This is a genomic window from Caballeronia sp. KNU42 (assembly GCF_053760385.1).
Map to the genome: position 1 here is coordinate 4,010,756 of NZ_CM132388.1, position 53,346 is coordinate 4,064,101.

At 59.5% G+C, this 53,346-nt stretch carries 61 protein-coding genes and 2 pseudogenes (2 of these 63 only partly in view); 32 read left to right on the forward strand and 31 right to left on the reverse strand.

Annotated elements, in window-relative coordinates; genetic code table 11:
* Positions 1-132 carry the 5' end (the start) of a double-stranded DNA-specific endonuclease gene (locus tag ACSOSP_RS17990; RefSeq protein WP_031362550.1) on the reverse strand. It extends 132 nt beyond the left edge of the window, so 132 of the gene's 264 nt are visible here — the first part of the coding sequence; the start codon lies at positions 130-132; the stop codon falls past the left edge of the window.
* A gap of 136 nt (positions 133-268) precedes the next feature.
* Positions 269-1,945 (reverse strand): sensor domain-containing diguanylate cyclase, encoded by a 1,677-nt coding sequence (locus tag ACSOSP_RS17995; RefSeq protein WP_455308648.1) that lies wholly within the window; start codon positions 1,943-1,945, stop codon positions 269-271.
* A gap of 765 nt (positions 1,946-2,710) precedes the next feature.
* Between ACSOSP_RS17995 and ACSOSP_RS18000 the strand changes: the two genes are divergently transcribed.
* From ACSOSP_RS18000 to ACSOSP_RS18010, 3 genes are all read left to right on the forward strand, one after another.
* On the forward strand, positions 2,711-4,492 hold the full coding sequence (locus tag ACSOSP_RS18000) for an ABC transporter permease (protein WP_455308649.1): 1,782 nt from the start codon (positions 2,711-2,713) through the stop codon (positions 4,490-4,492).
* A gap of 89 nt (positions 4,493-4,581) precedes the next feature.
* Positions 4,582-5,916: an ABC transporter ATP-binding protein gene (locus tag ACSOSP_RS18005; RefSeq protein WP_455308650.1), complete on the forward strand. Its 1,335-nt coding sequence runs from the start codon at positions 4,582-4,584 to the stop codon at positions 5,914-5,916.
* Positions 5,917-6,319: 403 nt separating this feature from the next.
* A complete protein-coding gene (locus ACSOSP_RS18010) occupies positions 6,320-9,760 on the forward strand; it encodes an autotransporter family protein (protein ID WP_455308651.1) in 3,441 nt (1,146 codons plus the stop codon).
* Positions 9,761-9,816: 56 nt separating this feature from the next.
* Here ACSOSP_RS18010 and ACSOSP_RS18015 read toward each other — a convergent pair whose 3' ends face one another.
* The 3 genes from ACSOSP_RS18015 to ACSOSP_RS18025 all read right to left on the reverse strand — a co-directional run bounded on the left by ACSOSP_RS18015 (position 9,817) and on the right by ACSOSP_RS18025 (position 12,223).
* Entirely contained in the window at positions 9,817-10,332 is a 516-nt protein-coding gene (locus ACSOSP_RS18015) for a hypothetical protein (RefSeq protein ID WP_455308652.1), read from the reverse strand.
* Positions 10,329-10,883, reverse strand: a complete 555-nt coding sequence (locus tag ACSOSP_RS18020; protein WP_455308653.1) for a hypothetical protein — start codon at positions 10,881-10,883, stop codon at positions 10,329-10,331. The genes ACSOSP_RS18015 and ACSOSP_RS18020 overlap by 4 nt, the downstream gene beginning before the upstream one ends.
* A gap of 269 nt (positions 10,884-11,152) precedes the next feature.
* A complete protein-coding gene (locus tag ACSOSP_RS18025; RefSeq protein ID WP_455308654.1) occupies positions 11,153-12,223 on the reverse strand; it encodes a sigma-54 interaction domain-containing protein in 1,071 nt (356 codons plus the stop codon).
* A gap of 489 nt (positions 12,224-12,712) precedes the next feature.
* Here ACSOSP_RS18025 and ACSOSP_RS18030 point away from each other — a divergent pair, with 489 nt between their 5' ends.
* From ACSOSP_RS18030 to ACSOSP_RS18065, 8 genes are all read left to right on the forward strand, one after another.
* Positions 12,713-13,045, forward strand: a complete 333-nt coding sequence (locus tag ACSOSP_RS18030; RefSeq protein ID WP_455308655.1) for a hypothetical protein — start codon at positions 12,713-12,715, stop codon at positions 13,043-13,045.
* Between the two features lie 95 nt (positions 13,046-13,140).
* Complete coding sequence (locus ACSOSP_RS18035; protein ID WP_455308656.1) at positions 13,141-13,458, forward strand: DUF883 family protein; 318 nt, start codon at positions 13,141-13,143, stop codon at positions 13,456-13,458.
* Positions 13,459-13,529: 71 nt separating this feature from the next.
* Positions 13,530-13,808, forward strand: coding sequence for a hypothetical protein (locus tag ACSOSP_RS18040; RefSeq protein WP_455308657.1), 279 nt, complete (start codon positions 13,530-13,532; stop codon positions 13,806-13,808).
* A 390-nt stretch (positions 13,809-14,198) separates the two neighbouring features.
* Positions 14,199-15,605 (forward strand): sigma-54-dependent transcriptional regulator, encoded by a 1,407-nt coding sequence (locus ACSOSP_RS18045; protein WP_455308658.1) that lies wholly within the window; start codon positions 14,199-14,201, stop codon positions 15,603-15,605.
* Positions 15,606-16,458: 853 nt separating this feature from the next.
* Entirely contained in the window at positions 16,459-16,722 is a 264-nt protein-coding gene (locus tag ACSOSP_RS18050) for a hypothetical protein (RefSeq protein ID WP_455308659.1), read from the forward strand.
* 199 nt (positions 16,723-16,921) lie between these two features.
* A complete protein-coding gene (gene otsA / locus ACSOSP_RS18055) occupies positions 16,922-18,376 on the forward strand; it encodes an alpha,alpha-trehalose-phosphate synthase (UDP-forming) (protein WP_455308660.1) in 1,455 nt (484 codons plus the stop codon).
* Positions 18,377-18,509: 133 nt separating this feature from the next.
* Entirely contained in the window at positions 18,510-18,860 is a 351-nt protein-coding gene (locus ACSOSP_RS18060; protein ID WP_455311031.1) for a chemotaxis protein, read from the forward strand.
* A gap of 178 nt (positions 18,861-19,038) precedes the next feature.
* Positions 19,039-19,920, forward strand: coding sequence for a YihY/virulence factor BrkB family protein (locus ACSOSP_RS18065; protein ID WP_455308661.1), 882 nt, complete (start codon positions 19,039-19,041; stop codon positions 19,918-19,920).
* A 65-nt stretch (positions 19,921-19,985) separates the two neighbouring features.
* Here the strand turns inward: ACSOSP_RS18065 and ACSOSP_RS18070 are convergent, their stop codons facing one another.
* Positions 19,986-21,470: an RNA polymerase factor sigma-54 gene (locus ACSOSP_RS18070; protein WP_455308662.1), complete on the reverse strand. Its 1,485-nt coding sequence runs from the start codon at positions 21,468-21,470 to the stop codon at positions 19,986-19,988.
* A gap of 514 nt (positions 21,471-21,984) precedes the next feature.
* Here ACSOSP_RS18070 and ACSOSP_RS18075 point away from each other — a divergent pair.
* Both ACSOSP_RS18075 and ACSOSP_RS18080 read left to right on the forward strand, forming a co-directional pair.
* Positions 21,985-22,317 carry a BON domain-containing protein gene (locus tag ACSOSP_RS18075; protein WP_455308663.1) on the forward strand — a complete coding sequence of 111 codons (333 nt, stop codon included), beginning with the start codon at positions 21,985-21,987 and terminating at the stop codon, positions 22,315-22,317.
* A 201-nt stretch (positions 22,318-22,518) separates the two neighbouring features.
* The gene (locus ACSOSP_RS18080) at positions 22,519-22,836 is read left to right on the forward strand and encodes a hypothetical protein (protein WP_455308664.1); all 318 of its coding nucleotides are present in this window, start codon (positions 22,519-22,521) and stop codon (positions 22,834-22,836) included.
* A gap of 210 nt (positions 22,837-23,046) precedes the next feature.
* On the opposite strand, the gene ACSOSP_RS18085 is transcribed toward ACSOSP_RS18080, so the two are convergent.
* Positions 23,047-23,499, reverse strand: coding sequence for a PA2169 family four-helix-bundle protein (locus ACSOSP_RS18085; protein ID WP_455308665.1), 453 nt, complete (start codon positions 23,497-23,499; stop codon positions 23,047-23,049).
* A gap of 233 nt (positions 23,500-23,732) precedes the next feature.
* Here ACSOSP_RS18085 and ACSOSP_RS18090 point away from each other — a divergent pair, with 233 nt between their 5' ends.
* On the forward strand, positions 23,733-23,978 hold the full coding sequence (locus ACSOSP_RS18090; RefSeq protein ID WP_455308666.1) for a hypothetical protein: 246 nt from the start codon (positions 23,733-23,735) through the stop codon (positions 23,976-23,978).
* 83 nt (positions 23,979-24,061) lie between these two features.
* On the opposite strand, the gene ACSOSP_RS18095 is transcribed toward ACSOSP_RS18090, so the two are convergent.
* The 5 genes from ACSOSP_RS18095 to ACSOSP_RS18115 all read right to left on the reverse strand — a co-directional run bounded on the left by ACSOSP_RS18095 (position 24,062) and on the right by ACSOSP_RS18115 (position 28,000).
* On the reverse strand, positions 24,062-24,667 hold the full coding sequence (locus ACSOSP_RS18095) for a hypothetical protein (RefSeq protein ID WP_455308667.1): 606 nt from the start codon (positions 24,665-24,667) through the stop codon (positions 24,062-24,064).
* A 69-nt stretch (positions 24,668-24,736) separates the two neighbouring features.
* Positions 24,737-25,024 (reverse strand): DUF1488 domain-containing protein, encoded by a 288-nt coding sequence (locus ACSOSP_RS18100; protein ID WP_455308668.1) that lies wholly within the window; start codon positions 25,022-25,024, stop codon positions 24,737-24,739.
* 65 nt (positions 25,025-25,089) lie between these two features.
* Positions 25,090-25,773, reverse strand: a complete 684-nt coding sequence (locus ACSOSP_RS18105; protein WP_455308669.1) for a DUF4142 domain-containing protein — start codon at positions 25,771-25,773, stop codon at positions 25,090-25,092.
* Between the two features lie 223 nt (positions 25,774-25,996).
* Positions 25,997-27,364, reverse strand: coding sequence for an MFS transporter (locus tag ACSOSP_RS18110; protein ID WP_455308670.1), 1,368 nt, complete (start codon positions 27,362-27,364; stop codon positions 25,997-25,999).
* A 132-nt stretch (positions 27,365-27,496) separates the two neighbouring features.
* Positions 27,497-28,000, reverse strand: coding sequence for a YbhB/YbcL family Raf kinase inhibitor-like protein (locus ACSOSP_RS18115; RefSeq protein WP_455308671.1), 504 nt, complete (start codon positions 27,998-28,000; stop codon positions 27,497-27,499).
* A gap of 364 nt (positions 28,001-28,364) precedes the next feature.
* Here ACSOSP_RS18115 and ACSOSP_RS18120 point away from each other — a divergent pair, with 364 nt between their 5' ends.
* Entirely contained in the window at positions 28,365-29,774 is a 1,410-nt protein-coding gene (locus ACSOSP_RS18120) for a diguanylate cyclase domain-containing protein (RefSeq protein ID WP_455311032.1), read from the forward strand.
* Positions 29,775-29,788: 14 nt separating this feature from the next.
* Here ACSOSP_RS18120 and ACSOSP_RS18125 read toward each other — a convergent pair whose 3' ends face one another.
* Entirely contained in the window at positions 29,789-30,286 is a 498-nt protein-coding gene (locus ACSOSP_RS18125) for a hypothetical protein (protein ID WP_455308672.1), read from the reverse strand.
* Between the two features lie 172 nt (positions 30,287-30,458).
* Between ACSOSP_RS18125 and ACSOSP_RS18130 the strand changes: the two genes are divergently transcribed.
* A complete protein-coding gene (locus ACSOSP_RS18130; RefSeq protein ID WP_455308673.1) occupies positions 30,459-31,112 on the forward strand; it encodes a TetR/AcrR family transcriptional regulator in 654 nt (217 codons plus the stop codon).
* A gap of 136 nt (positions 31,113-31,248) precedes the next feature.
* On the forward strand, positions 31,249-31,416 hold the full coding sequence (locus ACSOSP_RS18135) for a hypothetical protein (RefSeq protein ID WP_160172505.1): 168 nt from the start codon (positions 31,249-31,251) through the stop codon (positions 31,414-31,416).
* Positions 31,417-31,433: 17 nt separating this feature from the next.
* On the opposite strand, the gene ACSOSP_RS18140 is transcribed toward ACSOSP_RS18135, so the two are convergent.
* A complete protein-coding gene (locus ACSOSP_RS18140; protein WP_455308674.1) occupies positions 31,434-31,802 on the reverse strand; it encodes a hypothetical protein in 369 nt (122 codons plus the stop codon).
* A 69-nt stretch (positions 31,803-31,871) separates the two neighbouring features.
* Positions 31,872-32,270 carry a DUF1090 family protein gene (locus ACSOSP_RS18145; protein ID WP_455308675.1) on the reverse strand — a complete coding sequence of 133 codons (399 nt, stop codon included), beginning with the start codon at positions 32,268-32,270 and terminating at the stop codon, positions 31,872-31,874.
* Between the two features lie 278 nt (positions 32,271-32,548).
* On the opposite strand from ACSOSP_RS18145, the gene ACSOSP_RS18150 reads away from it, so the two are divergent.
* The 5 genes from ACSOSP_RS18150 to ACSOSP_RS18170 all read left to right on the forward strand — a co-directional run bounded on the left by ACSOSP_RS18150 (position 32,549) and on the right by ACSOSP_RS18170 (position 33,903).
* Positions 32,549-32,770 carry a hypothetical protein gene (locus tag ACSOSP_RS18150; protein ID WP_455308676.1) on the forward strand — a complete coding sequence of 74 codons (222 nt, stop codon included), beginning with the start codon at positions 32,549-32,551 and terminating at the stop codon, positions 32,768-32,770.
* Between the two features lie 44 nt (positions 32,771-32,814).
* A complete protein-coding gene (locus tag ACSOSP_RS18155; protein ID WP_031361269.1) occupies positions 32,815-33,018 on the forward strand; it encodes a hypothetical protein in 204 nt (67 codons plus the stop codon).
* A gap of 105 nt (positions 33,019-33,123) precedes the next feature.
* Positions 33,124-33,297 carry a hypothetical protein gene (locus ACSOSP_RS18160; protein ID WP_455308677.1) on the forward strand — a complete coding sequence of 58 codons (174 nt, stop codon included), beginning with the start codon at positions 33,124-33,126 and terminating at the stop codon, positions 33,295-33,297.
* A 50-nt stretch (positions 33,298-33,347) separates the two neighbouring features.
* Entirely contained in the window at positions 33,348-33,539 is a 192-nt protein-coding gene (locus tag ACSOSP_RS18165) for a hypothetical protein (RefSeq protein ID WP_455308678.1), read from the forward strand.
* Between the two features lie 187 nt (positions 33,540-33,726).
* Positions 33,727-33,903, forward strand: a complete 177-nt coding sequence (locus ACSOSP_RS18170) for a hypothetical protein (protein WP_455308679.1) — start codon at positions 33,727-33,729, stop codon at positions 33,901-33,903.
* Between the two features lie 72 nt (positions 33,904-33,975).
* Here ACSOSP_RS18170 and ACSOSP_RS18175 read toward each other — a convergent pair whose 3' ends face one another.
* Positions 33,976-34,236, reverse strand: coding sequence for a hypothetical protein (locus ACSOSP_RS18175; RefSeq protein ID WP_031361271.1), 261 nt, complete (start codon positions 34,234-34,236; stop codon positions 33,976-33,978).
* Positions 34,237-34,514: 278 nt separating this feature from the next.
* Between ACSOSP_RS18175 and ACSOSP_RS18180 the strand changes: the two genes are divergently transcribed.
* A complete protein-coding gene (locus tag ACSOSP_RS18180) occupies positions 34,515-34,829 on the forward strand; it encodes a DUF4258 domain-containing protein (protein WP_455308680.1) in 315 nt (104 codons plus the stop codon).
* Positions 34,830-34,837: 8 nt separating this feature from the next.
* Positions 34,838-35,272, forward strand: coding sequence for a helix-turn-helix domain-containing protein (locus ACSOSP_RS18185; RefSeq protein ID WP_455308681.1), 435 nt, complete (start codon positions 34,838-34,840; stop codon positions 35,270-35,272).
* A gap of 539 nt (positions 35,273-35,811) precedes the next feature.
* Here ACSOSP_RS18185 and ACSOSP_RS18190 read toward each other — a convergent pair.
* Positions 35,812-36,957 carry a hypothetical protein gene (locus ACSOSP_RS18190; RefSeq protein ID WP_455308682.1) on the reverse strand — a complete coding sequence of 382 codons (1,146 nt, stop codon included), beginning with the start codon at positions 36,955-36,957 and terminating at the stop codon, positions 35,812-35,814.
* A complete protein-coding gene (locus ACSOSP_RS18195) occupies positions 36,954-37,454 on the reverse strand; it encodes a DUF4365 domain-containing protein (RefSeq protein ID WP_455308683.1) in 501 nt (166 codons plus the stop codon). Before ACSOSP_RS18195 ends, ACSOSP_RS18190 begins: the two co-directional genes overlap by 4 nt.
* A 669-nt stretch (positions 37,455-38,123) precedes the next feature.
* Here ACSOSP_RS18195 and ACSOSP_RS18200 point away from each other — a divergent pair.
* Positions 38,124-38,255: pseudogene (locus ACSOSP_RS18200) on the forward strand (phage integrase central domain-containing protein); the annotation flags it as partial.
* A gap of 455 nt (positions 38,256-38,710) precedes the next feature.
* On the opposite strand, the gene ACSOSP_RS18205 reads toward ACSOSP_RS18200, so the two are convergent.
* The 4 genes from ACSOSP_RS18205 to ACSOSP_RS18220 are packed head-to-tail and all read right to left on the reverse strand — an operon-like array spanning position 38,711 to position 43,206.
* Positions 38,711-39,520, reverse strand: coding sequence for an abortive infection family protein (locus ACSOSP_RS18205; protein ID WP_455308684.1), 810 nt, complete (start codon positions 39,518-39,520; stop codon positions 38,711-38,713).
* A gap of 19 nt (positions 39,521-39,539) precedes the next feature.
* Positions 39,540-41,501 carry a DUF3732 domain-containing protein gene (locus tag ACSOSP_RS18210; protein ID WP_455308685.1) on the reverse strand — a complete coding sequence of 654 codons (1,962 nt, stop codon included), beginning with the start codon at positions 41,499-41,501 and terminating at the stop codon, positions 39,540-39,542.
* Positions 41,498-41,986: a three component ABC system middle component gene (locus ACSOSP_RS18215; RefSeq protein ID WP_455308686.1), complete on the reverse strand. Its 489-nt coding sequence runs from the start codon at positions 41,984-41,986 to the stop codon at positions 41,498-41,500. The genes ACSOSP_RS18210 and ACSOSP_RS18215 overlap by 4 nt, the downstream gene beginning before the upstream one ends.
* Entirely contained in the window at positions 41,983-43,206 is a 1,224-nt protein-coding gene (locus ACSOSP_RS18220) for an ABC-three component system protein (protein ID WP_455308687.1), read from the reverse strand. The genes ACSOSP_RS18215 and ACSOSP_RS18220 overlap by 4 nt, the downstream gene beginning before the upstream one ends.
* A 421-nt stretch (positions 43,207-43,627) precedes the next feature.
* Here ACSOSP_RS18220 and ACSOSP_RS18225 point away from each other — a divergent pair.
* Positions 43,628-43,762: pseudogene (locus ACSOSP_RS18225) on the forward strand (IS110 family transposase); the annotation flags it as partial.
* A 496-nt stretch (positions 43,763-44,258) separates the two neighbouring features.
* Here ACSOSP_RS18225 and ACSOSP_RS18230 read toward each other — a convergent pair.
* The gene (locus ACSOSP_RS18230; RefSeq protein WP_455308688.1) at positions 44,259-45,071 is read right to left on the reverse strand and encodes an H-NS histone family protein; all 813 of its coding nucleotides are present in this window, start codon (positions 45,069-45,071) and stop codon (positions 44,259-44,261) included.
* Positions 45,072-45,265: 194 nt separating this feature from the next.
* Here ACSOSP_RS18230 and ACSOSP_RS18235 point away from each other — a divergent pair, with 194 nt between their 5' ends.
* A complete protein-coding gene (locus ACSOSP_RS18235) occupies positions 45,266-45,550 on the forward strand; it encodes an HU family DNA-binding protein (RefSeq protein ID WP_455308689.1) in 285 nt (94 codons plus the stop codon).
* Positions 45,551-45,853: 303 nt separating this feature from the next.
* Here ACSOSP_RS18235 and ACSOSP_RS18240 read toward each other — a convergent pair whose 3' ends face one another.
* The 8 genes from ACSOSP_RS18240 to ACSOSP_RS18275 all read right to left on the reverse strand — a co-directional run bounded on the left by ACSOSP_RS18240 (position 45,854) and on the right by ACSOSP_RS18275 (position 49,683).
* A complete protein-coding gene (locus ACSOSP_RS18240; protein ID WP_455308690.1) occupies positions 45,854-46,039 on the reverse strand; it encodes a hypothetical protein in 186 nt (61 codons plus the stop codon).
* Between the two features lie 25 nt (positions 46,040-46,064).
* Positions 46,065-46,247, reverse strand: coding sequence for a hypothetical protein (locus ACSOSP_RS18245; RefSeq protein WP_455308691.1), 183 nt, complete (start codon positions 46,245-46,247; stop codon positions 46,065-46,067).
* 42 nt (positions 46,248-46,289) lie between these two features.
* Entirely contained in the window at positions 46,290-46,718 is a 429-nt protein-coding gene (locus tag ACSOSP_RS18250; RefSeq protein ID WP_455308692.1) for a hypothetical protein, read from the reverse strand.
* 286 nt (positions 46,719-47,004) lie between these two features.
* Positions 47,005-47,250, reverse strand: a complete 246-nt coding sequence (locus ACSOSP_RS18255; RefSeq protein ID WP_455308693.1) for a hypothetical protein — start codon at positions 47,248-47,250, stop codon at positions 47,005-47,007.
* Positions 47,251-47,370: 120 nt separating this feature from the next.
* Entirely contained in the window at positions 47,371-47,649 is a 279-nt protein-coding gene (locus ACSOSP_RS18260) for a helix-turn-helix transcriptional regulator (protein WP_455308694.1), read from the reverse strand.
* Positions 47,646-48,302, reverse strand: a complete 657-nt coding sequence (locus tag ACSOSP_RS18265; protein WP_455308695.1) for a hypothetical protein — start codon at positions 48,300-48,302, stop codon at positions 47,646-47,648. Before ACSOSP_RS18265 ends, ACSOSP_RS18260 begins: the two co-directional genes overlap by 4 nt.
* Positions 48,259-48,570, reverse strand: coding sequence for a hypothetical protein (locus ACSOSP_RS18270; protein WP_455308696.1), 312 nt, complete (start codon positions 48,568-48,570; stop codon positions 48,259-48,261). The genes ACSOSP_RS18265 and ACSOSP_RS18270 overlap by 44 nt, the downstream gene beginning before the upstream one ends.
* 489 nt (positions 48,571-49,059) lie before the next feature.
* Positions 49,060-49,683, reverse strand: a complete 624-nt coding sequence (locus ACSOSP_RS18275) for a helix-turn-helix domain-containing protein (protein WP_455308697.1) — start codon at positions 49,681-49,683, stop codon at positions 49,060-49,062.
* A 302-nt stretch (positions 49,684-49,985) separates the two neighbouring features.
* On the opposite strand from ACSOSP_RS18275, the gene ACSOSP_RS18280 reads away from it, so the two are divergent.
* From ACSOSP_RS18280 to ACSOSP_RS18300, 5 genes are all read left to right on the forward strand, one after another.
* Positions 49,986-50,447 (forward strand): hypothetical protein, encoded by a 462-nt coding sequence (locus ACSOSP_RS18280; protein ID WP_455308698.1) that lies wholly within the window; start codon positions 49,986-49,988, stop codon positions 50,445-50,447.
* A 61-nt stretch (positions 50,448-50,508) separates the two neighbouring features.
* Positions 50,509-50,859 carry a hypothetical protein gene (locus tag ACSOSP_RS18285; RefSeq protein WP_455308699.1) on the forward strand — a complete coding sequence of 117 codons (351 nt, stop codon included), beginning with the start codon at positions 50,509-50,511 and terminating at the stop codon, positions 50,857-50,859.
* 209 nt (positions 50,860-51,068) lie between these two features.
* Positions 51,069-51,914 carry a ParA family protein gene (locus ACSOSP_RS18290; RefSeq protein WP_455308700.1) on the forward strand — a complete coding sequence of 282 codons (846 nt, stop codon included), beginning with the start codon at positions 51,069-51,071 and terminating at the stop codon, positions 51,912-51,914.
* Complete coding sequence (locus tag ACSOSP_RS18295; RefSeq protein WP_455308701.1) at positions 51,904-53,007, forward strand: ParB/RepB/Spo0J family partition protein; 1,104 nt, start codon at positions 51,904-51,906, stop codon at positions 53,005-53,007. Before ACSOSP_RS18290 ends, ACSOSP_RS18295 begins: the two co-directional genes overlap by 11 nt.
* Position 53,008: 1 nt before the next feature.
* On the forward strand, positions 53,009-53,346 hold the 5' portion of the coding sequence (locus ACSOSP_RS18300; RefSeq protein ID WP_455308702.1) for a hypothetical protein. 190 nt of this gene lie beyond the right edge of the window; the window shows 338 of its 528 coding nt (coding positions 1-338); the start codon lies at positions 53,009-53,011; its stop codon lies beyond the right edge, outside the window.

Below are 53,346 nucleotides of genomic sequence, written 5' to 3' on the forward strand. Positions count from 1 at the left end.
AGGCGCGACATCGAGACGCAAATACCAGGCAGTCGAAGAGAGCCGCGTCTGGAACGCACCATATTCGGCCAGCAAGTGATCGAATGCGTCAGCGTCCTGATCGCGGCAGACAATGACCAGATTTCCCTTCATGCACCCCTCCTGATTCTGGATAACGGCAGATATCGAATTCGAAGTTCGATAATACCTGCTGTCGTGCCGCTGCCGCACCACGCCTTTCAGCCAACGTTTCGCCAATTTGTGGTTTTACTGCGGGTTCAGCTTTGCGTCAGGCCGTTTCAGGATGCCGCGGCATGGGCGGCCGGGTATCGGCCGGGCGCACTTCACTGCGGTCGCGCCCTCCCGATTTCGCCGCGTACAACGCCAGGTCCGCGCGCTTGAGCAGGTTTTCAGCCGTGTCGCCGTCGCTCAGTTCCGTGATGCCGATGCTCACGCTCAACGTGGTGTCATCGGGGAGATAAGCGCAATGCTCCTGGTTGAAGCGTTTGCGCAGGCGTTCGAGAACCGTGTGGGCATCAGCGAGTGCGGTGTGCGGCAGCAGCAGACCGAATTCCTCACCGCCCAGGCGCCCGACACCGTCGCTCGCGCGCAGTTGCTCCTCGCACATTCGCACGAAATGTTCGAGTGCGCGGTCGCCGGTTGCGTGGCCGAAGCGGTCGTTCACCTGCTTGAAGTAGTCGAGATCGGCGATAGCAACCGACAGCGGCACGCCGCCCGCGCGGGCGAGGTCGACTTCGCGGCGCAAGGTGTCCAGGAAATAACGTCGCGACAACGCGCCGGTCAACGCGTCGTGCCGGGCTTCGGCGGACAGCAGCGCATTGGCCGATTGCAACTGGTTGGCCAGATGGCGCGTGGCCCGATGCAAGCGCCGTTCGCGCAGGTATGACACGGTGATCACAATAGCCAGCAGGCTCACGCCGAGCGCCGTCAGGAACACCAGCAGTCTGTCGCGACGTTGATTGCTCACAATTTCCGCCCAGTTCGGCAGCGGATGGACAATATGCGCGGCAAGCCCCGAGTTCAGACCGGTGCGTTCATCGTAGAGGGAGGGGACGTTGCTGTCGCCGGTGGAGAAAAACGAGCGCGCAAGCGATGGCGGCAGCCAGGGCGCGTCCGCCCGCACGCGTTCTCCAATGTTGGTCAGCGGCAGCGTGCGGAAATCGACTCGCCGATACGCATCCAGCCGCTCTGACCGCGACATCCGCAGCACGGGCGAATCCGGCAGCACGCGGTTTTCGAGCTGGCTTTCGTGCGCCATGACGATCACGCCGTTGCCGTCGGTGACGAACGTGCCCGCGCGCGCCACCCAGTGGCGCAAGCGGTCGACACTCACTTTCGCGATCACCGCGCCCACCAGGAAGCCGTCGCGATACACCGGCGTGGCGATGAAAATGCCCGGATCGCCGCTCAACCTGCCGACGCCGTAAGTCTCGTTGAACGCGCCGAGCAGCGCTTTCTGGATATAACCGCGCATGCGCATGTCGGCGCCGACGAAGCTATTGGAGTCGAGTCCATTGCTCGACGCCACGCAAAATCCATCGCTATTGACGACCCATACATAGTCGAGGCCCGTGAAGCCCCGGGCGTTGCGCAGGAAGTCGTCGAGTTTGGCGAGCGCGGGCACGGCCAGCAACTTGGCTCGCCGCTCGGGCTCGGTTTGGCTGATTTCTTCGGCGGAGCTGTGGGATTGGGCGAGCGCCAGCTGGATCATGTCCATTTCGGCGATAGTGGCCGGAATCGCGCGGGACATGGCGAGGTCGCTGGCAATGATCTGCGCGGTGTTGTCGACGATCGACGCAGCCATTTGCTGCTCCACCCGTACCGACGTGGCCAGTTCTTGCTGTACCATTCGGTCCGACACCATTCCGGCGGCAACCCAGCACACGCATGCGAGCAACGCGAAGACGAGCGTCGCGATAGCGCGGTGAAAGGTTGTCTTGTTCATCGATCCTCTGGCCTGTCTGACCGTTGCACGGGACTGTGGCACAACCCCGCGCAACCAGCATGTTATGAGTGTTTTAGCGACATGTGAGCATCTTACCGGGCGCAGCGGTGCGCACATCGGAAGTTCGCCCGAGTGTCGTTGCCGCAGGCCGGAATCTGCGTCAGCCGCACCGCTTGCCTGGTTCGTTCGCCCGGCGGGCGTCCCGCAGTCCGATTTGCCCAGGTTCGCTCCGGTTCAAACACGCGGCCCACGCTTGTACGCCCCGATTGGACGACGTTTTCTCCCGGCCATCAAGTTGTTATCGGCGCGAGCGCGCGTTTCTGAACCGTGTGTCCAACTTGGCCGCGGGTTAGCTGTTTAGCCCAAAAGCGGTTCTCAGGACAGTAACTGCGGAAAACACGCCACAGACCCGCCGGCCGAGGTTGTGCGTGAAACAGAGGTTGGTGTAGTGTCGTGCGTTTCTGAAATGGTCAAGTTTTGTGTCGGCCGGGGAGTCGAGTGTGCGAGTGCACGAGCGTGCAATGGCGCCGGACCACTCTGCGCCGGGTCCTGCCCGGAACGCACAGAACTCCGCCGGTGAAGGGGAGGCGCGGGGAGGCGAGGTTATAGCCTGCACCGCGCCTGGCGGATGAGGGAAGAGCGGAGCATCCGCTTGGAAACAAGGACACAGGCGAAGAACACAGGCGCCGGGAAGAACACAGGCGCCGGACGTTGCCTCGTGCAACGATAACCTCCTGCAACAAGCCTCAACGGGAAGGGCGTGGAATGGATTTTGGCTTTAACCTGACTCGAACGGCGAACGCTTCGGCGTGGCGTCTGTTGCCTAATCGATGGGACTTCGTCGCGTTCCCGCTGATTATCTGCGTGCTCGCGCTGACCGTGGTCGGCTTTCACGAGACGCTGGCGCCCATCTCCACGCTGCAAACGCAGGCCATCTCGCTCGACCCGGCGAACCTGCCCGAATACGCGCTGCGAACTACCTTGCGCATGCTGGCCGCCATGGTGGCGTCGCTGGTCTTCACACTGATCTACGGCACGCTCGCGGCGAAGAGCCGGCGGGCGTCCATCGTGCTCGTGCCGATCCTGGACATTCTCCAGTCGGTGCCGGTGCTCGGTTATATCTCGTTCACGGTCACGTTCTTTCTCGCCTTGTTCCCGGGGCGCGTGTTCGGCGCCGAGCTGGCGGCGATCTTCGCCATTTTTACGAGCCAGGCGTGGAACATGACGTTCAGCTTCTATCAGTCGCTGCGCACCGTGCCGCGCGATCTCGATGAAGTCTCGCGCGGTTTTCACCTGACCAACTGGCAGCGCTTCTGGAAGCTCGAAGTGCCGTTTTCGATGCCCGGCCTCATCTGGAACATGATGATGTCGATGTCGGGCGGCTGGTTCTTCGTGGTCGCCTCCGAAGCGATCGTGGTCGGTAACCGCACCATCGTGCTGCCGGGTATCGGCGCGTATCTGGCAACCGCTATTGGCGAGCGCAATCTCGGCGCGATCGGCTGGGTGATCCTGGCAATGACCGTTGTGATCCTGGCCTACGATCAGCTCATGTTTCGTCCGCTGGTTGCCTGGGCCGACAAATTCCGCATGGAAAACACGAGCTCGGGCAACGTGCCGGAGTCGTGGCTGCTCGACCTGATCCGCCGCACGCGCCTGATTCACCAGTTGCTCGTGCCGGCTGGGTGGGTGATCGGCAAGATGGCGCGGGTGCCGCTGAAGCTGCCCTCGCTGCAAGGCCGCCTGCCGAAATTCCAGATAGGCGCGTTGTCGGGGCCGGCGACTGGCAAGCCCAGCAATCCGTCCCGCGCAGGCGATATCGCGTGGGCGATCATTGTCCTCGCGCTGACGGTGTTCCTCGTGTGGAAGGTGACGCTGTTCGTGAGCACCGGCGTCACATGGGGTGAAGTCGGGCACGTCTTCTGGCTGGGCTTGATCACGCTATTTCGCGTGATGGTGCTGATCGCGCTGGCGTCGGTGATCTGGGTTCCGGTCGGTGTCTTGATCGGGCTGCGGCCTGCTCTCGCCAGCAAGATCCAGCCGCTCGCGCAGTTCCTGGCCGCGTTCCCGGCGAACCTGCTGTTCCCGGTGTTTGTCGTGGTGATCGTGAAGTTCGACCTGAACCCGGATATCTGGCTCTCGCCGCTGATTGTGCTCGGCACGCAGTGGTATATCCTTTTCAACGTGATCGCCGGGGCGACGTCGTATCCGAACGATTACCGTGAAGCGGCCACCAATTTCCAGATCAAAGGCTGGCAGTGGTGGCGCCAGGCCATCCTGCCGGGCATTTTCCCGTACTACGTGACCGGCGCGATCACCGCGTCGGGCGGGGCCTGGAATGCGAGCATCGTGGCGGAAGCGGTGTCGTGGGGCCATACGAAAATCGTGGCGCACGGGCTTGGCGCGTATATAGCGGAAAGCACGACCAACGGCGACTATCCGAAAATCATTCTCGGTATTGCCGTGATGTCGCTGTTCGTCACACTCTTTAACCGGCTCTTGTGGCGGCCGTTGTTCGCTTACTCCGAAGCACGCCTGAGGCTGGACTGAGTCTGAGGCGCTTCATTGCACCTTGACTGAACACCCGCCGCCAGCGGCCCTATCATTCAATTCTTGTCATCAGCAACGCGCGAGCGACCATGTCAACGCAGACGAATACGACTACCCAAACGCCGCCGATCCCGCCGCGCCGCGGCCAGGAAATCCTGAACGTCGAGAACGTCAGTCGCGGCTTCAACAAGACGCAGGGCGAGCTGCTCGTGCTCGAAGACGTGAACCTGACGCTCAACGAAGGCGAGATTGTTGGGTTGCTGGGGCGTTCGGGTTCCGGCAAGTCAACTTTGCTGCGGATCATCGCCGGACTGATCGAGCCGACCGGCGGCCAGGTTACCTATATGAAGGAGCCGCTGCACGGTCCGGCAAAAGGCGTGGCCATGGTCTTCCAGACCTTCGCGCTGTTTCCGTGGCTGACCGTGCTGCAGAACGTGGAAGCGGGACTGGAAGCGCAGGGCGTGCCGGCAAAGGTGCGGCGCGAGCGGGCGCTGGCAGCAATCGACCTGATCGGCCTGGACGGTTTCGAGAACGCATATCCGCGTGAGTTGTCGGGTGGCATGCGCCAGCGAGTGGGCTTTGCGCGCGCGCTGGTGGTCGACCCCACGCTCCTGCTGATGGACGAGCCGTTCTCCGCACTCGACGTGCTGACCGCCGAAAACTTGCGTACCGACCTGCTCGATCTCTGGACGCAAGGCAAGATGCCGATCAAGTCGGTGCTGATCGTGACGCACAACATTGAAGAAGCGGTATTCATGTGCGACCGGATCCTGGTGTTGTCGTCGAATCCGGGGCGCGTCATGGCGGAAATCCGCGTGCCGTTCAAACATCCGCGCAACCGGCTCGACCCCGCGTTCCGCCGTCTGGTCGACGATATCTACGCCAAGATGACCGCACGTCAACTTGACGAAGGCAAGAAGAAGGGCCTCGAGCTGAACAGCTGGCTGCCGCAGGTCTCGACCAACCTGATGGCCGGCCTGATCGAGACGCTTGCCGCCGATCCGTACCACGGCCGTGCCGACATGCCGGAGATCGCGCGTTCGCTGCATCTGGAAGTCGACGATCTGTTTCCGGTGGCCGAAGTGCTGCAGCATCTCGGTTTCGCCGATGTGCGCGAGGGCGACATCTTCCTGACGCCGCCGGCCCGCGTGTTCGCCGAGTTCGGGACGCAGGAACGCAAGATGATGTTCGCGGAGCATTTGCTGCGGCACGTGCCGCTCGCCGCACGGATCAAGAAGGTGCTGAACGAGCGGCCGGGGCATCGTGCGCCGCGCGTGCGCTTCGAACAGGAACTGGAAGATTTTCTCTCCGATAAAGCCGCCGAGGAAACCCTGGACGCGGTGATCAACTGGGGCCGTTACGGCGAGATTTTCTCGTACAACGACCAGACCGAGATTTTCAGCCTGGAAGACGTCGAGTCCTGATGCACGCTGAATAAAGGGTGAAGGGCGCTGACCGGCGCAAAAAAAACGCGGCTGATCCGGAAACGGACGCCGCGTTTTTTGCGTCATAAGGGCGATGTTTTAGTCATCGACTGGCTGTTCGGTTGTGCTAATCGAACGTCTTCGGTCCGCCAGGAACCTGATTGCCGACGACCTTGAAAACGTCAGGCGCGGTTATTTCAGGTTTGGCCGGAAGCCCCGCCCATTAAGCCTCCCAGCGATTCAGTACGGCCTTGTCGGAACGTTTTCCGCAAGATTGCTTCAGCGCAAGTCGTGCATTACCCTTCGAGTCCCCCGCCTGGCCACGCGCGTGCAGACAGTCCTGCATGCGATAAGCGCGATAGGGCGAACGCTTCAGTCATTCTGAAACGTGGAGACAAAAAAGATGCGTCGAACGCGCCTGTCGCTGCCCCCCATTCCCGCGGCCCGAACGCCCGCGCTGTCCAGTCTGTGCCGTCTCTCCCCTCTGTCGATTGCCATGGCGTGCCTGTTGCGCGCACCTGCCGTACTTGCCGCTTGCGACAACCTCACGCCCGCGGGCGGACAAACGACCACCTGCAATACCAATGCGCCCAATCCGTCGCCAACACCTGTTGTGGCGGCCGTTGGCAGTACGGGCGTGACCGTGATCGTGCAACCCGGCGCTGGCTTGAGCGTGCTGACCGGCAACGGCATCCTCGTGCGCGACGACAGCGGAGTGTTGAACCTCGGTACGCTGCAAGTCGGCGCTGATTCGTTCAGTGGCATCGTCGCGGCGGGGAGCGTGGGGGGGCTTGGGCGCAATACGTTGACCAACGGCAACAGCGGCGTGATTCAGACCACCGGCCAGCAATCGCAAGGGATCTTCAATGTGGCGCCGGCGGTCAGGATGCTCAACGCGAACGGCGGGCTGATCACCACGAGCGGGGCAGACTCAGCCGCGATGCTGGACTTCTCGACAGCCGGCGGCGGCACGCTGACCAATGACGGCCGGTTGATGACGTCCGGCGATGGCTCATACGGCATCGCCGCGGAAACGTCGGGCGATGCGCTCGTCAACAACGGCTCCATCACAACGTCAGGGGTTCGTTCGTATGGTCTCTACGCGAATGGCGGCTCGTCGGGATCGGGCAACACGACGCTGACGAACGCCGGTTCAATCGATGTATTCGGGTCGAATGCGCACGGCATTGTGTCCCTCGATCCTTCGCCAGGTCTTGTGACCAACAGAGGCGCGATTGTCGCGCACGGGGCGCAAGGGCTCGGCGCGTACTTTTCTGGCCCGGTCACCTTCGTCAACGCACTCGGCGCTCGCCTGGAAAGTGAGCAGGCCAATTCCATCGACGCCAACGCCGGTGGCACGTTCACCAACACCGGGCTTATAGCGGGCGCGAACGAGGGTTTGTCGATCGTCGGCGGTGACGCGCTGATTGTGAACAGCGGGGTGATTCGAGGCGGGACAAATCTGGCCATCGCAACCACGGGCCCGTACGTGATCACCGTCACGAATACCGGCGAGATCATCGGCGGGGGCGGCGTGGCCGTGTGGACCGATACCGGCGTGAACACCTTCAACATGGACGGCGGCACGGTCACCGGACTGATCCGTCAAGGCACGGGCATCAACACGTTTGTCATGCAGGCGGGGCAGGTGGATGCTGTCGATCAGGGCGGCGCCCGGCCTCGCTTCACGCTCAACGGCGGACGCGTCGTGGGTGGCCTGACGAACGGCGGCGCGGTCACGATCACGGGCGGGCGCATTGGCAGCATAGCGCTGAGCGCAGCCCTCAATACCTTCACCATGTCAGGCGGGACGATTGACGCCGCTGTGACCGCCGGTTCCGGCGATACGGGCTTCACGCTGTCGGGTGGGGCGATCGGTGGCCCGGTCACGCTTGGCAACGGCGCGAATACTATCTCGGTCACGGGCGGCTCGATCGCGCAGGGCCTCGCGTCGGGTGACGGGACCACGACCTTCGGATGGCTGGGAGGCGGGGCAATCGGTGGGACGGTGTCGTTCGGAGCGGGCGGGGTGGTCGCCCTGTTGTCGAATTTGAGTGACACCAACCTCGCCGGGTTAACGACATTCGATGGCGGCGCCGGCCAGAACGCTCTCACGTTCGACCATACGCAAGCCAGCGGTCTTAGCCGCTTCACGAGTTGGGAAAGCATCGCCTTGACTAACGGCAGCCGGATCTCGCTCGATGATCGCGGCATGACACTGGGCAACGCCACGGCGCAAACGGGCCTCTTCAATATCGATTCGACCAGCACGCTTGCCTGGAACGGTGGCGGCGACGCTGCAATCACTACGGCTTTGCCGGGCGGCCGCGTGAGCCTGAGCAATGCGGGAACGATCGATCTGACCGGCGGAGCGGGACCGCGCAACGCGCTGGTGGTTGCTGGCGACTATGTCGGGCATGGAGGGCAATTGCTGGTGCAGAGCGTGCTCGGCACGGATGGCTCGCCGAGCGGGAAGCTGGTGATATCGCAAGGTGTGGCGACGGGAAATACCGCGATCGGCGTAACGAACGCCGCCGGCACGGGTGCGCTGACGCTGGCAGATGGAATCATGGTCGTGCAGGCAATTCAGGGCGGCACGACGGCGCCGAGCGCGTTTTCATTGGCGAATCCGGTCAAGGCAGGGGCTTTCACGTATTTCCTGTTTCGAGGCGGGGTTAGCGCAGGAACGGGAGATAACTGGTATCTGCGGTCGAGCATCACACCGCCACCGCCACCCGTGTCACCACCGCCCGTGTCGCCACCACCCGTGGCACCACCGCCCGTGACACCACCACCCGTGTCACCGCCGCCCGTGTCACCGCCGCCCGTGACGCCACCACCCGTGTCACCGCCGCCCGCGCCGCCGCCGCTCCTGACCGACCCGACGCCGCTCTACCGAATCGAGGTGCCGCTCTATGCAGAGATTTCGTCGCTGACGCGCGAACTCGGCATTCAGCAGATCGGTACTTTTCAAGACCGCGCGGGCGATCAATCGCAGCTAACCGAGACGGGCGCGTTGCCTGCGGCGTGGAGCCGTGTCTGGGGCAACCGGACAATCACGAGCAGCGACTCGGGCGTCGATCCGCATTTCAACGGCGCGATTGGGGGCATGCAAATCGGCCAGGATCTCTATGCCGATACCAACGCCAACGGGCAGCGAAACCACTATGGATTTCTGCTGGGCGTAGCGCATGCATCAGGCGATGTCAGCGGTTTCGCGCTCGGCATGCCGGCCGTGCAGGCGGGCAGCCTGAGTATCGATGCCGGGAGCATTGGCGCTTACTGGACGCATATTGGCGCGGGTGGCTGGTACACCGACGCCATCGTGATCGGTAGCACGTTGACGATCAAACCATCGTCGAACGACGGCGTCAGCCCGACTACGCATGGCCGGTCGATAGCGGGTTCCATCGAGGCCGGCTTGCCGTTGCCCTTAGCAACAGGCTTGAGCATCGAACCGCAGGCGCAAGTGATCTGGCAACACACAGCCATCGATGATCTCAACGACGGCATTTCGAACGTCGCCTTCACTAATCCCAACGCCGTCACAGCCCGCGTCGGCGTGCGCTTGACGGGGCGAATTCAAGGACTGGGCGCGACCTGGCAACCGTATGCAGGCGTGAATCTCTGGCGCTACTTCAATGCCACGAGCCACGTAAGCTTCGATGCTACGACCGACATCCCGGCGCAATCATCGTCGACGATTGCCGATCTTGCAGCCGGGGTCGCGGTGAACCTCAGCGCGCGCGGCAGCGTCTTCGTGAGCGTGCACTACGCGATGAACGCAGGCGGCGCGCGCCGCGAGACGCTGGGTGGGAACGCCAGCGTGCGCTGGCGCTGGTGAAGCGTGAAGCGTCTTTGAGCGTCGAAGCACGGCAACGCTCAGCGACCCCTCAACGACTACTGCAGGTTACCCCAGCGCGCGACAGCCGGTTCCGCCGATGCCCACTTCCAGCCGCCGCTATTGTCATTGCCCTTGCAGGCCTGCGCGAGGAACCAGTCCTGATGCGCATCCGGCTTGTCGCCGTCCACGACCGAGAACGCGAACTCGCGGCAGGTCGCGAGCGCGCTGCTGAACTCACGCAATACGCGCACGTCGCCGTGACCGTTCTCCACCGGCAGCGAGTGTTTCACTCGCCACGGTTTCGTATCGCCGATAGGAAGATCGCCCGCGGTCGTCGCAATGGCGATCTGCTGGTCGCTGTGCAGGCGTTTCATCAAACGGGCGACGGCTTCGTCGGTGGCGGCCTGGACCGCGATACCCACGCCGAAACCAATCGCCGGGTTGCTGGTGACCGCGCCTGTGGATACCCCTGCGACCGCGCCGGCTGCGGCACCGATCGACCCGCAGCCGCTGAGAAAGACGCAGCTCGCAGCCACGCCGGTCGCGAGCATCAAACTGAGGCCGGGCTTCATTGCAGCGCACCCCAGCGCGGTGTGGCGGGTTCCGCCGACGCCCACTTCCACACCTGGCCGTCGCGGCAGATGGACGCAACATAGAAACCGCTGTCCGCCGGCTGATCCTTGGTGGCGTCGGTATCGACGGAGAATACGATTTCCTTGCAGTCGAGCGTTCCGGTGCTGATCGTCCGGCTCACCGTCACGCGGCCTTTCTCGTCCGGCTCGATGGGCACGCTATGCACCGCGAACCACGGCGCGACAGCCCCGACGGCGAGCGGTCCGGCCGCGCCGGCGATCCTGTCCTGCGTATAGGTGTGCATGACGCGCTCGCTGTACTGCACGCCGGCCTTGGCGGCAGCAACGGCGCCAAGGCCAATGCCGGTTGCGACCGCAGCGTTGCGCGTCACGGCGCCAGCGATCGCGGCGCCGCCAACACCCGCGCCTGCCACGGCGCCTTCGCTATAAAGTGAGCTACATCCTGAAAGCGCGGAGCATGCCAGCGCTCCGGCCAGAAGCGTTGCCAGTGCGACGGCGTTCGGGGGACGCCGGTGAATCGATTTCTGCATGGTGCTGTTCCTTCCTCGCCTTTCCTTTTTCTTTCGATAATGGCCACCGGCTTGCTTGTGCGGGTACTGAAGGAACACTAAGCAAACGGAGACCCCGCGCATTTTGAAGTACGCAGCGAAATGAAGGGCAAAGAAATTTGCAAGAAATTGCAAATGCGGGGAACGTGGTGCGCAAAATGAAAACTACGCGTGACAGTCTGACGTGCGAATGAGTCGATGAGCCGCATCGGGACCCATCGTCTCCATCGACTTCATCGTAGTGAGGCGATCTAGCTGTCCGCGCCTGGCGACGTTGACGATTCCCCATCGCCGCCTTCGTTTTCATAAGTGCCGAGGCGGTTGTAGAGCGTCTTGAGGCTCACGCCGAGCGCCTTGGCGGCGCGCCGCTTGTCTCCCCCGCAATGCTTGAGCGTGCCGAGGATGATTTGCTTTTGAGCATCGGCGAGCGGCGTGCCGACCCACACGTTCATCGCATCGCCCTGCGTGACCGGTTTCTTGACCCGCGATGCAAGGTGCGGATGGGCGATCTCCACTGTCTTCTCAGCCAGGATGAACGCGCGATACACGGTGTTCTTCAACTCACGCACATTGCCCGGCCACGAGTACGTGCGCAGCATGTCGAGCGCGCGTTTGCTGAAGGACTTGTTCGTCCCTTCTTGCGCGTTCATCTCGGAGAGGAAGTGCTGCGCGAGAAATTCACGGTCGGTATCGCGTTCACGCAGAGGCGGCGCCCGCAGAGGAAACACAGCGAGGCGATACATCAGGTCCTCTCGCAAGCCGTGCTCCCTCACCGCCACGATAGGGTCGCGATTGGTCGCCGCGATCACGCGGACATCGGAGTGAATCAGGTCGCTGCCGCCCACGCGGAAGAACGTGCCTGTTTCGAGCGCACGCAGTAACTTGACCTGTCGAACCGGCGACATCTCGGTCACCTCGTCGAGGAACAGCGTGCCGCCGTTTGCATGCTCGAAGTAGCCGAGGCGGCCTTGCACGGCGCCCGTGAAGCTGCCTTTCTCGTGGCCGAAGAGTTCGGGTTCGATGAGGTTATCCGGGATCGCGCCGCAATTCACGGCGACGAACGGCGCTTCGCGGCGGGCGCTCTGATCGTGGATCGTGCGGGCAATCAGTTCCTTGCCCGTCCCCGATTCACCGATGATCAACGCGGTGGCGTCGGTTGCGGCCACGCGTTCGATCTGCGAGTAGAGCTCCATCATCACGGGCGATGAACCGTACAGAAGTCCATACGATTTCAGGCCGGCGATTTCACCAGCGCTGCGTTTTTTTTGCGATGGCGTGTCGCCGGAGGCGACGGCCGGCGAGTCCAGATCGATTGACGCCATGAGTCTTTTGTCCTGCAAATGTTATTCGGGCGACAGCTTCGGGGAAAGACGAGGCGGTCACCGCCAGTCGAATGGCAGGCCCGTTGTGACTGCCGCTCGGGTGGGCGAAGCATCGTTCGACGGGCACCAGCCGCGTCATGTCGGGAACCGGTGCTTGCATGCGGCTTATCTCATAACCCGTATTTAACCATCCGAAACGACTTAGCGCCAATGTGCTTTGCATGGGCTTTGACCTTTGCAACGCAATTAAATAGATGAATCTCCACACGAATGGAAAACGCTTGCCGCGGGCCGGAAAGCTTCACCGATATCGTCAGGGAATTACCTGTGCCGACGTAATTGTTACGCGTTCAACCCGTGCGGGAGTCGCAGCGCTTTCATGCAATCAATGGTTTTTGCCATAACGCCATGCGTCTTGATCGGGATGGCACGAAACCTGCGCATAGGGTGGCATCCGCAAAACGAAAGGCCGGCCTCCGGCACGAAACCATGGAAGATTCCCTTCATTTCGACATCCACGCTCAAGCGCGCCTGCGCCCGGTCCGCCGGGCTCGCGCGCCTCAGCGAGCGGCCGAGCGTCCGGAACTCCTGGCGATCGAGCCGATCAATCTTTATCACTGGGCCGCCGTCGCGCTGGTGACTGCGATGATGTGCGTGGTCATGGCTTGCGCTGCCGGCACGCCGACGCTCACGCGGGCAGCGAGCGTCACGAGTGTCGTGTTTGCAGCACTCGGCGGCGGGCTTATGCTTGGCGCCATGCTACGCGCGATGCGACTGCGGCGTTCGGAACAGCAGGCGCCATTCAGTACGGGCGTATCTTGATGCGAGCGGTGATGAGGGTGATGCGGGCGCGCGAGTCGCCAGGTTCGACGGCACATTCATCAGATCTATCAGATATTGGCAAGGGGTTACACAACATGAGTCAAACCACAATCCAGATGTCCTTGGGCAAGCAAAAGATCATCGAAGACATCAAGGTCTTGCTGAACGATTCGGAAGAACTTGTACGGCTTAGCGCGACGTTGCCTGCTGAAGGCGTGGATGCGTTGCGTACGCGTTTGCGGGATCACGTAGATACAGCGCGCAATGCGCTTGAAGCAGCGCAATCCAATGCGCAGGAGCGGTATCGCGCCAGTCTGGATGGCACGGTGCAATACACGCGCGACAATCCGTGGCAGGCGCTTGGCATTGCCGCGGGCATCGGCTTCCTGGCGGGCATTCTGGTTTCGCGATAACCGCGCGTCCGTCGTAACCACTTCAATCGCTATAACCACTTCAATCGCGACAGACAAATGGAGTAATCACAATGGCACGACCCAAATTCGGCCTGTTCGGTGCGTTGTTCGCGATCGGCAGCGTCCTCGCCTGGCGATGGGCGCAAACGCAGCGCGACGCTTCAAAACGCGGTGCGCGTGAACTGAACCGCTGGGAAGACGAGGGCGGCAAGGTCGTCACGCCGGCAAGCGCGTCGGCTGCTTCGCCTGCTTCTGCTGTTACGCCCGCGGCGCCGGCCAAGCCGTCGAACGGTGTCGGTAATGGCGCACTTGGCAGTACGCCGGAAGCATGGAATTTCCCGCATAGCTGATGCATGGCTGATGCATAGCCGATAACGATAGCGTCACGCATGTGCCGGGTCCATTGCGCATTCTCAATTCGCGACCCGGAGCATCACATCAATGCGGCAAGCGCTTATTCGAGAGACTATTTGGAACGCACGCTCAGGCGTGCGTTGCGCCTTGATAAAGCCTTATAATCGATTAACTCACAGCAATAAGTTCGCTATATGGCAATAATTGCGCGATGCAATCAGGCGTCATTGGCGAAACCGGAAAGACTTTCATCTTTCTGCGTGTTTGATTTTCTCTTGTTGCGCATTCGGCCTGGTGGCGACCTGCTCTCATAGCACCGTCCCAGAGACCTCCGCGACGCTTTCTGCGCCGCGTGACCTTCAACACTTTGGATAAATTCGAGACGCATGCCACATGTATTGATTGTCGATGACGATCCCAGTACCCGCGAGGCACTAGCCGCGATCATCGGCGAAGACGGACTGACTACAGCGACTGCGGGCGATCTGCGCGAGGCGCGGATCCAGCTTGTGCGCCAGACACCGGACGTCGTATTCACTGACCTGAAGTTGCCCGACGGTTTGGGTGTCGATCTGTTCGAGGACCTCGATCCTCGTTCGGGCGTGGAAATCATCGTCATCACCGGCCACGCGACGGTGGAGTCGGCGGTGAGCGCGCTCAAGATGGGCGCGACCGATTACCTCGTCAAGCCGATCAACATGCAGCGCGTCAAGGCGATCCTGAGCCGCCTGCCGCGTCCTGGCGACCTCAAGGCCGAGATTGGCACCTTGCGTGGCGAGCTGCGCCGCATGGGCCGTTTTGGCTTGATGCTCGGCAATTCGCCCGCCATGCAAACGGTCTACGACCAGATCGGCCGGGTGGCGCCTACGGCGGCCTCCGTTTTGCTGATCGGTGAGTCGGGTACCGGCAAGGAAGTCGCCGCGCAGACGCTTCACGAGTTGAGCCTGCGCCGCAAGCATTCGTTTATCGCGGTGAACTGCGGGGCGATCTCGCCGAACCTGATCGAGTCCGAGATGTTCGGGCATGAACGCGGTTCGTTCACCGGCGCGGACCGTCAGCACAAGGGTTATTTCGAACGCGCAAACGGCGGCACGCTGTTCCTCGATGAAATCACGGAGATGCCGATCGAATTGCAGGTCAAGCTCCTGCGCGTGCTCGAGACCGGCATGTTCATGCGGGTAGGTACGACGAAAGAACTCGAGACCGACGTACGCCTGATTGCTGCGACCAATCGTGATCCGGAGCAGGCTGTACTCGAAGGCAAGCTGCGGCTCGACTTGTACCACCGGCTCAACGTGTTCCCGATCAACCTGCCGCCCTTGCGTGATCGCGGCACGGACGTCGACTTGCTGGGCCAGGCGTTCCTCGACGAGCTCAACTCACGCTACAACACCAAGAAGACGTTTCCGGCTTCCGTGCGCGACATGCTCGCGTCCTATCCGTGGCCGGGTAATGTGCGGGAGCTCAAGAACTACGTGCAGCGCGCGTACATCATGTCGGGCGCCGAGTCGGACAGCACCGCGACCGTGCCGCTGCAGATCTCGCTGGCGAAGCCATCGGCGGGAACGGCTGTGACCATTCCTTTTGGCACTTCGCTTGCCGATGCGGATCGCCAGTTGATCCTCGCCACGCTCGAGCAATGCGGCGGCGTGAAGACACGTGCAGCGGAGATTCTCGGCATCAGCCTGAAAACGCTCTACAACAGGCTGGTTGAATATGGCGATGACGCCGCCAACAAGGCAGCGTTGAGCGAAGCCAGTGAAGTGGGTGATGCGGACGCGGGCCGTCCCTGAGCGTTGCGTTTATCGCGGTAGAAAGTAATGGATGAGTGAGACGCCCGTGTCATTGGGACTTCGAAAGATGTCCGCTTTGGACGGGCGATTTTCTTTGGTAAGCGCGAACGCAGCGCCGATAATGTTTGAAAGCCCCTGGGCGGAATGGGAGAGGCACTGGAATCCGGGGCATGGCCCTTGCTGTGACCGAAGGTTGGGCACGCGGGCGATGCGGTAGCTCGCCCACAGTGCCCGCTTCGAGAGTCCTTGGCCGGATCGACCGCTCCACCCGCGCTGCGCTCGCGCTTTGCCTTGCGTCTTCGCTGCGCCCGATCCGAACGAGTGTCATGATCATAAGATCCAGGGAGCCCGCCATGACCGATCTCACCCCGCTTCAACGCCAATCCCGGAACGTACTGCACGTATGGCAGGTTTTGCGAGTTTCACGATCACCGCATTTGATGCCGGTCCGCGCGCAGACACCGCAGCCGCCTGACCCGCCATTTAATCCCGATCCACCGCCGCCTCCTTCTCCGCAAGAGCCGCCGGACACGATTCCCGACCCAACGCGCGAGCCGCCGTCACCACCGAGTCAGCCGATCGGCGATCCGCCTCCGGGGCCGAACGAAACGCCGCATGTCTCGGACAAATTGCATTGAAAGTCTGGTTAGCAAGCCATTGAACATATTTCATCGCCGCTGTAGGCATTACAACGCGTCAAGCAAGAATGACCGGATAGACGCGCCAGGTTCGGTTGTTCTTGCCGGATTTTGTTGATTGATTAGTTGGTTGGTTAGTTAGTTAGATGGTTAGTGGTTGGTCATCGCAATCGCCGCCGAACACTTCTCCGACGGCCTTCTTTCTGGAGGCACCAATGAGGCATCCCGCACTCCGTCGTTCAGCACGCCATTCATCGAAGCGTGAGCCGCGGCCCGATCCAGCCAAAATGACTCCACCTGAGGCCACCGCTGTCCCGGCCGATCCGGCCAGTCCCGGCACCCTGCATTCGTCGCATGACCCGGCCGCGCAGAACCGCCCGGCGCCGGGCGTACCGCCGGACGGTGACCATAACCAAGGTGGCATCCGGAAAGAAGGGCTCGATTACCAGCGCGATCTCGGGTCGGAGCAAGACGCCTGACCCGGGTTTGAAGCCGCCGGAATGCACAACACGCGCACCATCAAAATCTTCTGCGCAGAGCACGATGGCCGCGTGTTTTTGTTCGCCTGTCACATTTATACACAATTTTTATTTTCCAAAATGTGAAAAGGGCACGTGTCTTGCATTGCTATGTCGATCAATTCGAACGAGCAACGACAACTGATGAGGTGAAGCAGTAATGAGCAGATTGATCGTGGTATCGAATCGTGTCGCGCCGATCCAGGAAGGCAAACCTGCTGCAGGCGGTTTGGCGATTGGCGTTCTGGACGCGCTGAAGGAGACAGGCGGGGTGTGGTTCGGCTGGAGCGGCGAGATTGTGGGTGAGGCCTCGGCGCCGGTCATCGAGAAGCGTGGCAACGTGACGTATGCGACCGTCGGGCTGACCCGGCGCGATTACGACCAGTACTATCGCGGCTTTTCCAATGCGACGTTGTGGCCGACATTTCATTACCGCAACGACCTGTCGCGATTTGACCGTGAGGAATACGCCGGTTACGCACGGGTGAACGAGGCGCTGGCCAGGCAGCTCAAGCCGCTGCTCGAACCCGACGACATCATCTGGGTGCACGACTATCATTTGCTTCCGTTCGCGCAGGAATGCCGGGCGGCGGGCATCAAGAACCCAATCGGGTTTTTCCTGCATATCCCGTTTCCCGTGCCCGAAATCCTGCGGACAGTGCCGCCGCACGAAGAGCTGATCAAGGCGATGTGCAGCTACGACATCGTCGGTTTCCAGACAGAGTCGGACAAGCAGTCGTTTGTCGATTACATCGAGCGTGGGCACTTGGGGCATCTCAGTGAAGACGGGATGCTGCAGGCGCACGGGCACATGCTGAAGGTTGGGGCCTATCCCATTGGCATCTATCCGGACGCCATTGCAAAGACCGCCGAGCAGTTTTCAAATCGAAAACCGGTGAAGAGCCTGCGCGACAGCCTGCGCGGCCGCAAGCTGATCATGAGCGTCGACCGGCTCGATTATTCGAAAGGGCTTGCCGAGCGTTTCCAGGCATTCGAACGTTTGTTGCTGCACGCGCCAGGATGGCATGGTCGGGTATCGATGGTGCAAATTGCACCGCCAACGCGTTCCGACGTCCAGACCTATCAGCGCATCCGGCAGAATCTGGAAGGGGAGGCCGGGCGTATCAACGGCCGTTTTGCGCAGCTCGACTGGACGCCGATCCAGTATCTGAACCGTAAGTACGATCGTAGTTTGCTCATGGCCTTGTTCCGCTTGTCGCAGGTCGGGTACGTCACGCCCTTGCGCGACGGGATGAATCTCGTGGCGAAGGAATATGTGGCGTCGCAGGATCCGGCCGACCCGGGCGCGCTCGTGCTGTCGCAGTTCGCCGGCGCGGCGGACCAGTTGCCGGGCGCGCTGGTTGTCAATCCGTTCGACCTGTCGCAGATGTCCGAGGCATTGGAGCGGGCGTTGTCGATGCCTCTCGCTGAGCGCCAGGCACGTCATACGGACATGATGGCGCCGTTGCGGGAGAACAACCTGTCGGTGTGGCGCGACGCGTTCCTGGCCGATCTGCGCAGCGTGACAACCGCTGCATCGATGACGAAGAAAGCGGTGCGGCAGGTGACGGAGGCCAAACGGCCGGTGCGTGTATCGAGCCAGGTATCGAGTTAACACCGTAAGACAAGTTAAAACCGTAAGACGAATCCAGCCCCGCGCCGATAAACCGCCGCGGGGCTTTTTGCTGGTGGAGTCGATAAGAGCGGAACGGGACTTGCGCTGTGTCACGTACGTTCCTCAGGAGGTGATCATGAGTGGAAGCACATTGGACCCGGATGAAGAAGGTGGCGTGGAGATCGGCAAAGGACATGGGACCGGCGCATTGGGCCCAAGCGATTCGTCCGATAGCGGCTCGGACGTGCAGGGCGAGAAGCGCTATCCGGGCGATATCGAGGACGAACTCGATGCACACGCCGTCGGCCAGTCCGCAGCGGAGCTGAACAGCGACTCGGACCGGTATGGGACGGGCGAGATGGCGTCCGCCGATGGTGACAACAATCTGCAGCCCGACTCGGACATCCTGCCGGACGGGGTGGAAGACGAGACGCGGGCGATAGACGGCGAAACCGTCGACCCGGCCAGTGACGAAGACGTTTAGCCCAAGCCAGGCGATCCAAAAAGCGGCGCGCCGTCTTGTGTCCATAAACAACAATAAGAAATACTAAGCAATGAAGGCGCCATAGTTTAACCCCCACCCGCACCGACTTTCCTGCAACAGCCAAACCTCAAATCCGCGCTACCATCGCAAAAAGCAAAACTTGCGGGAGCGCTTTACCTTGAACACAGCAGCAAGAGACCAAAGGCTGAAGTCCGTCTGGTCGTGGATCCAGGACCCTATCGTCCAGTGGTCGCAGGACCACGGGCTGATGTTTTCCGCTGCGATCGCGTTTTTTGCGGCTTTTTCACTGGCGCCGACGCTGGTGATCATCATCGCCGTGGCGAGCGTCTTTTTTGGCGCGGATGCGGTCCAGGGGCGTCTGTTCGGCGAAATCGCCGGGATCGTGGGCGCCGACGCCGCGCACGGGCTGGAAGCAATCGTCGCCAATGCCTGGCATGCGGACATTGCGACGCGCACGGCGATTGTGTCGGGCGTGGGTGTGCTGGTCGGAGCCTCGGCGACATTTTCGTCGCTCTATACGGCGCTCAACGTGATCTGGCCCGCGCCCATCGCGGGAACTCGGGCCAGCATCATCGCCATTTTGCGGGTCCGCGCAATTTCCTTCGCGTTCGTCCTGGGCGCGGCCGTATTGATTATCGCGTTGCTCGTACTCGATGCGCTCGTGGTTTTAGTCGGTCAATGGGTGCTGGGCACGAACGGGCCGTCCTTCCTGATCGCGGCGCTGGCGCAGCGGGCAATTTCTCTGCTGATGATGGTGTTCGCGTTCGCGGTACTGCTCAAATTCCTGCCCAGCGCGCGCATGCAATGGCGCGACGCCGCGCTCGGCGCGTTGACCGCCGCGCTGTTATTCGAAGCAGGGAAACGGCTCTTTGCGTTCTATCTGCAGCACGCGGGCACGGCGAATATGTTCGGCGCGGCTGGCTCGCTCGCGATCATCCTGATGTGGTTGTACTACTCGGCGGCGGTGTTCCTGCTGGGCGCGGAGGTGTCGGCAATGATCGCCCGCAGGCGCACGCAACGAAACTCCGGCTGGCGATAAAAAACGCCCCTGGAAATATCCGAGGGGGCGTCTTTTTTTGCAGCCAGCGACCTTGATCGACTGCTTCAACCGCGACGTAATTCCGCAGGCGGCACCTTCATCAAATGGCGGTACTTTGCCACCGTCCGGCGCGCGACGATCACGCCCTGGTCTGCCAGCATTTTCGCAAGGCTTACATCGGACAGCGGGTCGCTGCTGCTCTCCTTCGCGATCATTTCCTTCAGGAGCGCACGCACCGCGGCGGCCGAGCAGGTACCGCCGCTTTCGGTGCTGAGTTCGCGCGGGAAGAAGTGCTTGAACTCAAAGATGCCTCGCGGCGTGGACATGTACTTGTTGCCCGTCGCGCGGGAGATGGTGGACTCATGGAGTTCGAGTTCGTCCGCGACATCGCGCAGTACCAGCGGTTTCAATGCGATTTCGCCGTAGTCGAAGAACGCCTTCTGATGCGACACGATGCATTCCGCCACGCGCTGGATGGTCGTGAAACGTTGCTGCGCGTTGCGGATCAGCCAGCGCGCTTCCTGTAGTTGCTGCGCGAGCGGCGAGCGGCTTGCACCCGCGGACTGCGCGAACAGCTCGGCATACATGCGATGAATACGTGCACGGGGCAGCACGGCGGGGTTGATCGTTACCACCCAGTTCTTCTTGACCTGGCGCACGATCACGTCCGGCACCACGTAGTTGTCTTCCGCCGCGCCATAGTTCGCGCCTGGCTTGGGGTCGAGCTTGCGCACGAGCGCACAGGCAATGCGCAGTTCGTCGGCGCTGCAGCCAATCTTCTTTTGCAACTCGGCCTGCTCACGTCGGGCGAGCCGCTCGAGATGATGCGTGACGATCTCCAGCGCGACTTCGCGTCCGGGCGTTTCCGGGTCCAGCGCGACGAGTTGCAGTGATAAACACTCGGACAGGTTACGCGCGCCCACACCGGGCTTGTCGAGCGATTGCACGAGCTTCAAAGCGATATTCAGCTCATCCTCGGACAGCGCCGGCTCTATATCGACGAGCTCCGACAGTTCCTGCAGATCCTGACGCAGATACCCATCGTCATCCAGTGCTTCGATGATGAGCTGCGCCACCGCGCGGTCGCGATCGTTGATGGGATAGAGGCGCAGCGTGTCGTGCAGCGTTTCATGCAGCGAAGGTTCAATGCGAACCCAGTCGGCCGGGTCGGAGCCTTCGCCATCGCCGTTATTGCGCGTCGAAGTTCGGCCGAACGGATCGGATGAAAACTCGTTCATCGAGTCCTCATGCGACTGCGAATCACTGTTGTCCGATGTGTCCGCATTACTCTCGGCACTCATGGGGGCATCGACGGGCGCGTTCTGATCAACGGCTGCAGGCGTGTCGGCCATGGAGTTGCCGTTGTCTGTCGACAGCGCGTTGTCTTCTGCTTGCGTCTCGTCGTATTCGAGGAACGGATTCGTATCAAGCGCGTTGCGCAATTCCTGCTGAAACTCAAGCGATGAAAGCTGCAGCAGACGCACCGATTGCTGCAGGCGCGGCGTGAGCGCAAGACTTTGCTTCGTGCGTAGTTCGAGGGAAGGCGGCATTGCGTGTTGTTCCTTTGTGTTGGGACTTTCGTCTTGCGTGGGTCCTTTAGAGCAACAGTCATGCCATGTGAGGTGCCGGGCGCGTGAGCGCTAGGAATCAAGACGATCTTCATTCGTGGAAGACACGTCTGAGCATGCGATCAGCCAGCGAATGCACGCACTTTTTACACGCGCCCGGGCAAAAGGACTGCGGTTCAAGAGTGCCGCTTCAGATCTTGCGTCGTGGGTAAACATCGTGTGAACAAAACAACGTAGCGGCGTTGCCGCGTACCGTTTCACGACTCTTTCGAAAGTCATGTTTGCAGATTGTTACAACAGGTGCGGCACGCTCCTTGCGTCTGACGTATCACTACTCGCGGCGTCTTCTGCGCTGCCGGTAAGACAACGAGCGGGGTCTTGCAGCAAACAAGCTGCGGCCGTACGAGGAACAAGCTGCGGCCGTACGAGGCGGCCTGGCTCAAATAAGACCGCGGTAACGCCGCAGTTTTTTAAATCAACTAGAAGGAGCGTAAAGATGAAATCGACCCAAATCCTGAAGGCAGCCGGCAGTATCGCGTGTGTCGTGTTTGCGCTTAACGTGAGTGCACAAGCCGCCACGACGGCGACAGGCGCCTCCACGTCGATTGGTACGAAGGTCGATGACTCGGCAATCACGGCCAAGGTCAAGGCGGAATTGCTCGGTGCGACGAACGTGAAGTCCACGCATATCCACGTGAAGACGCATGCGGGCGTTGTGTCGCTGACCGGCACGGTGCCCACCGCTGAAGACAAGAGCGGCGCGGCAGACGTGGTTTCGAAGGTGGACGGTGTGGCATCGGTGCGCAACCACCTGAAGATCGTAGAGTAAGGGCGGGTGCAGAACCGGCAGCGTGCTCGCTGCCAGTTCTGTTTGTATCCGGCGGGTATCTTGTTGTTCGCGGCGCGGTCGTAGGAAGTAATTAATAAGAAGTCCGATGTATGTGCGTTTGGATGGCGTCAATCACTCATAACGGGCCTGGTCTTCGCTTAAATCGCGTTGAATCAGTTCCCAAGGGAAAAGGAGATTTTCATGACTCAAACGAAAAAGTTCGCTTTGCTCGGTGTGCTGGCGTGTGCGCTCTCAGGCCCGGTACTGGCCCAATCAGCCGGAGGCTCGTCAGGTGGGCCGACGGCCGGCGCGGGCGCGAGTGAAGTAGGCGGGCACGCTGGCGCCACTGCGGCGCCTACGGAAGGCGGTATGTCCGCTTCCGGAAGCATGGGCATGAGTAAGAAGGGCACGCACGGGACGACCTTGCACAAGCAGGACAAGGCCATGCACCTCAAGGGCGCCTCGGCTGCGGCGGCGGCATCCGCGCTGGGCACCAACGACAAGGGTCAGCCGCAATAAGCTGCATTGTCTTTGTCCGCGGGCTGAAAGATACCCGCAGGAACCCGCCCGCTGCAGCAGCAGCCGGCGGTTTTTTTGGGCTTCCGACGTTGGTTTCATAAATATAAAAACAATAGGATGCCGAAGTGTTGCGCGATTTTATACGCACGAATGTAAGAAAGCCGGTGCACCTTTTGGCACACCGGCTTGATTTCAGCAAACGTCGATTAATTACGGCTTGGCAGCAGCGTATTGATCGCGCAGATCGCGAATACGGTCGTGATTTTCGATAACGCCCTGGTATTGGCGTTCAACCACCGCGCGCACATCCGCCGGCAATTCCTTGTCCAGCGCGTCACGATAGTTCTTCTTCGCAACGTCTTCCCCGCGCTCGCATTCCTCGAGGATCGCGTGATCGCTACGGTGGGTCACGGCCGACTTGATATCCACCCAACCGCGATGCAGTGCTCCACCAACCGTGCCGCCGGTTTCCGGCTTTCCGCCTAACCGCTGCACCACGTCCTGCAACTCGTGCGCGCCGCGTGCACAGTCCTCGGCCCGACCTGAAAACAGTTGCTTCAGGGTGACGTCCTTGGTGTCTTCAGCAGCCTTGCGGAATCCTTTTTCACCGTCCTTCGACGTTTCAACCAGATCGTTCAGTACCGATACGATGTTAGTGCTCATATGACGCTCCTTTGAGTAATCGAAGATGGCCCGCGAGCCCGTGTTTCCCCGAATCGCGGTCCAAGGAAGAGACGCAACGGCTGTGCCCGATACCCGCTCTTTCTTCGCGGAGAGTTTGTGGTTTTGGGGGCTTAATAGGCTGTCGTCAACGTCACCGACGCTTCCTGCAAACAGAGTCAATTCGTGGCATGTGCTTTGCTAAAAGATTGCCCAAATTGAACGTCGGAGAAGCAATGACCATTAATACGCGCGAGTTTCTTGTGTTCGTTGCAATCGTCACATCTGCGCTCGTGCTGCAAGTGCGTCAGCATCGTGATGAGCGTTTCGCAGCCGTGCATACGCAATCGACGCACGAAGCCCTGTGCAACCCAGCGATGTCACCATTGAGAAATGGTCCCCTGCGCGCGAGTTGCGAGCCGGCGAACGACGTGCGAGGTGCAAGTGTCCGGCCTAACGCACGGATTCAACTGTGGGTGTAATTCGTAGCGTTCCGAAACATACAAAGTAAGTCAGGCCGCTCACGGAGCGGCCTGATTTACTTCAAGCCCTGAACTACCCAAGCTTATACACGCGGCTCCGCGAACTCCCGGACCGGCTCCGGCGGCTTGACCGGATCGAAGTCGGCCCAGCGGCCGTTTCTCCATTGGCCCGATGCACGCTCGACTTCCATGCCGCCCGCATCGCGAAGAATGGCTGCTGCTTGCGCCTGCAATTCCGGGCCAACATGAACCGCGACGACAACGCCGGAATGCCTTGCATCGAGGGCGTTAGCCGAGCCGTGATTTTCGGAAGTGGTCGAATCGGCGGCCGGACGCTTGCCGGACTTTGCGTGCGACATGGCGCCAAACAGCGACCCCACATAGGCGCCTGCACCGGCAGCAAGAACGGCGGCCAGCCAGGGCGCTTTGGTCAACACGAAAATGCCTGCACCGACGATTGCCCCGAGCACCGCGCCGATCGTGGCGCCTTTGCCCGCTCCCTTGCCAGCGTCCTTCGCGCCGGCGTCGGCATAGTGGTCGCCGCCCGTCTCGAGCCGTGCGTGCTGGCCGCTTGGGGCGACATAAAACAGCGTGACATCTTCTTCGAGAAATCCGCCCGCAAAAAGACGCTGGGCCGCGGCTTCGGCTTTAGCAAAGGTTTGAAACCGTCCTGCAATGATCAGAGACATGAGGACCTCCGGGAGGCGTTTATTTCGATGAACCGCGTCAATGAACCGATGACGGATGCAACGCGCCGCTCATTCCGGCTCCATGCCCGCCACGCGGAACAGTCCGCTACGTAATACAACGCTCTCTCCGCCATTGCTGTCAAGGGCTTCGGCGCACACCGAGCGGATCCTCGCGCGGCCCTGTTCGTACGCGGGCAGCAGGTCGTCCTCCCGTGCTGACGCAGCGCCGAAATGATCCTCGAGCGCTTCAGCGGAAATGGAGCACACCACTGGCCGGCCGTCGATTAGCGCGACGAAATGAAGTGCGTAATCGTCGCCGTCGTAGGTGGGCGCAGTGTCGGAAAACTGGATGTGCATGGTCGAGTCCTCATAGGCTGGCCGAGAAGGCGGAAAGGATGAGGCGAGCGGAGCGGAGGCGGCCGTCATGATGTCACGCCCTTGAGTTTGGCGAGCTGCTGGGCCATTGCATAGTGATGCTTGATGATAGGCAGCGCTCTGGCGGCAATACTCTTGATCTGGGCGTTACCGCCGGCCTTGCTCTCGGTGCTAAAGACGGCGACGGCCTTCCGGTGCCCGTCCACCGCCACGTGTGCGATGTAAGCCTTGTCGAAGTCCGCTCCGTGCATCGACTCCAGGCTTCCCGTCACCGACGCATCCGCGCTTGGCGCGGCCGTGATGCCTTGCCGCTGCGCAACAATATCGAGGTTGCGCGCGAGCCGCGTGTGATCCGCGATCATCCTTTGCGCGAAGCTCTTGACTTGCGCATCCGATGAATTCGTCAACGCCAGCTTGCTGGCTGCGATTTCGGTCGCGCCCGCCGTGCCTGCGTCCTGCACGAACTGCTGATCGGCTGGTGACAATTTAGCGTGGGAAGGATTCGCGGCGGCCAATGGTGCTGGCATCGCCGCCCCATCCGACCCCGCGCGCGCCGGCGGCGCCGCATTGTCGTTTTGCGCGCTTGCATGCATCGACGCAAAACTTGCGGTGAGTGTGAGTGCTGCAAGGGCGGCGATCACGCCAGCACTGCGTCGCGGCAATCGTGGGGCCTTCTCGGGATGCAAAGCGTTCAAGCCTTGGTGCGTGGTCGTCGGCATCGATTTTGTCATTCGGTTCTCCATGGCCCGGGTTCGACGAATTCGGCTTGTTCGAAACCATCGACAGGAAGAATCACGACCGTGTAACCGGCGAGGGAACCAGCCATGAAATAAGCTCCTTGGTGCATTGAACGAACCGGCTCCGAGGATCGGAGCCACGTTCGTTCAATTCAGCAAAGGGTGTGCCTACAAAGCTGTAATGCTGGGCGATGTGAAAGAACCGGATGGACTGACGTCAGGCAGTCGCAGGCGTCTTGCTGCGCGAAATGCGCATCAGGCTGACCAAGGCCGCTGCGGCTGCAAAGCCCGCCGCGACGAACAGCGTAATGGTCGCGCCGTGCTGCGGCGCAATGCCGAAGATCAGCGCGACGAGTGCCGCACCGAGCGTCTGTCCGGAGAGCCGCGCGGTGCCGAGCATGCCGCTTGCGCCGCCGCTGCGATGCCGCGGCGCCGACGACAGCATCTGGCGATTGTTGGGCGACTGGAACAGACCGAAGCCCAGGCCGCACACTGCCATGCGCCACGCGATATCGACGGGCGCGGGATGTGTGCCGGTCGTCGCGAGCAGCAGCAAGCCGGCAGTCATGATGGCGAGCCCGATGCCGCCGAGCGCCCCCGCTGAATATTTGTCGGACAGCATGCCGGCGAGTGGCGCGATGAACACGATCACCAGCGGCCACGGCGTTATCAGGAATCCGGTCTGGACCTGGCTCATGCCGAAGGTGTCCTGCAGCAGGAACGGCATCGAGACGAAGGTCAGCATCTGCGCGGTGAATGAGCAGAAGGACGTGAGGATGGACAGGGCGAACACCGGGATTCGCAGCAGGTCGATAGGCAGGAGCGGCGCGGCTTGCGTCAGTTGCCGCCGCACGAAAAAGTATCCAATCAGGCCGGCAACGAGAAATTCGCCAAGCACGTACTGACGATGTTCTCCGTGACCGAGCCCGTCGACCGCCGTGATCGCGAGGCCGAACACTGCCGCGTTCATCAGCGCGCTGAGATAGTCGTAGGGTTGCCGATGTCCCGGCGTGCGCGGCAACGCTTTCCAGCCGGCGGTGTACGCAGCGATACCGATCGGCACGTTGATCGCAAAGAGCCACGGCCACGTTGCAATAGCCAGAACGCCGGAGGCGATCGTGGGCCCTATGACCGACGAGATTGCCACCACGGAGGCGTTGATGCTGACGCCGCGGCCCAGATGCTCGTTGGGATAGATCATGCGCACGAGAGCCGTGTTGACGCTCATGATGCCCGCCGCGCCGAACCCCTGTATCACCCGCGCAATCGCAAGGGACGTCAGCGACCCCGAGAGCGCGCAGCCGAACGACGCGATGGTGAAGAGCGCAAGTCCCGACATGTATACCCGCCGATAACCGATCCGGTCGCCGAGCGAGGCGAGCGGCAGCAGTGAGACCGTGATGGCGAGCTGATACGCGTTGACCACCCAGATCGAGTCGGCGGGACTGGCGTTCAGGTTGCGGGCGATGGTGGGAAGTGCGACGTTGGCGATGGCGCCGTCGAGCACCGCGAGCGTAATGCCGAGTGCGACGACCAGGATGGCCCAATAGCGTTGGGGAAGAGGAAGGCCTTGTTCTGCGTCCATCGGTAGGGAAGAGGAGGGGAGCGGCGAAGTGTAAGGCTCGCGCCTTTCATACGGGTTACTGGAGTTGCTGGAAGTTGCGCAGGGCGGCGCGGCGCCAGGCAAGCCGGCGCGCACCGCTCCGGGTTCCGGCGCCTATTTCAACTGATACAGGCCGGTATAGGTAGCGGAATCGATTTCGTTCAGGTGCACCATGAAACGCGCGACCGCGTTGGTCGAGGAGACGTCGAGCGACAGGTGATCCCCATTGAGCGCATGGATCCGGAAAATATACCGGTGCGGTTTGTCGCCGCGCGGTGGCGCAGCGCCGCCGAAACCGACCGTGCCATAGTCGTTGCGCATTTGCAGCGCGCCGGCAGGCAGCAGGCTGCCGTCGGCCTTGCCGGCGTTCTGCGGCAGCGAGCGGGTGTCCACCGGGATATTCACCACGATCCAGTGCCAGAAGCCGCTGCCGGTGGGCGCGTCCGGGTCGTAGAGGGTGAGAGCGAGGCTCTTGGCCTCGGGCGGCACGCCGTCCCATTGCAGCGCGGGCGAGATGTTTTCGCCGTCTACGCCGAATGCTTGCTGATCGAACTCATGATTCTTCGAAAGATATCCGTTGGCCGCGAATTCATCGGACCAGATGCGAAAGTCAGCCATGGGAACGTGTCTCCTTTGACGAGGGTTAAAGGGGTTTGAGGGGTTTGATATCCCGGCGCCTGCCGGCGTTCAGGCATTTGCGCAGGCGCGTCGAGGCCGCAATGCATGCGGCCCTTTCAACGCCTTCGTGCAGCAACCATGCCTGAAGTCCTTCATTGTTGCTCAACGCCGAAACGTTTGCGTTGCCCTGGTTAATTCCTTTCAGCTTATTTCCGCCACGTCTGCGCATAAAATGGCGAAACCGGAACATATCAAGCTTGATTATCGGAAAAGGATGGACATGCCGGACAACCAGGGGCGCGTTTTGCAGAGTGTGGCGACGGTATCGACGAGTGGATCGAACGCACCGGCCGACGATGCCGATATGTTCGAGCTCGCGCCCGTTTCGCTGTGGCTCGAAGATTTCAGCGCCGTGCGCGAGGTGTTCGAAGGCTGGCGCGCGCAGGGCGTCGTCGACCTGCGCGCTTTCCTGCTCGGGGACCTGACGCGGATTGCCGAATGCTCGTCGCGCATCCGGGTGATCAAGGTCAACCAGCGCACTCTCACGCTGTTCGGCGCGAAGGATATCGATCATCTGGTGAGTAATCTGGGCGCAGTTTTCCGCGACGACATGCTGCTCACCCACGCAGACGAACTCGAACAACTATGGTCCGGCAAATCGACGTTCGTGAGCAAGACGGTGAACTACACGCTCGACGGCAAGCGGCTCGACGTGTTGTTGAAAGCGGTGATCCTGCCCGGCCACGAAGCGAGCTGGGACCGCGTGCTGGTGACTGTGGAGGACATTACGGAACTGGAGGATGTGCGCCGCAAGGCCGCGCTGAGCGAGCTTTATGCGCGCGGCCTGTTCGAGCATTCGCCGGTTTCGCTGTGGGTTGAAGACTTCAGCAGCGTGAAGGCGTTGCTGGACGATATACGTGAACGCGGCATCGTCGACTTCCGGACATTTGCGAATGTGCACCCGGAGTTTATCGAGCGCTGCATGCAGGAAATCCACGTGCTCGACGTGAATCAGCACACGCTGACCATGTTCGGCGCACCGGATAAGGCCGCATTGCTCTCGCGCCTGGGCGACGTTTTCCGCGACGAAATGGTGAGCCATTTCCAGGAGCAGCTCATCGATCTCTGGGAGAACCGCCTGTTTCACCAGCGCGAGGTCGTCAACTATTCGCTGGAGGGGCACCAGTTGCATGTGCATCTGCAATTCTCGGTGTTTCCCGGCCACGAAGCCGATTGGGATCTCGTCCTCGTCGCGCTCACCGACATCACCGCGCGCAAGAAAGCGGAGGCGTACCTGGAGTTTCTCGGCAAGCACGACGCGCTGACCAAACTCAAGAACCGCTCGTTTTACATCGATGAAATGAACCGGCTCGAGCGCAAGGGCCCGTTCCCGGTGACGGCCGTGGCCGTCGATGTGAATGGTCTCAAAGCCGTCAACGATCAGCTCGGCCACGCGGCCGGCGACGCGTTACTGCGGCGCGCGGGCGAAGTGCTCGGCAAGGCGGTGGAGAAGCCTAGCCACGCCGCGCGCATTGGCGGCGACGAGTTCGTGCTGCTGCTGCCCGGCGTGGACGAACGCGGCGGCGCAGCGGTGATCGACAGCATCCGGCAACTGCTCGAAGTCAATAACCAGTTCTACTCGGGCATGCCCTTGAGCTTCGCGATGGGAGCCGCGACCGCGCAGGACGGCGAGCGGCTGGAGGTCATGCTGCAACGTGCCGACGCCGCCATGTACGCCGAAAAGCGTGCACATTACGGCGGCGCGCCCGACTGAGTTTATTTCGTCAATTATTTCGTCACTTCGTCGATACCCTGGGTCAGCGCCGGGCAAGCCTCACCGGTTTCCTTGGCGTATTCGGCGGGGTTATTGGTTTTCATTGCCGCGAAGCGATCGACCGTCGCTTGCGCTTCCTTGTAGCCGAGATTCCACTCGCCGTCGAAATCGGGCGCGGCGGGAAAACTCTTGCGCGTCATGACCTTGAACCTGTCGATCTTCACGCGGTCGATGTGGCAGATATCGGCGGCGCCGCGTGCAATGTTGGCGCTCGTGCGCACGCCTTCGGCTGCGAGACTTTGCGGTGACGGCTGTTGTACCGCGGGATGGCCTGGCGGCAGTGTCTGAGCGGGAAACGGATCCTGGGCGGGCGCATTTTGCGCGCTGGCGATCGATGGCAGTGCACACACGCCACCTGCAAAAACGCATGCAATCAGGGTCGGCTTGACCATCGAGTTGAAGGCCGACGCGACGCGGGCCAGGGCTTGCTTGTGGGTCTTTCGACGAGTCATTCTGTTCCTTGTGGGGGCGCGCAACCGGGGGCTGCAAAAACCTGCGGAAGTATAGCGAAACCGCGGCGAAACCCCTTGAAACAAGGGTTTTCGTGAGGCGTCCCTCTGCGGTGAAGGCTCAAATGCCCATGCTAGAATATTTTCCAACCTAAGGCGCTCTGCACAATAAACGATGAAGACGGCAAGCAAAGTCGCAGCGCCGGACATCAAACGAAAGTACGACCCGGAGCAGACCAAACGAAACATTATCGACATCGCGACCGAAGAGTTCGCGGCGATGGGTTTAAGCGGCGCACGGGTCGACGCCATTGCGGAACGCACCAATACAACGAAGCGCATGTTGTATTACTACTTCGGCAGCAAGGAAGGGCTGTACGAAGCGGTCATGGAAGAGGCGTACGGCAAGATCCGCGCCCTTGAACAGTCGTTGCATCTCGATACCATGGACCCGCGCGAGGGCTTGCGTGAGCTCGTCGAATTCACGTTCGACTTCCACGATAAACACCGCGATTTCGTCCGTCTCGTGACCATCGAAAACATTCATGGGGCGAAGTACGTCAGCCAGTTGAAGACCTTCAGGGCGCGCAATGCAAGTGTGGTGAAAACCATCGCGGACCTGATCACTCGCGGCGTGGCGACGCGGCAGTTTCGTGGCGATGTCGACCCTGTCGACTTGCATCTGTTCATCAGTTCGCTGTGTTTTCATCGCGTTGCGAACCGGCATACGTTCACCGCCGCCTTTGGGCGCGATCCATCCGGCGCGAGATCTCGGGCGCGGCATCGCCAGATGATTGTCGATGCGGTCATGCGGTTCATGCAGCGTTAAGTTGAGCGCTGGCTGCACTGCGCGCATAGCGCTGCGGCAAACATGCCACGAGCGGATTAAATCCGCTACTCACGCCCCGATTCCGGACGATTGACCTATCCTTGAACCATGGCAGTCGACCGGAATGGAGGGCGCCATGGAGGGTTTGGCGAATATCCTCGTTGGGCTCGCGGCGCTTGCCGCGCTCGCGATCGCAGTGCTGGCGCACGATTGGCGTGACGAATTCCGCGATCGCATGCTGCGCCGTCGCAGTCACGCCGGCTATGGCACGTTACGCGAGTGGTGGCTTCGGCACCGCCATTGAGCGTCTGCGTGACCGGCTTACGAGCGGTCTTTCCTGAACGGACGAGCGGGGGCCGCCTGCAAGACCATGCGTGGCACGGAAGGTCTCCGCGACCTTCGGTCGGGCGTGAGTTCGGGCGCGGTTTCGAGGGTCCGGTTACCGGCCTCGCAGGCGTCGATCTGCAGATACAGCCGATGAATCGTCTGGAGCTGCGTGTGTGAAAGATGCGAGCTTCGCGCTAGCAGCGCAAGCCGTTCGCGCCAGTAGGCCGGCGGCATGATGGGGCACAACGCGTCGTCGAGCAGTGAACGCCGCAGCACCAGTTCGAGGTGCGTCAATTCTTGGTCTGCCATCAGCGCGGAGGGCGCGCCCTGGAGTTTCATGTCGATGTCGAGGACGGAGTTCATCAATGCCTAACGGCATTGATGATTAAACCTTTAGCGAATTTCGCGTTGGTATAAACCCTGATAATGGGTTCATTGAATGGGTCTTTCTACTGCTCGGTCCAGGTCGGCGCGCGCCCGGTTCACCTTGCGCTCCCAGGCCGCGATGTTCAGCTGATCCGTGCCCTTTTTCCTGGCACGCTCCAATTCCGCTTCCCAGTCATGCAAACGATGCTTGGCTTCGGCCACGGCGCTGTCGTGGCGTCTCACTGCGTCCGCGCGTTTTTGCGCGATCGCGTCGGGCGTGCATTCGGCGTTGGTCTTGTTGAGTTCGGCCTGCAGGGCGTCGAGTTGCGCCGTGTTGTCCTGGTTCAGCGCGGTAGCCATCTGCCTTTCGAGGGCCTGGCGATGGGCATCGCAGGCATCGGTTTCCTGTGAGGCGTGAGCGGTCGACAAACACAGGCTTAAGGCGACGGCGGCAAGCAATTTCATAGCGGAATCCGTGGCTGACGAGATTGGGCAGGGGAAACGGTACTCAAACGGTACTTAACTTGTGCGAGACGTTCTTTCGTTCGTTCGGGACGGGTATTGAATAACGCTTGCGCATTTATTCGTCCGGCCAATGGTCGGCGTATTTTAACGAGTTTGTGGGGACCGATGGGACCAATGCGATGGCTAGTAATACCTCGTTGCGTGCCCATGCGGAACGCGTCTTGCGCGAACCTGTTTCGAACTGGCCAAACGTTTACATTTTTGCGAGGAATACGCCGATGCGTTTCGATTACAAGGGTTTTCACATCGACTGTCGCTCACGACACGATCAAGATGGCTTGTACTACGCGCAGGCTCGCATGATCCACATGCCGACAGCGGACGACGTGCATCCGGAAAAGCACGAATCAGGCGATATCGATGCGTTCGATAACGACGGCGATGCCATTGCGTGCGCTCGGGCATGGGCGCTCGACTGGTGCGACGAGCACGAAGGCTGACGGCGTCATCATGCTAGGATCGCGTCCTGCCAACGGGGGAAGCCATGCGTTATATGCACAATGAACATGTCATCGACGTGTTCGTCGAACAACGCGGCACCCGCTGGGACTGGTCCGTGCAGGCGGGCAGCTTGCCGCTGAAGACGAATGCGGGCGAGATGGCGCCGACCAGCAATGTCGCCGAAAACGAAGCGCTGCACTGGGCGAAGCGTGAGTTGAACCGACGCTTTCCGGTTGAGCCGGAGTGACGGGTTATTGGTTGGAACGTGTCCACGCGAGTCGCTAGGCGCTGCTGCTCCATGCATGGAAAATGCGTGCTTAAAGTTCCTTGCGGCGCCGCCGTTAGTGTTGGCATGGATACCAAACAACCCACCCCAGAAGCCTCCCGCGATCTCATCCGAGCTGCGGGTGAAACGCTCGAACTGATCTGCCGCCTGCGTGGGGTTGATATCGAGGAGCTCTCCGATGACGAGCTTAACGAGTTCTTTTCCAATGCACTTGGCGATGACATCATCGGCCCCTGGTGATGTTTCAGCGACGCATTAAAGCGCCGTCGACCCGTACCGTTATTTCGCTTATGAAACTCGACAAGCTCTCTTATACCGATACCCGCATCGCACTAAATGCCGCCGACGAAGCGTTGGAATTGCTTTGCCGACTGAGGCAGATTCCGCTCGACAGTTTGTCGGATGCGCAATTGGGCGAGTTCTTTTTCAATGCGCTTGAAGATGAGCTTGGCGGTGGGGCTTATATCGGTGGGCGAAAGTAGGGATTGTTTTTGTCGCCTATATGACCGGCGTTTGCCAAGTGAGTCAGGTGTTTTTACGCGAGGCTCCAGGGCGTAGACTGCTTACCGCGTATTACCTTGGCGTACCGTGGTAAGGCTTCATGCGGTTAATCGAAAATATCGTGCGTGCGGGTCTAAAGTTTCGTCAGCAGAGGCCGTTAGCGGATGCATGGACACGACCAACCCCACCGCCACCGCGTTTCGCAATCTCGTCATTGCTGCTGACGAGACCCTCCACGTGCTTTGCCGCCTGCGCGGTATTACGATCGACGATTTGTCGGAGGAGGCACTGGAAGCGTTTTTCTTCCAGGCACTCGATGACGAATTCTGGATCGGCGCGCGGTAAGTCGCGGTAAGTAGCAGAGCGCACTGACATCCGCCGGCATCGAACGGCGGCTTCCCCCTTTTTCGTTCTTTTCTACGCCAGCAGGTCCGGCCGTCTTGTGAAGCGCGGCTCGTCCAGCCACGCGACAAATTCGTCACGCCACTGCTCGAAAGCGTTCTCGTCCAGGTCGAATACCTCATCGACATGGCCGGCGTCGCGCAAGTAGGCGCCTACCACCTGACGCCCGTTCCAATAAGCAACTGCAAAATCGGTCAGGTCCGCGGTCACGCCGCGCGGCTGATCGCGAAGCAGCATGTTGAGTTGAGCCCTGAAAACGGTAAAGGTCGTGGCCATGGTCGGGTCCCGGAGAAAAATCGACACCCTGCGAGGCGAAACAGGGCTCGCTAAGAGTAGCGCTTTCCGGGGTGTTCGTGCATTCGGATAAGCGGTTTAGGTCGCTTAGACGCGTGGTTTGGCGGTGTTGGTGTGGGGATAGATGCCGGCATAATGCCGCGGGACGATAGCGGCAGCGAAAAGCCCCGCAGCGCATCGGCCAACACCGCGAGCGGCTTGACACTCGCAGATATTTAAGTTTCTTGCATTTCTTGTTGCTACCCATAATAATTATGGGTATGGTTTCTAGCCCCACCCCCTTCCGCCTGAACGATCAAAGCTTGAGGCGCTTGATAAGCGACACCGCTAGAGATACGTCCAGGGTGTTCTTCACGCCGCACTCGAAGAAGCGGATGAAGGAGCGAAAAATTTCGCCGACGCAAGTGTACGACTGCCTGCGCAATGGTCTGGTAACGGAGCCTGCGCACACGAACATTCATGGACACTCCCAATGCACGCTTACGAGGCGAAATGCTGGTGATGAGGTTCGAGTGGCTGTCGCACTGGAGCGCGCTGAAAACGGTGGCTGGGTTGTTGTGTTGACTGTTTTTTGAGGTAGACGATGTACCACTACACAGAGATCGGGCTTCAGAACGTGTGGCTGGAAAACGGCTACAACGAGCGGAAGACCCCATACGGAAAGGCTATTTCGATTGAAGACGCTGATGGACTGCACAAGGCCATCGGGAGGGCGGTGGCGTGCAAGAGCCATCTGACGGGCGCCGAATTCAGATTCCTGCGCAAAGAGATGGACTTGTCTCAGCACGGTGTTGCGGATCTCCTCGGCACGTCCGAGCAGACTGTTGCGTTATGGGAGCGGCGCGGCAAGATTCCGAAGACCGCAGACCGTATGGTTCGGGCGATCTATCTGGAATCGGTTGACGGCAATGTAAAGCTCAAAGAACTTATCGGGCGCATTGCTGATCTGGACCGCAAGGAAGACCAGAGAATGGTTTTCCACGACACGGATGCGGGATGGTTTCCGCGAGCAGCGTAGCTGGGTCGCTCGGCGGTCAAAGGGGCAGCCTGAGAGAGGTTACCGACAATCGGTAGCGGCGGTTGAGCATTTCAAACTGCGCGCTTATCAGATCGAGGCGGTTCGACACCTGGTGACGCGTATGAGCAGGGGGCGCGCTTCAGATTATCTTTGGGCAATGTTGGAAGTAAAAATCCCCGCAGCGCAAGGCTGTGCGAGGCTCTTTGGTAATCGTTGGGCGTTGCTCGGCACCAAGATGGTCCCCCGGCAGGACTCACAGATTTATATATATTAGGGGTTTCAGAGGGAAAAATAGGGTTTATACCCCCAAAAATACCCCATAAAAATCGTAGCCGTGAATTCTACCGGCGCGATTCCTTCAAACCTGTACGCACCGTCTGGTAAGCAAAGCACATGTTGCCTTGCCGGCGTTTTGCCGATACCACTGGAATGTGCTGTTGCGAAAGTCCAGCGCGAACCTCGTTGCCATCTTTAGGTGCTTTTCGAGCCGGCACCTCATGCATATGCTCGGGACGGACATGGCATTTTTCGGCGCTGGCTTACGACTTCGACTTGAACAAGCCGTCGCCTTCGTGCAGCACTTTGAATCCGCTGGGCTTTAAGAGGACCGCGCTGCGCGCCTTTATCAGCACGTCGCCCGAGCATCGTACTTCCTCGTCGGCCAGATGGGCGGCGATCGCCCTCCTGTAATCTGATGGCCCCAGGTCGATCTCCACCAATTTTTCGATGCCATCGACCTGCGCTGCAACCAGGATGATTCCGTGCTTTTCACCGTGCGCCCGGTCGAGGCGCTTAATGTAGCCTTGCACCACCTTACTTTTGGCCTTGTAAGTGCGCCGATAATACTCCGATGCCTTGGCAAGCCGCTCGACTTTCTCCTTGCTGAACTCGAACTTGATGGGCGGCGGAGCATCCCCGCCGGGCCGAGACGGGGTGATCAACACTTCGAAATCCCGCGTTTTGTCGACTCCGCTCAGTCCGACCAGGGCGTCGCACATGTTCGCGCTCGCGCCCTTGCTCACAGCGTCGTCGAGCGCCTTGTGCTCGTCCTTCTTCTTGCTCTTCAGGCCGATCGCATGGCTCAGGGCCTTAAGCCCCGACGATAAGTTGGCGATGACGTTGTTCGTCATGGGCACGTCGTTCAACGGGGGTTGATCGACCAGCGGCTGGGGCAGCAGGGCGAACAGGTTCACGATGTAACTGCCCCGCTCGGTTTGGCCCAGGCGAAGCGTGTCGAGGAAGGCGTTGGTGATCGCCGTCGGCCGTTGATGGTATTGCCGCTTGGTCAGGTAGGACATCGACGCAGCGGTCAGCAATGCGAGCGCTTGCTCGTTCAGCGCCACACCGTCAATCGCCGGGATGGTGCCGGCTTCGACGTCTTCGTGGATCACGCGGATGCTGATCATGTCCCCGAAGCGGCCGGATACAGCTTCGATGATGTCGGCGAACGAACGCTTCTCGTGGTTGGCAAGCGCGATCACGGCATCTGCCATACGGTCCCAGAAATCGATCGTTTTATCGGACATCGGCAACAGCACCTGGGCGTCGTTTCGGTCGGCACGATGCCAGATCGACGCGAACTTGCCGTAGGAGCCGGCGTTCGTCCAGCCGGTCGCTGTAAGATAATCCTGCACCTGCATCCAGGTCACGTCGTGGAGGTGCTCGATGTAATGGTCGCTGATCATGCCGGTTTCCGTTCGCTTGCCAGCGTGATGAGGTGCAACAACGCTGCGGTGTCCAAACGTTGAGACAGGGGAATGTCAACGGTCACTGTTCTCTTTTTGCCAATGTCCGCGATCGGCTGGATGTCCGTCCAGTAACACGTGTTGTGCAGGCTCATGTGCTGATCGTGGTGCTCGATCCATTCCGTCGGATCGTCGGGCACCAGGAGAACGATCAAGTATCGCGGTATGGTGAGGCGGTCGTCACGCAGATCGTCGTAGTTTTTCCGGGGAAGCCGAAACTTGATGATGCCGTTTTTGACTACCTTCTGCGACGTGCATTTCAACTGCAAACGGATCTTGGGAAACCGGTTAACGATCGCCGTCGGGCACGTGCCATCGACGTCGAGGTCAATGCTTTGGTTGTCCACCCGCATGACCCCGGTGTTTAGGCCCGCCTGGGTCGCCATGGCATGGACGTAAGCGAGGTTGAACTGCTCTTTTTGATTACTGTTGAACATGCAACGCCGGCTCCCCGGATTTCTGGCGGCTAAGAACCCCGCTCGTTTCTTGATCTACCGGATTGTAGTCCGTTGCTCCTTGAAACGGATCATATGGATGACCGGCCGTTTGCATCACAATTTCTCAAGCAGCGCGTTGAACGTCTTGAACAGATGCTCGGCGCGGTCCGGCAACGTCGCCGTGTCGGCATCTTCGCGTCGAGGAACTCTGGATGACTGATGAGCCACCCGGACGGAGCGAAGTGGTCGAACTCGTCCACGTCGCCCTTCATGACACGAAACGCCGCCTCGGCCTGCTTGACCACGCGTTCCGTCTTCGGTTCCGCGGCCTTTAAAGCCTCGGCGGTGAGTTTGTTTTACCCTTCAAGGCGAACGTCTCGTTCAAGAGTTCGGTGTATTTTACGTGCGGGAACAGGTCTTCAACATCGCTGTCGTCTTGACCTGTCCGCTACGGTGAAAATCCTCGGCCTCGAGAAGTGCTTGCGCATCTGTTCCACCTTCGTTTAGACAGCGAAATGATCGCGTTGCCGGTCGCGTCTTCTTTACGGGCCTCGGCGACCGACGCGAAAACATGGCAGAAGGGCGGTGCGGATTTTCCGCGTCGCCCTTGCAGCGAGCCTGTTCCCGCTCCTCGCCGGTTCGACCTAGCGTTGCACGGTGTATTACGCAGTGTTTCGCCACCGCTATGTATGCTGCCGTGAACGTGACCGGTCCTCGGCTCACCGCATCCTCCGAAGCTGCAGCCAGATATTTCGCTGCGCCATCGTCACTGGACGGACTGAACGTGATCCCGCCGCCGATCTTCGCCGCGCTTCGCCACCCGTTACGAGAAAGCACCTCTTGTCTATTGTCGACCCGAAAAAGATTGGTGTTTTGCTGCATGCGTTCGACGGTTACGAAGGCCGGTTCGTAACGCGTTGCGCGCCTCAGTTCACGCCCTTGGTGTTCGCGAGGCCGGGCGAATTAAGATGCGCCAAGCGGTCGGAGTTCGATTTTGATAAGGCCGAATGGCGCACACCCGCCGAGCGGATGAAAATGCGTGTCCAGCACATCGTTCCGCTTTCCACGCAAGCCGTTGCCATCCTGCGCGATCTGCATCCTCTCACGGGCCGACCCCGTACGCTACCTGCCCAGGTAGCCGGGATCTCCAAGCTTACGCGAGGTTCGTCCTCGCTGACCGATCCGGCTAGCTTCGCATCCACATGGTCGGTGAAGGTCAATCTTCCCATTTGCCGAAGCCGGCTTGTTGATAGCGTTCACACGCTTCGAATCGCGCCGAGCCAGCGTTCCATCACGAAGATGACAATGGTGTGCGAAGCATGGACCGCCAAACGCGCTTCTGACGCCACGATCTTTGGCGGCTCAATGCCGCGCCCATGTGCTGAACCGATGTGTGTCCGGTAAGCGCCGACGCCATCCACGATAGACGCAAGCCCCTGCAGTATCCGCTTCTGATCGTCCTGCAACGTAGGATCGACGTTGAGACCTAGATGCTGTTGCACGACCTTCCAGAGCGGGCCGATCGTTTGCTTCGATGGTATTTCCAGTCCGTGCATCTCAATGTACGTCTTGCACAGCGCTTCAATGATAGCGCTCGCCGCAGTAATGGCGGCATGCGGATCGCGATCAACTTGAGAGATGGCTCGTTCGAACTCTGCTTCGATAGACGAGAAGTCACCAGCCTTGAAATAGTCCGCGAGTGACTTCGCCGCCGGACTCGCTCCTGCCAAGGTGATGAAACCATTCATCTGGTAAGTCAACTGGTTCTTGGCCAAGCTGGCTCTGATGCGCTCTTGTCCGGGACCAATTTTCTGGTTCCAGTCATTGGATTCCAGATCCATGAACCTCTGAATAACTTGGCCAAGCACTTGCATAGGATCGACAGAGACATCATCGTTGCAGCGCCTAAGCCAAAGGCTACATTTCGTTTCGCAGTTTCCTTCGGGCATGTCACCCGGCGCTCCACTCTCCATGAAGAGTGAGTTCAGCGCGGAATGGCTGTAGTAGTACTCTGCAAGAACAGAAGAAACGGCGCCAATGACCGAGTTCGGAATCTTGCTGTTCATGTTTTTCCTGTTCTTCTCGTCACGACAATGACTGTGGTAGCAGAGGCCAGTCTTCCGGCACGAGCGCTGGTGGCTTTGTCCAAGGTTGCTCAACCAAAGCGTCCTGGAACCATTGATCTCGGAGGTTTGCGTGTTCGGTCACGATGAGCTGAAAGCCTGGGACATCCTTTTGCGTGAACTTCAGTAACAGCTCGAACAGCCGACGCACTGCCGTCAGATCGGCATCCGCCTCCGTTTTCTGTACAGACCCATCCGCCTCTTGGTAGACCTTCTCCGAGGGGAAATAAACCTGCGTAGGCTGATCGATGAGCAGGAACTGTGGAATCGGGCAATTGTTCTTCGAAGCAAATAGATGCAGTGCCAATAATGCTGAAAGGTGATATGCCAGATGATTCTCGCCGCCACCGGTTCGACTCATCGGCACAGGACGATCCGGACGATCGAAGACGATGGTGAGATGGGCGAGATCGAGCCGCGCAGGGAAAGCGCTGAACTCCGCCTCGAAGGTCTGGATGTAGCGTGACACCTGCGCTGAGATGTTGCTCAGGATGGAAATCAGTCGTTCGTGACTGTCATCGGCACCAACTTTCTTCTCCAACTCCTCGACCTTGAACTTCAGGCGACGATGTTCTGCTTCGCGTGAAACGAGTTCCGAATTGGAGACGAGATTCTCTAGAAACAAGCTAATGCGGCCCACGACCCGTGCCGCCGCATTGTTGCGCGTACCCATTTGCGCAATAACTTCATTCGCAGCGATCGCGGCAGAAAGCTCGGCTTCCTTGCTCCTGATCGCATCTACGACTTCTCGAACGTTGTCATCCTGCTCGGTCAGATACGCCTCAAGTTTTGGGCGTTGACCGGCCACGATGCTCATTTCCTCGTCCAGCGTTGCCAGTTCGTTAAGAAGAACTTTCGCGATAGGAGAGTCCAGAGCCAGATTCGCTTCGCAGAACGGCCACTGCCATTCACCTGTCTCAGGGTTCTTGGGAAGAGCTTTGATGGATGCGAGTCGATCCTTCTGCTCCAGCGCCTCGTTTTCAAAGCCACCGGCCTGCTTGGAGAACTGGCGAGCAGCATCAATCTTGGATTGAACTTCGCGCCGGTCCTTGCGCAGTTCGCCAATCTCTTCTTCGAGCCGAGATATCCGGTGACCGTCATCCTCGGGAATCAAGGCCGGCTTCCATTGCAAGGCAGTACGCAAAGCATCGATCACGCCATCGGCCCCGGCCTGTTGGTTCTCCGGTGCAATGATGCCGACCGTCCTGGCCTCCGAGAAAAGACCGATGCCCTTCTGCTGGGACGTATCGATGGCGTCGCGGGCTTGTTCCAAAAGCTTTGCGTTGAGCTTCAACTCCCGCTGTGCAGCGCGTAGCTTGGCTTCCAGTTCGTACCGATCGTTGGAGGAAATACCAAGAAGAATCGGCAGCGTGTCACGGATCGCTTGTGGCTGATATCCTTCATTCTGGCGATAAAAGAGCTGATCCTTGTTGGCGACGATGCCTTGTTTTTGGAATAGGTAGTAATACGTGTGCTTGACGTTCGCGTCATAGCTCTCTCGGCTGTGCTCGATCGCGACATCGGTGCGGTTTTCCGGGATGCCAAGCAGGCGCGACAGCAGTGCTACCACCGCATCGTCATCGGTGTTGGCCACCAAGTCCTTGAAGTTAGGGACTGTCAGTTGACCTCCCCGTCGCTGCATGGCGGTACTGCAACTGGTACCGCCGGCCGTTGGCGTGGGCTTCGCGATCAGTACCTGTTCCTGGGAAAACTGATAGATCACAGCGAACCATGCCACCTTGTCGCGAATGATGCCTTCCGGGACGTTGAAGGTCGAACGCCCCATGCAGTATTCGATGATCTCAGAGAGCGCCGATTTTCCGGTGGAGGAGCGACCGGTGATGATGTTCAGGCCATCCACCTTGAACCGAAGATCCCGGCGTTGACCATCGTGACTGTAGATATGAATCGACTTGATCTTCATGGGCGTATTCCAAAGGTCGTGTACACCGTCACGCGATCTGCGATGCGGGCAAATTCTTTTCCAACGATGCGTGCGACGCGCTGGCAGGAGACGGATTCGTCAGTCCCTGTCACCGATTTTCGAACCCGGCCCGGCACGGTCTTCAACCGGCCATCCTGCGACACGACAAAACATTCCCGCTCCATCAGCACGCCGAAAGCCTCGAGCGCAAATGGCAGCATGTCGCTGGCGCGATCTGCGAAACCGACCAGCAGCTGAGGATTCTTCTCGACGATCTTCAGCAGGTAGCTGCGAGAATTTCCGGCGATCACTTGGCGAGCGTCTTTCTGCAGACACAGTGGCAGCACCAGCAGTGCGAGAGAAAACGGCATGCCATCCGGGTTCTCTTCCTCATAGCCTAGCAATGCCCTGAACAGCACAAGGCCACAGAAGGCGGGATTGAAAAGATTTTTGACTTCGAATGGTCGTTGATCCCATCGTTTCATTCCGCGGCCCCCAACAACTGGCCGACACGGTTGAGGAAGCGAGGGTGCCAGTAAACTCTCGGAAGCGGTCGGCTGTTCGCAAGAATGTGAAATCCACCACGCACCACATAGGGCTCGGTCACACGCTCCCGAATGCGAAGCGTGCTGCTATCACCACTCTCCAAGTCAACCCATCGATACAGCGCTTTGCCCGCTTCCAAAAGAACAGCGTCGGCACTTTCCTCATCGAGTTCCTCGAAAACCACGTCTCGGTAGCGGCTCCATTCATCAACCAGGCGATCTTCGTACTCTTCCATTTCTCCCGAAACCAAGAGGCTTTCTCGAGCCCAGGAAGATCGCTGCTCGAACGCTCTGTAGTAGTCGAGGATGGCGTTGCGGATGCGATTGGAGGCAATACCAATTTCTCGCAGTTGTACAACGAAAAGGCGCGGATCGTTGACTGCGTCGATTTCCCCAGCGGGCACCTTCCCTCTAAAAGTGATTGGGAGGTTGTCTGATTTGTATTCGTCAGCAAACGCGGAAAGCTTGTCGGAGATCTCGTATCCGAAGATTGCGTCTGCGCGCCTGCCGACCAACAAATTGACGATGGTGTCATTCCACCAACCTTCGAGACGCTCGAAGATGGCGTCTCGGTTGTCGCGCCGGATGCTGCGCATGTGCTGGTCTTTGATGATTGAGGGCACATCCTCAATGCGAGGGCCGCCATCAAATATCACGATGCGTGAGAGAAAATCCTCTTTCTCGTTGTCGTTGAGTTTATGGAACTCCTTAGCGATTGCACCGATGAGTTTCGACTCGGTCTTGGCAAGGACATCGGCTGCAATCTGTGACAGCGACACAACCTCGTCGTCTTCCGCAGGCGGTTGAAGCTGGAAGCGCCGCAAGAACGAGGTACTTGAAACAGTGCCCGTTGAAAACAGAAAGAAGCGAAGACTGGCCTCGCTGCGCCCATCGCGGTTGTAGCGTGCGAGCCAGATTCGGACCGATTTCCAGAAGTCCGTGGACAGATCCGTCAGGCGATCACCGACACCCTTATGCTTGAGGGAAGCCAGCGTCTTGACCCCGTCCTTGTCGATGAAGTCAAGGTCGTCGTCCTTTTCGATCAGGACCGACGTACTCTCCGGCAGCTGCAAAAGTTTGAGAAGAGCGAAGCGAGGCTGATAGATGTATCCCAGACCTTGCTCGCCAGCAGAGTATTGATCAGTGGGGGCCTCCGCCATACCTATGTCCTTATAGTGATTCTTCTATCGGTTGAACTGCTGAAAGGTTCGTCCAATGAGGACATTTCATTCATCGCAGTCGATTTGCTATCCACAAATTTTCATTACCGTCCTTGCAGCCTCGCACTCAAAATCAAGAAGGCACTTGAAAGCATAGTAACAAAAAGATTTAGCGATTCAACCGTAGACGGTCAACCCGCGAGTACAAAGCCCTGTACGACCTGCGCGCTAGCACAGCTAGCGTTCTGAGAATTTCCCTGCAACCCATCCTCCATAACGCAACTTACCTATCCACGAAGGTCCGGCTTGGGTTGCCTTGATAATTTGACATCCTCATAAGCAATGGGATGGACTCCTCATCCGATTTCTCTAGGGCGCATGATTGGGATGTGTTCTACCAATCAACGAAGAGGAACCCACGATGAACACTATTCGGGTCGGAATTGCCGTCGCAAAGAACGTCTTCCAGGTGCATGGAGTCGCTCGCTGCGAGAAGGCGGTTTGGCGTCGCAAGCTCGCTCGCGCCGAATGGTTGGACATCGTGCAGCGCACACTAGTGAAAGCACTAGCCCACGTTTGCCGAGATCGTGAAGGGACTTGTTCAGAAGATCTAGACCTCCAAACACAGCATCTTCGGCCTTTAGGTCGTTAGGTCTCGGAGCGGTGGACATTTTCGAGTGTTGATTTTACGGTTGCAGCTATCTCGACGCAAAGCGCGCAACATGAGCGACGGTGGACTGACGCGGCCTGATAGATCTCCGCTCGATTGAAACGTGGATGCGTGACGCGAAAATCCTATGCTTACCGAAATGTTATGTCGCATACTTGTCTCGCAATACCGACAAGCACTGTCAGGTGACACTAGAACGTGCGGGACAACAGGCTGGCGACTAAGGACCGTCGGTGCTCGATGCATCTGCATGCTTTCCTCTTTTTTGACTATTATGCGGTAGCCTTTGAAGCTAGCTTTTGGCACGAGAGCGCGTCGAAGTTTTCCCTACAAGAATCTCCGGCCGAATTGCGAATCCAACCCGGACAACCGGCAACTGCGCTCAGGCCATCGACCCAGCGCCAGTCGCGACTGGCGCCGCAGGAGCATTCACGGTCGCGCTCTTGCGCGGCGCGTTTTTCGTAATCGCCTTCTTGGTCGGCGGTTTCGCGGTCACAGTCTTCTTGGAATCCCCCTTCTTTGACTTCGCCTTCTCGACTACTGATTTCTTCGCAACAGCGACGCTTGCAGCTGAAGCCTTCGACTTATTAGCTTTGCTCGTATCACTGGTCTCAGTCGTCACGGCGGCCGCGCCAATAATCAAAAACTTCGATCGGTCTTTGGCTGTCGCAAGCCACGCAGGCGCCGGACCGCGTCCACTCCATTTTGCCCCGGTCTTGGGGTCGAGGTATTTCGCCGGCTGCGGACCTTTGCGCTGTCCTGTATGAGTGCCTGCGCCGTCGACTGCCGTGACTTTCTTGTCCGCAGTCTTGGTCTTATTCACGGCGCCCATATCAGTGCCGTCGATCAAGAACTTACTGCGGTCCTTAGCATCTGCAATCCATGCTGGTGCTCGCCCGTGTCCCGTCCACGTGGCGCCGGTTTTGGGGTGGCGATACTTTGGCGCCTTTACTCCGGCGACAGCTGAATGACCCGTCACCTTTAGCGTCGCAGTAGCGGCGGATCTGGAGACTGCCGGGCGGCCGCGTTGCTTCTTTTCGGCGGAGTGAGCCGCGATGTCCGCGGTCGTGAGACCATGCTGGTCCATAAGCTTGCGGATGTCGGCGAGGACAGACTGCGCGCGCTTAGCGATCAACTTTTCGGCTTGCTCTTGGAGTTTCTTCATCTTTTCTTTGATTTGTTCGAGTGTCGGCATTGTTGCCTCCTTAATGGATATGCCCGCAATATGCCACGCGCGCTTCAATTGCGAAAGGATTGAACAGTCTTCGCATTACACACGCGTACCGTATGCGTCAAGATGTTGCTGTCGAGAGGTCTGGAGGCGGTCGCTGAAGAACCGGTTCCTTCGGGCACGCGGACATCCTGTAACTATCACCCGCGAGGGATACCATGAACAAACAAGAGTTGATTGATGCCGTAGCGTCGTCGACCGGAACGAGCAAGTCAGCAACGGGAGAAGCGATCGACGCGTTGATCGGGACGATCACCACCGCGCTCGTGAAGGGCGATATCGTCCAGTTGATTGGCTTTGGCTCGTTCGGCGTAGGCGCGCGGGCGGCGCGCAATGGGCGCAATCCGGCGACGGGCGAAGAATTGAAGATTCCGGCTGCGAAAACTGTGAAATTTACCGCTGGCAAGGCGTTCAAGGATGCGGTGAATGGCCACAAGCCATAAGCTTGTCAATTGAGCGACGGCATGCACGACTCTGGTCCCGGTTTGCTAGAGGCGAGCGCATCGCCATGGTTCTGGGCCTATTCTTGACGAGCTGATGCGGTGTGCTGCGGACTGGAGTTGCGCGCGCGTAGATTGGTTGTCCGTTGCATCGGGGTCAACAGTCCCGCATGCAGCGTAGGTCGGATCTCAGACGATGTTTTGGGGCATGTGGCAGACGGCGCCAATTCGATTTCATTACGCCATAAAGCGGTGCGATGATTAATCGGAATCCCGTTTCGCGGCGAAGGGATCATCCTATAGAAATCAATCTCCGACTCGCGCACAGCTGTCCATGTAGTCAGCCCACTCTTGCATGACTCGGCGGCGGTCGTCCTTGAAGGTCGTGCGGCCATATGCATTTTGCACATCACCGCGCTTCGCGTGGGCCAACTGCACGTCAAGCACGTCGATATCTATGCTCGGCCGCTCGCGCCCGACGGTCAGTAACATGCCCCGGAAGCCGTGACTTGCGTGCTTATCCTGAAAACCTCATATCGCGCAGCGCCTTGCTGAGAGCGTCGCGGTGCATGCGAGGTGGCTTCTGTTTAGCCGGCGGCGGAAACACATAGACACTGTCGCCCGTTATTGCATGGAGTTCGTTCAGAACAACCAACGCCTGTAGGGAAACCGGGACGATGTGGCCGTGCTGCATCTTCATGCGTTCACCGGCGATATGGCATTCGGCCGCGCCGAAGTCGATTCATCGATTGACGATATAGACTGGCTGGGCTACGGATACCACGACAAATTGCCAGATGAGCACGATAAACAGTACCGGAATGCTGATCCAAGCGAGCACCGAAAAACCGGCGATCTGCACAACACTTCCCCCCAAGCCGTAAGCGAGACTTGTGTTCTTTACGTTCGTGTACACGAGTACGGCCGCCACGCCGATGCCGAGTGCAATCAGGATCAGTCCGCCGAGCACGTTGCCATGATGCTGCGCTGACGAACCTCCCAACAGGTTCCCGGCCTCGATCAACCCCACGGCGACCGCTGTCCGGTAGAACGCCTGTTTGCTGAAAAACGCGTGACCAAATCGCCAGATGCAGCACTCGTTGAATTTCTTGATTCCCAGCACGACACCGACGAGTACTGTGAGAATGATTGATATTTTCAGGATCAACATTTTCACTCCTTGCGCCGCGCTCCCTGGTGTGTGCCGTCAGGTGTTTCTCAATCACGGTCTACACAAATTAAAACGCTCGGCGGCCTTTGAATTCACTATATGTCAACGTTAGATAAATGCAACGGCTGGCTTGCCAGGATTGTGCCTGTTTTGCGGGCCCGTCCTGAGCCGTTGGTCCCTGAAGGAGTGCGCTCGGAATACATACACTCAGGTCTGCAGCATGGGGCCCAGTAGTAAGCCTGTGTGGCCAGACGTTTGCGCCACCGCCTGCACCACCTTCGACCGGTCAGTGCGTGAGCGGTCGCTCGGCTCGTGTCGGCTTTGACGAAATCGTTAGCTCGTCTACAACAATTTTCATCGTGTCGCTAATCACCGCAAGCGCCATCACGAAGACCACCTCGCCGTGTTCAACCGCAAATCCGTGCCGACAAGTAGTTCGCTGCACAATTTCTGGTTGGCGCGCGAGGAGCGTGTCGAAGGCCCGGCTCAAAGCGGTCATTTCAGCTTCCTGTCGTTCCATGCTTGCTGTCATGTTCTTCTCCTGCAGAAATCGCCATCGCAAGTGCAAAACGCTGGGATCTGATGCTGCAACCTGCTTCTCCAGTGGGGGAGTCGCGACGCATAGTCCTTGCTCGCGTTTGCCTAAATCATTTCATTCGGTGTCTTGCACGTCGTCAGCCCGGTAACGAATGGGGTCGGCCATAAAGCGGTGTAGTTCGCGGTTTGACCAGACAGAGCATCGTTGCGTCAGGCGGATGCGACGCGGAAAACGCCCTTCCAGTTCGCGCAGTCGCGCCGTTTCCCGGCTATAAGGAATAAAACGTGCGATCTGGCGCCACCGCGAGAATCCGTCGAGCGGCAGCGTTTCCGGTGCTGCTGCTAGCCGTGTGTCCTGATGCTGGGTACTGGTTGATTCGGTGCTGGACATCATGGTTCGATCCTCGTCGTATCGGGTGGGTCACGGATCGAATCTACTGTTGCTGCAATGTTGCTGCGCGAGTGAGCGCGTGCAACATTGCCACCTTCACTTTTCCTCTCCCTCGCTAGCCCGAACGGATCGCTGGCGCGACGCAGGGCGTCTGCATCGAAGCGGCCCGACCGGACCCGGTAGGGACGAGTCCGAATGTGCAGCCGCGATGCCATGGTCTTGATCGCATTCACGCTGATGCCCGACCGAGTGGACGCAATCCGCAGCGCACACATGGTCCGTTCGCCGTCCTCGATGGCATCCGTATATTCGAGTAACGCGATTGCCCGGCGTTGCGCGTCATCAGCCCGTGCTGCTGCCGCTCCGCGATCAGCGCGGTCGGCCAGGTAATCAAGTTGTTGCAGCAGATCATCAGGAACCGGTATGCCGTGCATCCGGTAGATCCGGTACAGGCGCCACATAAGCACCGTCTCGTCTTTGAGTTCGAGTGCGTAGCGCAGCGCCCGAATTTGTTCGCCGATGCCCTGGCTGCCAGCGCAAGTTGTCGGTTGTGTGCCGGATATGATGCCGATGCTGCCGGCGTCCGACACTTGGCCGCTTGGGTATTCGGGATCATTCATCGTCGACGCCAATGGTCGGTAGGTTGGACGAATCATCGGTGGGCGCCTTCATCAGATCTGCGACCGCACTCACTTTCTGATAATGACCGATGACGGGAAACAGGGACACGACTGCCGCGCGCCTTACCGACGAGCGCTGGTCGTCGCACACTGCCTGGAAGTCGTACCGTTCGTCCGAGGCCGAGAGGAAGTGCCGAACGAACGTGACGCCGTTCTTCAACTGGACCACGACGTCATCGCCCGGCTGGGCCCGCTGATTAAGCGCAAATTCAAGATATTCACCAGGTTTGTATCGAGGGCTCATCGTGGCGCTGCGAATCTGAAAGACGCGCGTGTCGGAAACATCGAGGGCGCAACATTCGTGCGGATCGCCCTGTCTTTGAGGCTGGGAGCGCATGGGCTGCCTCGATCGGGTCATCTCCCGCACCTGAACGTTTCGCTCCAGGCGCCAGGAGCATTGTGTCGGGACCGGGCGCAATGCCCGGCCCCGACACAATGACTCGCCGAAACTTATGAAAGCCGAGCGGCTGGAGGTCAATCGATTCCCAGCTCCGCTATCGGAAACGTAAATGCCGTAGGGCATCCCGTCAGCGCCACATCGGGTGTGGCTTGATTTAGCGTCTACTGCGTGCTTTGCAGACCATGTGTGCGACCAGTAGGCCAACATCAGACTGTCACATTGGTTATAGAACCGGATTGTGCCGTGTCAAGAAAATATCAATAGCTACTTAAAATATAAAGTTATCTGTAAGCTGGCGATTCGCGGCTATCCGCCGTAGGTCTTCCTTTTCGCTCAATACGTGCTGCCGCGCGGGTAATGACCCGCGATGGGGTGGATGGATGAGATCTCCGCCCGCGCGATCGTGATTTTCTCGCCTGAGTTGACCGACGCGAATTCTGCTTCGTCGTCGAGGATTCCGACGAAATTCGTGATCATGGCACGGCCTCCCTTCAAACGGACCACGACATCCTGGGATGGTTGAGGATCGGCGCTGATGGCCACAACGACATATTCTCCGGGATGGTAGCGAGGTCGCAACGAGTCGCCTTTGATCTTGAGCGCGTAGGCGTGGGCGTCGGTCGATACGTGACGCACATAGCCACCCTCGCCGCGAACATAGCGACGTTCCTCAAAGGAGCCGTCCGCAGCATGGCAGCGGGCTTCGCCGATCACCAGCGTTGTCCTGCCAACGGGAATAGCGCGGGCGTCCTCGGTCCCATCGTCGCGAATAAACAGTTGTGCAATTGGTATCTGCAGAGCCTGCGCGATAACTTCGAGCGTCTCCACCGATGCCCCTTCGATGTTGCGTTCGATTTTCGAGAGCGAGCCTCCATTGATGCCCACCTCGGATGCGAGCTTCTGAACGGTCAGTCCCCGGGCTTCCCGGATCCTGCGGATGTGAGTGCCATAGTCCATGAACGCAGTATTAGATATTTGCTTGCGTACTTCAATGGGTTTGACGAATCAAAAATAGAATCTATGATGTGTATGAAGAATTACGACAATCACGCCAGCTCTGCTTGCGTGAATGCCAAAACGCCTTGGCTGGCGAGGTTTGTCCAAGAAACTAATATAGTTCCACAACAACTTGAAGGGTATGAAAAGTGGGTATTACGCACTAACGGACATTGATAGACATGTAGCGCTGGCGACCGGCATCCGTATGCCGCGATCGGGGGAAATGTTGTCGGCGAGAATGTGGCTGTGGAGTTGTCACCATGAAACACGCACGGAAACCATTGAGCCATGGTGTTGCACCGGCTCACCGACGGCGGCCCTCACCCGTGGGTTCGAGCGACGTTGGCGCCTACCGTCACGGTCGATTGGAGACAACGGCGCGCAGGCAGCAGGTTGGTCGCGACGAGGCCGTTGTGCGCGATGCCGTGCCCCGTGTTGCGCGTGGCATGGTGCTGGACGAGCGGCTCACCAACTGGGCCAATGTTAGCAGTGGGCGTCGCGGGGATGCGCGGGACGCCGCATTGATCGATGCGGCGTGGCAGCGTGTGAGCCCACAGCACAGGATGCTGTTACGTATGCATTACGTCTGGCACGCCAACCGAGCATTCATTTGTCGCCGCCTGAAAATCCGTCATCGGCCGTGGCACGTCTTCGAGGACGAACTGGAGGAGGCGAAGGCCGAGGTGGCCGAAGCGCTGGCATCTGCCAGGAAACGGAGTTGAAAGCGCAGAGAGGCAATGGTTTCAGTCTGGATATGTTTGCCGACCGGCGCTCAGCGCGTGCATGGATGTCGAGCCGACGCTCGCTGGTGGTCGGATCATTGCGCGGGGGACATTGGCTTCAAACAACCGCAGGGGATGCGGGACGACGATTCGTTTATTCGAGGATGTACACAAGAAGACGCGTCGTTACAAAAAAGTTTGGATGCCTGAGTTTATCCAGCATTGCCTCACGTCGCCCAGTATTGAACTGAATGACCCGTTTATCGGAAAAAATCCGCTTGCAATCCGATTTGCGCTTCTTATACTCGACTCAACAACTTGTCCGGTTCAAAGCGTTTGCTACCGAGTTACGCCCTTAGGCGGTCCTGATGTCCATCGCGTGGTGAGCGACTGGCAGGTTGTCATTGATTGAATAGAAAGCCTGCTTGCGAGCGGGCTTTTTTGTTCCCCGTCGCTCTCGTTAAGGAGAGCGTTGAAACCCGCGACCAGTGAAGAACTGGCGCGGGTTTCTTTTTTGCCCATTGTCGCTGTGGATTGTCGGATCGCCCCGGGGAAGTGAACGAACAAGCCAACGAACAGGCAAACGAACAAGCGGACCGAACCCATTGAGATGATGGCACGATGAAAACTCTACTGATTGCGACGCAGAAAGGCGGTGTCGGTAAATCGGCACTGGTCTGCCAGCTTGCCCACTATCTGCATGACGTATTAGGTCTGCGCGTGCTGGTCATCGATCTCGATGATCAGGGTAACAGTGGCCAGTCACTTGAGCGTGCCCACCGCGCGACCACTTTGCCGATGACGGCGTCGGCGCTGTTCATGAACGGCGAGTTAAACGTCGAACGCAGTGAATGCCGCTTCGCCGTGGTCAAGGCCGACGACGTGCTCCGGCGTGTGGTCGAGCAGCCGGAGAAGCTCCGCACCTATCACAGCAACGTCAAACGGTTCATGGCTCGTGTCTCTGACATATTTGATGTATGCCTGATCGACTGTGCGCCCACCGCGGATCTGCGGTTGATCTACGCGCAATCGATCGCCGACTTCATGGTGAGCCCGATCCAGTTGAACCGGGAAGCGGTGGAGGGTGTCACCGAAACCATCAAGGGGCGCCGGGGCGTCGAGCGGATTCAGGCGAGCGCCAATCCGCGCCTGACGTTCATCGGGATCCTGCCGAACATGGTCGAGCAGACGCCGGTGCAGCAGGCCAACTTCGTCGATATCGCACGGCACTACGCGAAATACCTGATTCCTCATCCAGACGGTTCCGGAAGCTTTCTGTTTATTCCCCGACGCTCGGCAATAGCCGAAGCGCAAGCCCACGGCTTGCCCGTGTGGGAACTGGGCAAGCCGGTCGCAGGTGCGGGTGGCAAGGCTAAAACGGCTGCACGCGACACGTGGCGGGAAGTGAAGCCGAGCTTTGACGCGATCGCGCAACTTATGCATCTGGAGGTGTGCGATGTTGTCTGATCCATCGTCTGACCTGTCGCTGAATCTGCTACCTGAGTTGATCTCCCAATACGCGTCGCTCGACGACCTGCCGGCGAATCACCTCGATTCCGTGCTGGCGTTGCGCCTGGACGAAGTCGAAGAGGATCCGGACCAGCCGCGCCGGGAATTCAGGGAGGAACCCTTGATGCGTCTCGCGGACGATATGGCAAGCCACGGCCAGCGCGTACCGATCATCGTTCGCCCCGCGGTCAACGGCGTGTACAGGATCGTTCATGGCGCGCGCCGGTACCGCGTGGCGAAACGGGCCAACTGGGCGCACATCCGAGCCATCGTGGAAAAGGACGGCGCGCGCTGCGATGATTTTGCGCAATGGGCAGAAAACGCCAAGCGTGACGATCTCGCGCCCAATGAGATCGCGCTATTCATCGACAAACATTTGCAGGCCGGCAGGACGAAGCAGGAGATTGCGGTTCGCATGGGTGAAAGCCCGACATTCATTTCACTTCATCTGGCGTTGTTGAAGGCGCCGTCCCCGATCCGTGCAGCTTATGACGCGGGGAGCATTCCAGCCGTCCGATCCGTGTATGAGCTGTGTCGCCTCCATCAAACCTGGCCAGACGCCATCGCGTCGTTTGTGGCGAGCCATGATGACATCACCTACAAGGGCGTGCGCCAACTGGCTGCAGCGCTTACGGGCAAGGCGACGTTGGGGACCTCCACCCAGGAGCATGCCGCCGGCCAGATCGTAGCCGATGCCGATGGCTGTGTCGACGGGACTGACGCATTGAACGGTTTCCCTGCGGGCCTCGGGAGTCGTGTCAGTCGCGACGTTCCGCGATCGCCCGATGTCGGACCGCGAACGTTGACATCTGCACCGCATGAGCGTTCAGCGTTGGTAGGCGTGACCAAGCATGACCCGACTCGCAGTGAACCGCGGTTTGGCGCTCCACTACTGAAAGCCGTTCATCACGACCGGCAAATTACGGTGCTGCTTGACAGGCGTCGCAGCGCCGCCAGTCTGGTCTGCGTCGAATACGATAGCGATGGCGACGTTCGCGAAGTGGACATGGCTGCGATCACGAACTTTTCCTTGGCCAATGCGCAGGTGTGACATGAAACGGATCGTGTCCAGATTCCTCATCGTGCTGGGCTTCATGGGCCTTGGCTCGATCGTCACGCCGGATCTCGCGCATGCCGATGATTGGGGTTGCCAAGTCCTGTTGTGCCTTGCGAACCCGGGTGGGCCGGAGCAGTACGCCCAATGTGTCCCGCCGATCGAGAAGCTCTGGGCGGCACTGCGTCATGGTGATCCGTTCCCGACCTGCGATTTCGGTTCAGGCGGATCCCAGGGCGCGAGCGCTGGCAATACGATCGCGAGCGGCTGCTATTGTCGCCAAGACCTTCTGCACTGGGGTGGTTCGGAGCAAAGCGAGCTGCTGTGCAACGCGCG

Excerpts from the sequence above, each read along its gene's own strand:
- ACSOSP_RS18285 (WP_455308699.1), top strand. The coding sequence starts at position 50,509 with ATGGATGTCGAGCCGACGCTCGCTGGTGGTCGGATCATTGCGCGGGGG.
- ACSOSP_RS18245 (WP_455308691.1), bottom strand. The coding sequence starts at position 46,247 with ATGAAGATGCAGCACGGCCACATCGTCCCGGTTTCCCTACAGGCGTTG.
- ACSOSP_RS18175 (WP_031361271.1), bottom strand. The coding sequence starts at position 34,236 with ATGGCCACGACCTTTACCGTTTTCAGGGCTCAACTCAACATGCTGCTT.
- ACSOSP_RS18045 (WP_455308658.1), top strand. The coding sequence starts at position 14,199 with ATGCCACATGTATTGATTGTCGATGACGATCCCAGTACCCGCGAGGCA.
- ACSOSP_RS18270 (WP_455308696.1), bottom strand. The coding sequence starts at position 48,570 with ATGAGCCCTCGATACAAACCTGGTGAATATCTTGAATTTGCGCTTAAT.
- otsA (WP_455308660.1), top strand. The coding sequence starts at position 16,922 with ATGAGCAGATTGATCGTGGTATCGAATCGTGTCGCGCCGATCCAGGAA.
- ACSOSP_RS18195 (WP_455308683.1), bottom strand. The coding sequence starts at position 37,454 with ATGTTCAACAGTAATCAAAAAGAGCAGTTCAACCTCGCTTACGTCCAT.
- ACSOSP_RS18135 (WP_160172505.1), top strand. The coding sequence starts at position 31,249 with ATGGAGGGTTTGGCGAATATCCTCGTTGGGCTCGCGGCGCTTGCCGCG.
- ACSOSP_RS18280 (WP_455308698.1), top strand. The coding sequence starts at position 49,986 with ATGAAACACGCACGGAAACCATTGAGCCATGGTGTTGCACCGGCTCAC.
- ACSOSP_RS18145 (WP_455308675.1), bottom strand. The coding sequence starts at position 32,270 with ATGAAATTGCTTGCCGCCGTCGCCTTAAGCCTGTGTTTGTCGACCGCT.
- ACSOSP_RS18015 (WP_455308652.1), bottom strand. The coding sequence starts at position 10,332 with ATGAAGCCCGGCCTCAGTTTGATGCTCGCGACCGGCGTGGCTGCGAGC.
- ACSOSP_RS18010 (WP_455308651.1), top strand. The coding sequence starts at position 6,320 with ATGCGTCGAACGCGCCTGTCGCTGCCCCCCATTCCCGCGGCCCGAACG.
- ACSOSP_RS17995 (WP_455308648.1), bottom strand. The coding sequence starts at position 1,945 with ATGAACAAGACAACCTTTCACCGCGCTATCGCGACGCTCGTCTTCGCG.
- ACSOSP_RS18275 (WP_455308697.1), bottom strand. The coding sequence starts at position 49,683 with ATGGACTATGGCACTCACATCCGCAGGATCCGGGAAGCCCGGGGACTG.
- ACSOSP_RS18260 (WP_455308694.1), bottom strand. The coding sequence starts at position 47,649 with ATGATGTCCAGCACCGAATCAACCAGTACCCAGCATCAGGACACACGG.
- ACSOSP_RS18185 (WP_455308681.1), top strand. The coding sequence starts at position 34,838 with ATGTACCACTACACAGAGATCGGGCTTCAGAACGTGTGGCTGGAAAAC.
- ACSOSP_RS18100 (WP_455308668.1), bottom strand. The coding sequence starts at position 25,024 with ATGCACATCCAGTTTTCCGACACTGCGCCCACCTACGACGGCGACGAT.
- ACSOSP_RS18155 (WP_031361269.1), top strand. The coding sequence starts at position 32,815 with ATGCGTTATATGCACAATGAACATGTCATCGACGTGTTCGTCGAACAA.
- ACSOSP_RS18180 (WP_455308680.1), top strand. The coding sequence starts at position 34,515 with ATGGTTTCTAGCCCCACCCCCTTCCGCCTGAACGATCAAAGCTTGAGG.
- ACSOSP_RS18220 (WP_455308687.1), bottom strand. The coding sequence starts at position 43,206 with ATGGCGGAGGCCCCCACTGATCAATACTCTGCTGGCGAGCAAGGTCTG.
- ACSOSP_RS18190 (WP_455308682.1), bottom strand. The coding sequence starts at position 36,957 with ATGATCAGCGACCATTACATCGAGCACCTCCACGACGTGACCTGGATG.
- ACSOSP_RS18030 (WP_455308655.1), top strand. The coding sequence starts at position 12,713 with ATGGAAGATTCCCTTCATTTCGACATCCACGCTCAAGCGCGCCTGCGC.
- ACSOSP_RS18050 (WP_455308659.1), top strand. The coding sequence starts at position 16,459 with ATGAGGCATCCCGCACTCCGTCGTTCAGCACGCCATTCATCGAAGCGT.
- ACSOSP_RS18000 (WP_455308649.1), top strand. The coding sequence starts at position 2,711 with ATGGATTTTGGCTTTAACCTGACTCGAACGGCGAACGCTTCGGCGTGG.
- ACSOSP_RS18235 (WP_455308689.1), top strand. The coding sequence starts at position 45,266 with ATGAACAAACAAGAGTTGATTGATGCCGTAGCGTCGTCGACCGGAACG.
- ACSOSP_RS18075 (WP_455308663.1), top strand. The coding sequence starts at position 21,985 with ATGAAATCGACCCAAATCCTGAAGGCAGCCGGCAGTATCGCGTGTGTC.
- ACSOSP_RS18115 (WP_455308671.1), bottom strand. The coding sequence starts at position 28,000 with ATGGCTGACTTTCGCATCTGGTCCGATGAATTCGCGGCCAACGGATAT.
- ACSOSP_RS18080 (WP_455308664.1), top strand. The coding sequence starts at position 22,519 with ATGACTCAAACGAAAAAGTTCGCTTTGCTCGGTGTGCTGGCGTGTGCG.
- ACSOSP_RS18170 (WP_455308679.1), top strand. The coding sequence starts at position 33,727 with ATGGACACGACCAACCCCACCGCCACCGCGTTTCGCAATCTCGTCATT.
- ACSOSP_RS18265 (WP_455308695.1), bottom strand. The coding sequence starts at position 48,302 with ATGATTCGTCCAACCTACCGACCATTGGCGTCGACGATGAATGATCCC.
- ACSOSP_RS18025 (WP_455308654.1), bottom strand. The coding sequence starts at position 12,223 with ATGGCGTCAATCGATCTGGACTCGCCGGCCGTCGCCTCCGGCGACACG.
- ACSOSP_RS18095 (WP_455308667.1), bottom strand. The coding sequence starts at position 24,667 with ATGTCTCTGATCATTGCAGGACGGTTTCAAACCTTTGCTAAAGCCGAA.
- ACSOSP_RS18140 (WP_455308674.1), bottom strand. The coding sequence starts at position 31,802 with ATGAACTCCGTCCTCGACATCGACATGAAACTCCAGGGCGCGCCCTCC.
- ACSOSP_RS18035 (WP_455308656.1), top strand. The coding sequence starts at position 13,141 with ATGAGTCAAACCACAATCCAGATGTCCTTGGGCAAGCAAAAGATCATC.
- ACSOSP_RS18120 (WP_455311032.1), top strand. The coding sequence starts at position 28,365 with ATGTTCGAGCTCGCGCCCGTTTCGCTGTGGCTCGAAGATTTCAGCGCC.
- ACSOSP_RS18130 (WP_455308673.1), top strand. The coding sequence starts at position 30,459 with ATGAAGACGGCAAGCAAAGTCGCAGCGCCGGACATCAAACGAAAGTAC.
- ACSOSP_RS18085 (WP_455308665.1), bottom strand. The coding sequence starts at position 23,499 with ATGAGCACTAACATCGTATCGGTACTGAACGATCTGGTTGAAACGTCG.
- ACSOSP_RS18205 (WP_455308684.1), bottom strand. The coding sequence starts at position 39,520 with ATGAACAGCAAGATTCCGAACTCGGTCATTGGCGCCGTTTCTTCTGTT.
- ACSOSP_RS18040 (WP_455308657.1), top strand. The coding sequence starts at position 13,530 with ATGGCACGACCCAAATTCGGCCTGTTCGGTGCGTTGTTCGCGATCGGC.
- ACSOSP_RS18005 (WP_455308650.1), top strand. The coding sequence starts at position 4,582 with ATGTCAACGCAGACGAATACGACTACCCAAACGCCGCCGATCCCGCCG.
- ACSOSP_RS18110 (WP_455308670.1), bottom strand. The coding sequence starts at position 27,364 with ATGGACGCAGAACAAGGCCTTCCTCTTCCCCAACGCTATTGGGCCATC.
- ACSOSP_RS18125 (WP_455308672.1), bottom strand. The coding sequence starts at position 30,286 with ATGACTCGTCGAAAGACCCACAAGCAAGCCCTGGCCCGCGTCGCGTCG.
- ACSOSP_RS18165 (WP_455308678.1), top strand. The coding sequence starts at position 33,348 with ATGAAACTCGACAAGCTCTCTTATACCGATACCCGCATCGCACTAAAT.
- ACSOSP_RS18070 (WP_455308662.1), bottom strand. The coding sequence starts at position 21,470 with ATGCCGCCTTCCCTCGAACTACGCACGAAGCAAAGTCTTGCGCTCACG.
- ACSOSP_RS18150 (WP_455308676.1), top strand. The coding sequence starts at position 32,549 with ATGCGTTTCGATTACAAGGGTTTTCACATCGACTGTCGCTCACGACAC.
- ACSOSP_RS18230 (WP_455308688.1), bottom strand. The coding sequence starts at position 45,071 with ATGCCGACACTCGAACAAATCAAAGAAAAGATGAAGAAACTCCAAGAG.
- ACSOSP_RS18160 (WP_455308677.1), top strand. The coding sequence starts at position 33,124 with ATGGATACCAAACAACCCACCCCAGAAGCCTCCCGCGATCTCATCCGA.
- ACSOSP_RS18240 (WP_455308690.1), bottom strand. The coding sequence starts at position 46,039 with ATGTTACTGACCGTCGGGCGCGAGCGGCCGAGCATAGATATCGACGTG.
- ACSOSP_RS18295 (WP_455308701.1), top strand. The coding sequence starts at position 51,904 with ATGTTGTCTGATCCATCGTCTGACCTGTCGCTGAATCTGCTACCTGAG.
- ACSOSP_RS18255 (WP_455308693.1), bottom strand. The coding sequence starts at position 47,250 with ATGACAGCAAGCATGGAACGACAGGAAGCTGAAATGACCGCTTTGAGC.
- ACSOSP_RS18215 (WP_455308686.1), bottom strand. The coding sequence starts at position 41,986 with ATGAAACGATGGGATCAACGACCATTCGAAGTCAAAAATCTTTTCAAT.
- ACSOSP_RS18250 (WP_455308692.1), bottom strand. The coding sequence starts at position 46,718 with ATGTTGATCCTGAAAATATCAATCATTCTCACAGTACTCGTCGGTGTC.
- ACSOSP_RS18290 (WP_455308700.1), top strand. The coding sequence starts at position 51,069 with ATGAAAACTCTACTGATTGCGACGCAGAAAGGCGGTGTCGGTAAATCG.
- ACSOSP_RS18020 (WP_455308653.1), bottom strand. The coding sequence starts at position 10,883 with ATGCAGAAATCGATTCACCGGCGTCCCCCGAACGCCGTCGCACTGGCA.
- ACSOSP_RS18105 (WP_455308669.1), bottom strand. The coding sequence starts at position 25,773 with ATGACAAAATCGATGCCGACGACCACGCACCAAGGCTTGAACGCTTTG.
- ACSOSP_RS18090 (WP_455308666.1), top strand. The coding sequence starts at position 23,733 with ATGACCATTAATACGCGCGAGTTTCTTGTGTTCGTTGCAATCGTCACA.
- ACSOSP_RS18210 (WP_455308685.1), bottom strand. The coding sequence starts at position 41,501 with ATGAAGATCAAGTCGATTCATATCTACAGTCACGATGGTCAACGCCGG.